Genomic DNA, 47,076 nt, shown 5'->3' with positions numbered 1-47,076 from the left:
GCAGGCAGTAGCTTAAATCAGCCGGAAAAATGTCCAAGGATCGGGGAGCAGTTCAGCGCGATCCGCTTCAGCCGTGCATTCTCATCCTCGAGTTGCCTCAACCGCCGCATCTCGTCAGGCAGCAACCCGCCATACTTCTTCTTCCAGGCAAAGTAGGTCGACTGCCCAATCCCGGCCTTCCGGCAGATCTCGGCAACCGACCTGCCTTCCTCGCCCTGCTTCAGGATGAACGCCTTTTGCGCCTCCGTGAACTTCGATGCCTTCATCGTCTTCAGCTCCTACCCAGCCAAGGAAATGCTAGCCGAAAACTCCAGCTTCAAACGATCCAGTGCTCAGGGAGCAGAGCAGCATCGCAACTCCGCCCTTCGGAGAGCCATTTTCCTGTCGATCATTCCTGATGCCTGCCGATTATATCCCGCAACTCATCCAGTTCGATGAAGTTATCGGCCTGGCGGCGCAACTCATCGGCGATCATCGGCGGCTGGCTGCGCAAGGTCGAGATCACAGAGACCCGAACCCCCTGGCGCTGCAACGCCTCGACCAGTGGCCGCAGGTCTCCGTCGCCTGAAAACAGAACTGCGTGGTCAAGCCGAGGCGCCAGCTCCAATGCCTTGATCGACAGTTCGACATCCATATTGCCCTTGATCCTGCGACGCCCGGCGAAATCGATGAATTCCCGAGCCGGCTTGGTCACCATGGAGTAACCATTATAGTGCAACCAATCGAGCAAAGAGCGTATCTGCGGATACTCGTCGTTATCCAGAGCAGCGGTGAAGTAATACGCAGCGACGAGCTTGCCCCGCCGCAAAAACTCCTGTCGAAGCAGCTTGTAATCGACATCGAAATTCAGCGACTTCGCCGCCGCATAAAAATTTGGCCCGTCGATGAACAGCGCCAGTCTGTCGTCCTTGTAAAACATGATGCTTTCGCTTTCGCTTGAAAATATGAGACAGCGGATCGGCGGAACAAAGACGAGCCGCTGATCGCCGTTAAGGCATGGCTTTCAGCCGGCGGCCCATTCCGTGACGACATTGGTGACATCGTCGGCATCCGCATCCAGCAGCAAAGCCACCACCACGCCATCCAGCAGGACCTGCACGTCGTCGCCGGACTGCTCCAGCGTCAATTCGCCTTCGCCGTCGTAATCGGTCTCAAGCGTAATGGTGATCGTGTCGTCGCTGTCGTAGGTGATCTGCGTCACGCCAGTGGAGGAACTGCTCAGGATGATCTCGTCCTCGCCTTCGCCGCCGTCGACGATATCGTTGCCGCCGGCATAGATCGTGTCGTCGCCCTTGCCGCCCAGCAGGGTGTCGGCCGCATCCTCGTCGGAATCGTCCGAGGACAGGATCAGATCGTCCCCGCGTCCGCCCTCGACATAAACCGTGCCGCCGTAATCCTCGATACGGTCGTCGCCGTAACCCCCGTAGATACTGTGGTTGCCAGAGTTGACGATGATCGTGTCGTCGCCATAGCCGCCATAGATCGTGTCGTTTCCTTCCTCGGCATCGGCGTCATAGGCACCGTAAAGGTCGTCGCCATAGCCAAGATAGATCTCGTCGTCGCCGGCGTCGGCCACCACCGTGTCGTCGCCATAGCCGGTCCATACCAGGTCGTCGCCGGCTCCGGCATCGACATAGTCGTCGCCCTCATAGCTCTGGATCGCCTCGTCCGCGTCGGTTCCGGTGATGGTGTCGTCATCCTCGGTTCCTTCGGTGACCTCTCGTCCGCCATAAGGGTCTTCGGTGGTCTCGGAGTTCTCGTCATCGTCGTTGGAGGCCACGAGCTCGCCCAGACCGACAATGCCGAGAAGTCCGAAAAGCATGAAAAAGGCTGAATTCATATGAAACCTCGGATAGTCAGGGATGGTGAAGGTGCCCCTGCCGGGCCACCTTCGCCAATCCATGTGAAAGGGGGCCGATATGGTTCAGAAACCGTAGACCAGAGAAAGACCAAGCGTGTTGTCGGTGCGGATCGCGCGGTCCGAGACATATTCGGTCTTGTAAGAGATCCGAGTCGCCAGCATGTCCGATACGCGGAAGTTCAGACCCAATTCGTTGGTTGCCGTGTCGTTGCTGTCCGAAGTCAGATAATCGGTATCATTGGTCAGGAAAACCGTATCGTTCAGTTTGCGATAGAAGCGCGAGGACAGGATATATCCTGCCTCGGTATTCGAATCATAGCTGACAGCCTGGGCGGTATTCACCTGGACTGCCTTGGTATAGCGGATGCCTGCACCTGCCTGCAACCGCCAGGTGGTGTCGTCGGTATTGACCAGCCGATAGCCCGGACCAAAGCCCAGGAAGGCATCGCGTTTCAGTCGACCGTCCTGATCGGCGATCTCGTCACTGGTCAGTCCCGTCGTATCGCCCGCAAGCCCGTCCGTGGTCAGCCGCCCAAGAGCGAAGGCATAGAGGTTGTCGTCGAAGTAATATTGCCCCTCGTAGATGACGTAGGTGTCCTTGGTATCGGCATTGCCCGCGTCGTCCTCGCCATATTCCAGCAGCAGCCCCAGGGATTGCGCGAACTGGCCCCGATTATAGTTCAGCCGTCCGGCCAGGCTGAAATCCTGGTTTTCGGTATTGCCGCTGCGTCCCGAATAGGTCAGGGCGACCGAACCGAACAACCCCTGCCGCAGGCTCGGATTGCCAAAGCGCGACGGATCCGCCGAACGGGAGAAATCGTCGCGCACGCTATCCTCGACATCGTTCATCCGGTCGTTGATGGCCGAAAGACCCGAGACATTCGCGCCGGTCGCGATCTCGGACTGGGCAAGCGCCGGGCCCGACGCCAACAGGGCGGCGACGGTGCAAAGGGGGGTAAGATATCTGGTCATGTTCTGACCTTTCCTTGTCGTTAGGAGGGGCTGCTCGGGGAACGAGTGCTCAGGTGAGCCGCTCGATCATCCGGTAATCGGCGGCATAGACCGACCGGATCAGGGACCGCGCGCGGGCCGTCACCTCGACTGGCGCGCTGGCGGAATCGTTGACGCGCCTTGCGAAGGGCTGTGCAGCGCGGGGGCCGACGATGCGCTGTATCCAGTCGTGAAGGCGGCGCAGCGGGATGGCATGCGTATAGATGATCGGATGAAGGTGATCGGCCTGCGGCAGGCAATGGGGATCGGCGGCGAGTTCGGCGAACTCGGCAAACCTCTCGAAGCTGGAAGGTTCCTCGCCCATGGCGGCGCGATAGCGTTGCAGAAGGTCTTCGTTGTTGCGACCGTCGATGATCTTGTTGCGGTATAGGCTGATCAGCCGCTCTTCGGGGTCGCGCCAGACGAAGATGGTCGCGTCGTGGCGATAAAACCAGCGCGAGCGATGCCGCCGCGCGATCTCGGTTATCTTGGTCGCTGGATGATAGCCCAGAGCGGCCTTGAAGCAGGAGCAGCCGTTCTTGCGGATATAGGCATAGCGGATGCGCTTGCCGCCAAGGGATAGCGTCAGGTGCAGTTGTCCGGCCCGCCGCGCTGTGCGGTTGTCATAGACCACGCCGTGCGAATGATCCCGCGCGGGGCCGCGGTCATGAGAGGGATGGGCGCTTCTCGACGTCAAGGGCATGGATGATCCTGTCTGACCGGAGACCTTCGCGGTCGATTTGGAATCACCTATAGGCCCCTCAACCTGACCGTTCCCTGAAGGCGATGTCAGCGAATTTTCATCTTCTTCCGGTTATGAGATGAAGCATGTCCATGTTTCGCAAGACTCTCCTCCTCCTGCTTTTGCTGGCGGCGCAGCTCCTCGCGCCCGGCCAGGCCCCTGCGCAGGGCCGCGGTGGCGGCGGTCCGGTCAGGGGCGGCATGGGGCCTGGCGGTGGCATGGAGCCGGGTGGTGGCATGGGGTCGGACCGGGATATGGGATTCGGTGGCGGAGCGGGGGCTGGCCGAGGTATGGGGCCGGGCAGAGGGGACGGCTGGCCTGGACCGGCGGGTCCTGGATCGCGCGCCCCTGGATCGCGCCGCCTTTCCGACCAGGAAACGGCTCGCCGCGCGGTCGAGCGGCGCGAGGCGCTGCCGCTTGAGCGCATCATCGCCTCGTTGCGCGCATATTCGGCCGGACAGGTCGTTGATGCCGCCCTCGTCCGTCACGGCGGAGTGCTTTACTATCGCCTGACCGTTCTGGAACCCTTGGGCGAGGTGCGAGAGATGTTTTTCGTCGCCAGCACGGGCGAAGCCGTGGAGTTGAGGTAAGCATGCGCATTCTTCTTGCCGAGGATGATCCACGGATCGCAAAGCGCCTTGATGCCGCCCTGTCCGCCGCCGGCTTCGTCGTCGAGATCGAGGGCGATGGCGAGGATGCCTGGCATCGCGGCGACACCGAGGATTTCGATGCCATCATCCTTGACCTGGGCTTGCCGACGCTTGACGGGCTGACGGTGCTGAAGGAGTGGCGCAAGGCGGGCAGGGCGACTCCGGTGCTGATCCTGTCGGCACGCAGCCAATGGGAGGAGCGCGTCGAGGGCATAGAGGTCGGCGCCGACGACTATGTCGTCAAGCCTTTCCGCATGGAAGAGGTCGTCGCCCGCATCCGTGCCCTGATCCGCCGCGCCGCGCGCGAAGTCACCTCCCGCATCGACATAGGACAGAGCCTTGTGCTGGATACGCGGCTGATGCAGGTCAAACGCAACGGCGTGCCGCTGCCGCTGACGCCGCAGGAATACCGCCTGCTGGCCTATCTGGCGCATCAGAAGGGCCGCGTCGTCTCGCAGCTTGAGATTGTCGAGCATCTTTATGCGCAGGACTACGAACGCGAATCGAACTCGGTCGAGGTTCTGGTCGGCCGCGTCCGCCGCCGCGTCGGGCCCGATATCATCCAGACTCGTCGCGGCTTCGGCTATGTCCTGGGCAGCGACGCGGAATGAAGGCAAGCTCGCTCAGGGTCCGTCTGCTGCTGGGAGGCGCGTTGTGGATCCTGCTTGCGCTGGTCCTGACCGGCATGGCGATCCTTTATCTGTTCGTGTCAACCGCCGAACGCACCGTTCGCGCCGATCTTGAGGCCGGGGCCGCCCTGCTGACCGCCCTGATCGATCCTTCGGCGGCGGGGGTGCAGTTGACCGGCCAGCCGCCGGACCCGCGCTATGATCTGCCGTTCAGCGGCTTTTACTGGCAGATCGACGGCATCGATGAAAGGGGGGGCGATGAGGTGATCCGCTCGCGCTCGCTTTGGGATTCCACTATCCCCTATGATCCGCCGCCCAGGCCGCGCGGCCCGGTGCATTTCACCGCCGCCGGCCCCGAGGGGCAATCGCTTTCCGCCATGGCGCTGGATGTGAAATTCCAGGTCGAGGAGGGCACGCGCGCCTATCGCATCATCGTGGCGCAGGATCGCGCGGTTCTGGACCAGTCCATCGCCCGTTTCGGCAGGGACATGGTGATCGCCCTGCTGGTGCTGGGCCTTGCGCTGGTCCTGGCGGCCATTGCCCAGGTCAGCCTGGGATTGCGGCCCCTGCGGGCCTTGCGCCGTGATGTCGAAACCGTCAGACGCGGCGAAAGCCATGCGCTGGATGCCGGCTATCCCGTCGAGGTCCAGCCGTTGGTGCGGGAAATGAACGCGCTGCTTGCCTCTCAGCAGCGTCTCATTGAGTTCGCTCGCACGCGCGCGGCGGACCTGGCGCATGGGCTCAAGACGCCGCTGGCGGTGCTGGGCACGGTCTCGGACCAGTTCCGCGCCCAAGGCGATGACGAGAATGCCGATCTGATCGACGATCTGGCGGCCGAGATGGGCGAGCGGATCGACTATCAGCTGCGCCTGTCGCGGCTGCGGCAGCGCGGGCGGGGCCAGACGCTGGATACCGGCCTAGATGAGGTCTTGGCCCGGATCGTCGCCGTGGTCAGCCGCACCGCGCGTGGCGAAAGGCTGGCCTGGCAGGTCGATTGCGACGAAGGCTTGCGCCTCGATATCGACCGCAACGACCTGGTGGAACTGCTTGGGATCCTTCTGGAGAACGCGGCCGAATGGGCGGCGCAGGAGGTCCGCATCCAGTGCCGGCGCGAAGGCGGGCTGGCGCGGCTGCTGATTGCCGACGACAGCGGCAAACTGACGGCCACCGATCTTGACGTGCTGTCCTCCGCGCCGCCGCGGCTGGACCAGCGCGGCCGGGGCAACGGGCTGGGGCTCGGCATCGCCAAGGAAATCGTGGCCCTGAACGGCGGGCGGATGGGCTTTGCGCTCTCCTCGCAGAACGGCCTTCAGGTCGAAACCCTTCTGCCCCTCGCGGTCTGAGCCGGAATCATGCTTCCCGTTCCCGCCGGCGCCGCGCGGCCATCGCACGGTTGACGGTTCGGGCGGTAAGGGCATGGCAATCAGGGCTGGCAGGATCGTTTCCACGGTCATTCGCATCCTCTCTGGCGCGGCCGAGCAGGTGAACAACGGCCAAAGATTCTGCCGAAAGCGGCCTTAGGGGCGCAATTCCCTGCCGCCGCGGGGCGCGCTTGGGCCTGTCCTGCCGCATCGCTCGTGCCAGTCTGTGGCAAAGCACGAGGCCCATGATGATCACCCCGCCCGATATCGCCCCCGTCGAATGGCGCCGGGATGACGGCTATCTGCTGACCACCGACCGCGCGGCGATAGATCTTGCAGCGGTCGGGCGGTTCCTGGCCGAGGATGCCTATTGGTCGCGGGGCATGGACCGCGCCCGGCTGGAACGCGCGCTGGCGGGCTCGCTGCCGATGGCGGTGATCGCGCCGGGGGGCGGGATGGCGGGCTTCGCGCGGCTGGTGACGGATTACACGGTCTTTGCCTATCTGCGCGATGTCTTCGTGCTGCCCGGCCATCGTGGGCGCGGGCTGTCCGTCTGGCTGGCCCTGGTCATCCGCAGCCATCCCGAACTGGCCGGGATCACGACATGGATGCTGGCGACGCGTGACGCCCATGCGGTCTATGAAAAGGCCGGCTATCGTCCGGTGCCGCATCCCGAATATTACATGTCGGTGCCGAAATCATAACCTGTGGATATGGATCCCATGCCGATATGAATTGGTCCCGGCCGCCAGCCCGTGGCAATCAACGGCGAAACAGAGCAGGAGGCGGGCAATGGCCTATCGCATCGGCGTGGATGTCGGCGGATCCTTCACGGATTTCGCGGTGCTTGAGGAAGGCAGCGGAGAACTGCGCACGCTGAAGGTCTTTTCGCGCCCCGATGCGCCGGGGGCCGAGATCGTCGCGGGTCTCGACCGCTTGCGGGCCCGCGACGGGATCGCGCCCAAGGATGTCGGCTATTTCACCCATGGCACCACGGTCGGCATCAATACGGTGATCCAGCGGAACGGCCCGGCGCTGGCGCTGTTCACCACTCTGAACTTCGAGGATGTGCTGGAGGTCGCCCGGCTGAAGATCCCGCAGATCCACAACCTCTGTTCGGTGCGCCCGAGGCCCCTGATCCCGCGCGAGAACGTCTTCGGCATCCTTGAGCGGACCGAGGCCACCGGCCACGTCCTGCGCGCGCCCGACCGCGAGGACGTGGCCCGTGCGCTGGCATCCGCGCGGGCGGCGGGGGTCGCGGGCATCGTCGTGGCCTTCCTGCATTCCTGCCGCAATCCCGACAACGAACGCGCCGTCGCAGCCATGCTTGCCGAGATGGCCCCGGAGATGCCCGTCGTCACCTCCTCGGGCACATGGCCGGTGATCCGCGAGTTCGAGCGGACGATCACCGCGGTGATTTCGGGCTATGTGCAGCCGCGCGTGGCGCATTACCTGACCCGGTTCGAGGCGGCGCTGGCCGGCAAGGGCGTCACGGTTCCCGCTCATATCACCAAGTCGAACGGCGGCGTCATGGGCATTGCGCAGGCACGGGCCGAGCCGGTGCAGATGATCCTCTCTGGCACGGCCTCGGGCGTGATCGGCGCGGGCTGGCTGGCGCGGGAATGCGGCTTTACGCGTGTTCTCAGCCTCGACATCGGCGGCACCTCGGCGGATGTGGCGGTGATCCTGGACGGCCGGCCGCAATACGGCACGGGCGAACTGATCGGCGATTTTCAGATCCATATCCCCTCGATCGCGGTCAGTTCCGTGGGGCAGGGCGGCGGCTCGGTCGCCTCGGTCGATGATCTGGGCGTGTTGCGGGTGGGGCCGGAAAGCGCGGGTTCGACCCCCGGCCCGGCCTGCTACGGGCGGGGCGGGACGCGGCCCACGATCACCGATGCGATGGCGGCGCAGAACCTGATCGGCCATGGCGACCTAGGCTATGGCGCGGTCACGGTGGATCACGCGGCGGCGCGGGCGGCGATCGCGCCGCTGGCCGAACGCCTTGGCGCGCCGGCGGAAGAGGTCGCGGGCCATATCGTCGATATCTCGGTCTCGTCGATGTATGCCGAGGTCTCGGGGCTGGTCTCGCGCTTCGGCATCGATCCGCGCGAGTTCCATCTGTTCGCTTTCGGCGGCGCGGGGGCGATGCTGGCCTGTTTCCTCGCGCGGGAACTGGACATGAAGGGCGTCGTGGTGCCGCCGCGCCCCGGCTGCGTCTCGGCGCTCGGCGGGCTGATCGCGGATCTGAAGAACGATTTCATCCGCACGCTCTATCTGGATCTGGACGCGGATGGCGTGGCCGCCCTGGCTGCGCCTCTGGCCGAGTTGCGTGCCACCGCAGGCGGTTGGCTGGCGCGGCAGGGACATGCGGGCGCGGGCGAGATCACCGTTTCCGCCGACATGCGTTATCGCGGCCAGTCCTATGAGATCGAGACGGTGCTGGATGCCGCCGCCATCAAGGCGGGGGATGTCGACGCCATCGCGCGGGCCTTCCATGCCGAACATGCGCGGCTGTTCGGCCATGCCAGCGCGGGCGCGGGGATCCAGGTGGTCAACCTGCGGCTGGTGATCGCGGGCAGGACGCCCAAGCCCGTCATGCCCCGCCCCGCGCCTGCGACCGGCCCCGCCGTTCCGGCCGGCCATGTGCAGGGCTGGTTCAAAGGCCAACCCGCGACGGTCGCTCTTTACGACCGCGAGGCGCTGGCCCCCGGCCATGGCTTCGCCGGTCCCGCCATCGTGCGGCAGGACGACACCACCACCGTCATCCCCCCGGATTTCCGTGCCGAAGTGGACGGCTTCGGCAACCTCCTGATCGCGAAAGGGGTCTGAGCCATGATCGACGCCCGCAACCTGTCCGTCCTGGCCAATTTCTGCGGCGCCGCAGCCGATGCGATGGCCTTCACGCTGATGCGCACCGCCCATTCCGCCTTCGTCAAGGAAACCGAGGATTTTTCCTGCCAGATCGTCACGCGCGAAGGGCTGGCCTTCGCCAATCCCCGCCAGTTCGGCGCGCCCTGGTATTCCGGCATCGACTACGGCCCGCTGCTGGCCTGTATCGAGGACTATGCCGAGGGTGACATCTGCATCACCAACGACCCCACGGCGGGCCATGTCGCCACCCATACTCCCGACATCCATATCTGGAAGCCGGTGTTTCATGACGGCCAGTTGGCCTGTTTCGTCGTCGGCCATATCCACAACACCGATGTCGGCGGCGCGGTGCCCGCCTCGCTTTCCCGCGCCCTGACCGAGATCGCGCAAGAGGGGCTGCGCATCCCGCCGGTCAAGCTTTACGACCGGGGCGTGGAAAACCCTTTCATCGCGCGGCTGATCCGGTCGAACGTGCGGATGCCGGAACAGAACCTGGGCGATCTGGCGGCGCAGGTCGCCAGCGTGAACGTGGGCGAGCGCAAGATGGCCGGGATCATCCGCCGCTTCGGCTTTGAAACCTTCCTGGATGGCGTCGGGCAGATCCTGGACCATGCCGAGGCGCAGGCCCGCCGCATCCTGACGACCATTCCCGACGGCGACTATTTCTTCGCCGACTATGCCGACGAGGATGCGCCGAATGGCCTGCCCGCCCGCATCGCCTTGACCCTGCGCATCCGCGGGGATGAGGTGGTGCTGGACTATACCGGCTCGGATCCGCAGCTCGGCTCGTCGCTGAACATGCCGACCGGCGGGCGCGAGCGGCATCCGCTGGTCATGGTCGGGCTGACCTATGTGCTTTACACGCTGGACAATTCGCTGTGGCTGAACGCGGGAACGCTGCGCCCCGCCCGTGCCGTGCTGCCCGAGGGCAGCGTGGTGAACGCGGCCCCAGGTGCTGCGGTGGGGATGCGCTCTCTGACCTGCGCGATGACGCAGATCGTGACGGTGGGGGCCTTCGCCCTTGCGCTGCCGGATCTGATGCCGGCGGCCTCGCCGGGCGGCAATGCGATCATGAACATCAAGACCGTGGACCGCGCCGGGCGTCCGGTCATGGCCTCGATCGGGCCGGTGGGCGGCGGCGGCGGCGCGACGCCCTTCGGCGACGGCAGCGACGGCGCGGGCGGCGCCACCGGCTTCCTGCGCAACACCCCCATCGAGATTTCCGAGGCCGAGGTGCCGATCCGCTTTCGCCGCTATGGACTGGAGCGCGACACCGGCGCGGCGGGGCGCTGGCGCGGCGGGCTGTCGGCGGTGATGGAATTCGAGGTATCAAGCCCCGGCACCGTGGTCACGGCGCGCAACCGCAACCGTTCGATCATGCCGTCATGGGGGTTGCGCGGGGCGGCCGAGGCCGGGGTCTCGACCTTCACCCGCAATCCGGGGCGCGAGGATGCGCAGGATCTGGGTAATACCGATGTGGTCGAATGCGCCCCCGGCGACGTGATCCGCGTGGTGGGGCCGGGTGCGGGCGGCTGGGGCGATCCGCTGACCCGGCCGGTCGATCTGGTCATGGCCGATGTCGCCGGCGGGGCCGTCAGCCCCGGGCGGGCCGCGACGGATTACGGCGTCGTCATCCGTGACGGCGTGCCGGACCATGCGGCGACCGAGGCCCGCCGCGCCGCCGCCGCGCGCCCCGCGCCGCCCGATTTCACCTTCGGCGCCCGCCGCATCGCCTTCGAGCGCATCTGGACCCGCGAACGCTATGACCTGCTGACGGAATTCCTCGCCTCGGTCCCGGTCGGCTGGCGCTTCTTCCTGAAGCACCGGGTCTTCGCGGCGGTGCGCGGCGCGGGTCCGGTCGCCGATGAAATGGCCGCGATCTTCGCCGACCTGCGCGCCCGCCATCCGATGTGACGGCTCATGAACACCCGGTAGCTTGAGATATTCTGCGCGATCATGCGCAACGGCTCGGTGACGGTGACGGTGACGGTGACGGCGAACGGCCGCCTGTCGCCATGTCCCTGACGCGGCCGCCGACAGCGCCCGGCCTGGCGATACGGAATTGCGCCGGCGGGGGTGCAAACGGGACAATCCGCTTTCGCCACCGCGATCACGGCATATCATCGCGGACCCGTGCGCTAAGCTTTTCGCAAGGCAACAGGGAAGCGCATCATGACCCGATCCTTCGACCCGGACCAGATCGACCCGCCGCGCGGCCATTTCATCGGTGGCGAATATGTGGCGGATCGCGGCGCGCTGGCGATGCATCGCCCCTCGGACGGGGCGGCTTACGGCGATATCCCGGTCGCCGATGCCGATATGGTGGACCGCGCTGTTCAGGCCGGGCGGACGGCGCTGGCCGCGTCCGGCTGGGGCCGGGGGGTGCCGCGCGACCGCACCCACGCCATGCACAGATGGGCCGACCTGATCGAGGCCGAGGCCGAGACCTTGGCCCGGCTGGAAGCGGTCAGCTCCACCCGCCCGGTCGCGCAACTGCCCAAAGGCGACATCGCGGTCACCGCCGAGCAGATCCGCTTCTTCGCCGAGATGGCCGACAAGGAAGGCGGCGATCTGGCCCCGACCCGCGACGCCTCGCTGGGGATGGTGGTGGATGAGCCCTATGGCGTCGTCGGCGCGATCACGCCGTGGAACTTTCCGATGTCGATGGCGGGCTGGAAAATGGCTCCGGCGCTGGCGGCGGGCAATGCGGTGGTGCTGAAGCCGTCCGAGATGACGCCGTTTTCCGCGCTTTACATGGCGGAACTCTCGGTGCGGGCGGGCATTCCCGCCGGGCTGGTCAATGTGGTGCTGGGCGACGGGCCGGTCACCGGCAATGCGATCACCGGCCATCCGGGGATCGGCAAGGTCAGCTTCACCGGCTCGACCGGGGCAGGGCAGGCGATCATGGGCAATATCGCCCGCACGGGCGTCAAGCCGATGACGCTGGAACTGGGCGGCAAGTCGCCGCAGATCGTCTTTGCCGATGCCGACCTGGACCTTGCCGCCGATTGCATCGCGGGCTCCATCGTCTTCAACGGAGGCCAGGCTTGCGTTGCCGGCAGCCGGGTGATCGTCGCATATCAGGTCGCCGAGGCGCTGGCCGAAAAGCTGGTCGCGCGCATGTCGGGCCACCGGCCCGGCGCGACATGGGATGCAAAGACGCAATATTCCCCGATCATCTCGGAACGCCAGATCGCCCGCATCGACGGCCTCGTGCAGGGTGCCGTCGCGCAGGGGGCCGAGGTGCTGATCGGCGCCGCGCGCATGGATCACCCCGGCTGGTTCTATCAGCCGACGCTGCTGGCGGGCCTGGCCCCGGATTCCCCCGCCGTGACCCAGGAAATCTTCGGCCCCGTGCTGACCTTCGAGCCTTTCGCCGACGAGGAGCAGGCCGTCGCCATGGCGGGCCACCCGACCTACGGCCTTTGCGCCGGCATCTATACCCGCGATCTGTCGCGCGCGCTGCGCGTCATGCGCCGGATCGAGGCCGGGACCGTCTGGATCAACCGCTATGGCCGCTCGCGCGATCATATCCTGCCGACGGGGGGTTACAAATCCTCGGGGATCGGCAAGGATCTGGGCCGCGCCGCCTATCACGCCAACCGCCGGCAAAAGACCGTGCTGATCGACCTGTGAGGAAACATGACCACCCATAAAATCGCATTGATCCCCGGCGACGGCATCGGCACCGCCGTGACCGAGGCCGCCATCGCGGTGGCGCGGGCCGCGGGCGCCTCGCTGGATTGCACCACCTTTCCCTGGTCCTGCGATTATTACCTGCAAACCGGCCGGATGATGCCCGAGGACGGGATCGAAACCCTGCGCGGGTTCGACGCCATCTTCCTGGGCGCGGTGGGCTGGCCGGCCAAGGTGCCTGACAGCGTGTCGCTGCACGGGCTTCTGCTGCCGATCCGCAAGGCTTTCGTGCAATATGCCAATATCCGCCCGCATCGCCTGCTGCCGGGCGTGGAAGGCCCGCTGAAGACCCGCGATTTCGACATCCTCTGCATCCGTGAGAACACCGAGGGCGAATATTCCGGCGCGGGCGGGCGCGTGCATGTCGGCACGCCCGACGAGGTGGCGGTGGAAACCTCGGTCTTTACCCGCGCGGGGGTGGAACGCATCCTGCGCTTCGGGTTTGAACAGGCAGCGAGGCGGCGCGGGAAGCTGGCCTCGGTCACCAAGTCCAATGCGCAGAAATATTCCATGGTGTTCTGGGACGAGATCACCGGCCAGGTGGCCGCCGATTATCCGCAGGTCGAGGTGATGCATTACCATATCGACGCGATGTGCGCCCGGATGGTGATGGCGCCGGAAAGCCTGGACGTGGTGGTGGCCTCGAACCTGTTCGGCGACATCCTGACCGACCTGGGCGCCGCCATTCAGGGCGGCCTCGGCTTCGCGGCTTCGGCCAATATCAGTCCTAATGGCGGGCCGTCGATGTTCGAGCCGGTGCATGGCTCGGCCCCCGACATCGCGCATCTGGGCATCGCCAATCCGATGGCGGCGATCTGGTCGGCGGCGATGATGCTGGACCATCTGGGCGAAACCGCCCCCGCCGCCCGCATCATGGCGGCGATGGAGGCCACCACCGCGCGGGGCATCGGCACCGTTCCGGGCCGCGACAAGACCGACGAGATCACCAAGGCCGTTCTGGCCGCGCTGGAGGGCTGAACATGCACTTGAAAAACGCCAAACTGAAGGATGAGGATCTGTTCCGCCAGCAGGCGCTGATCGGCGGCACCTGGGTTGATGCGGCCAGCGGCGCCGTGGTCGAGGTGACCGATCCCGCGACCGGGCAGGTGATGGGCACCATTCCCGACCTGTCGGGCGCGGAAACCCGCGCCGCCATCGAGGCCGCGAACCTGGCATTTGCGTCTTGGAAGAAGCGCACCCATGCAGAACGCGCGGCGCTGCTGGAACGTTGGTTCGATCTGATGAACGACCATGCCGAGGATCTGGCGCTGATCCTGACGCTGGAACAAGGCAAGCCCCTGGCCGAGGCGCGTGGCGAGATCGGCTATGGCGCGTCCTTCGTGAAATGGTTCGCCGAGGAAGCGCGGCGCATCGACGGCAGCGTGATCCCCGCGCCCACCGCCGACCGCCGCATCCTGACGCTGAAGGAGCCGGTGGGCGTGTCGGCCATCATCACGCCCTGGAACTTTCCCAATGCCATGATCACCCGCAAGGTCGGCCCGGCGCTGGCGGCTGGCTGCACCGTGGTCATCAAACCCTCGGAATTCACGCCCTTCTCGGCGCTGGCGCTTGGGGTGCTGGCCGAACGGGCGGGAATACCGGCGGGCGTCATCAATATCGTGACCGGGATGCCGGCCGAGATCGGCGCCGAATTGACGGCCAACCCCTTGGTGCGCAAGCTCAGCTTCACCGGCTCGACCCGCATCGGTTCTCTGCTGATGGCGCAGTCCGCGCCGACGGTGAAGCGGCTGTCGCTGGAACTGGGCGGCAACGCGCCCTTCATCGTCTTCGACGACGCCGATCTGGATGCGGCGGTCGAGGGCGCGATCGCGTCCAAGTTCCGCAATGGCGGGCAGACCTGCGTTTGCTCGAACCGGATTTTGGTGCAGGCGGGCGTCTATGACGCCTTTGCCGAAAAGCTTGGGGCGAAGGTCGCGGCGATGAAGGTCGGGCCGGGGACAGTGGAGGGCAACGACATCGGCCCGATGATCAACCGCGCCGCGCTGGACAAGATCGCCCGCCACATCGCCGATGCGGTGGCCAAGGGCGCGACCGTTTCGGCCCAGGCCGCGACCCCCGAGGGCCAGTATGCCCCCCCCGTGGTCCTGACCGGCGCCACCGTGGAAATGGAACTGGCCAGCGAGGAAACCTTCGGTCCCGTCGCGCCGCTGTTCCGCTTCGAGACCGAGGACGAGGCCATCGCCATCGCCAACGGCACCCCCTTCGGCCTTGCCGCCTATTTCTATACCGAAAGCATCAGCCGGGCCTGGCGTGTGGGCGAGGCGTTGGAATTCGGCATGGTCGGGCTGAACACGGGCGTGGTCTCGACCACGGTTTCGCCCTTTGGCGGCGTCAAGTCCTCGGGGCTTGGCCGCGAGGGCGCCCGCGCCGGGATCGAGGAATATCTGGAGGTGAAAGCCTTCCACATGGGCGGGCTGTAGGCGCCAAAGAAGCTGCCGCCCACCCGCGCCGATACGGCGTTTCATGCTTTCCGCGTTCGGCAAACGGCAGGCCGTGCCTGCGGGGCGCGGCATAGGATCGACAGGAATGGCGCGTCCGCGCGCCGCAGACAGGACCCCAGGACCATGACCTTCCGCCCGAAATTCATCACCTTCGACTGCTACGGCACGCTGACCAATTTCGACATGGCCGGCGCCGCGCGGCGCATCTATGGCGATCAGCTTTCCGAAGAGGCGATGGCGCAGTTCATCAAGAACTTCTCCGCCTATCGGCTGGACGAGATCCTGGGCGCCTGGAAACCCTATGCCGAGGTGGTCCACAATTCTCTGGAACGGACCTGCAAGCGCAACGGCGTCGCCTTCCGCGATCAGGACGCGCTGCGCATCTATAACGAGGTTCCGACCTGGGGTCCGCACCCGGACGTGCCCGAGGGGCTGGCCAAGGTCGCCAGGGAAATCCCGCTGGTGATCCTGTCCAACGCGATGAAAAGCCAGATCATGTCCAATGTGGAAAAGCTGGGCGCGCCCTTCCACACGGTGATCACCGCCGAAGAGACCGGCAGCTACAAGCCGCGGATGAACGGTTTCGAATACATGCTGGACAAGCTGGGCTGCGGCCCCGAGGACATCACGCATGTGTCGTCCTCGTTCCGCTATGACCTGATGACGGCCCATGACCTGGGCATCAAGTCCAAGGTCTGGGTCAATCGCGGCCATGAACCCGCGAACCCCTATTACGAATATACCGAGATCGCCGATATTCGCGGCTTGCCGGGGGTGTTTGGTCTGTGACGATGAAGTTCCGCTCATACTGGCACGACACCTCGCCGCCATTCGCCGACGCCGCGCCGGGGGCGGTCTCGGGGCATTACGACGTGGCGGTGATCGGTGCGGGCTTCACCGGCCTTGGCGCCGCGCGCAGGCTGGCGATGGAGGGCCGCTCGGTCGTCGTGCTTGAGGCCGAGACCGTGGGCTTCGGCGCCTCGGGGCGCAATGGCGGGCATCTGAACAACGGCATCGCGCATAGCTACCTGGCCGCGCGGGAACGCTTCGGCGCGGACAAGGCGCGGGCGCTTTACCATGCCTTCGACGCCGGGATCGACACGATCCAACGCATCATCGCCGAAGAGGGCATCGACTGCGCATTCCGCCGCTCGGGCAAGCTGAAGCTGGCTTCGAAGCCTGGCCATTACGAAGGGCTGGCGCGGAACTTCGAGGCGTTGCACCGCGATGCCGATCCCGATACCGCGATGCTGTCGCGCGCCGATCTGGCGGGCGAGGTGGGGTCTGACGCCTTTCACGGCGGGATGCTGCAAAGCAAAAGCGCGATGATGCATATGGGCCGCTTTGTCGTGGGTCTGGCCCAGGCCGCCCAGCGGCGCGGCGCCGTGATCCACGAACGCGCCCCGGTCACGGCCCGCGAAAGGGCGGGCACGGGCTGGCGGCTGACCACGCCCAAGGGCAGTGTCACGGCGGGCAAGGTGCTGCTGGCGACCGGGGCCTATACCACCGACGCCTTCCCCTGGTTCCGCCGCCGCATCGTGCCGGTCGGCAGCTTCATCATCGCCACCGCGCCGCTGAGCGATGCGCAGGTCGCCGCGACCATGCCGGGCAACCGCACCTGCGTGAACACGATGAATATCGGCAACTATTTCCGCCTGTCGCCGGACAACCGGCTGATCTGGGGCGGGCGGGCGCGGTTCTCGGCGCGCTCGGATCAACAGTCGGACGCGAAAAGCGGCGAGATCCTGCGCGACGGCCTGTTGCGCGTCTTTCCGCAGCTTGGCGACGTGCCGATAGAATACTGCTGGGGCGGGCTGGTGGACATGACCGCAGACCGCTTCCCCCGCGCGGGCCAGGCCGAGGGGCTGTATTTCTCGATGGGCTATTCGGGCCATGGCGCCCAGATCGCCACCCATATGGGCGAGATCATGGCCGACCAGATCCTGGGCCGCGACAGCCGCAACCCCTGGGCCGAGCTGCCCTGGCAGGCGGTGCCGCTGCATAGCGGCAAGCCGTGGTTCCTGCCTCTGGTGGGGGTCTATTACAAAATGCTGGACAGGATACGCTGATGAGCCTGCTGAAAAAGATCGAAACCCTGGGCGAGCCGGTGCCCTCGAAATGCGCGCCGGAAAAGCTGATCGCGGGTGACCCCGACTTCCTGACCTGGGCGCTGGACGAAAGCGCGGCCAAAGGCCCCGTGCGCACCGGCATCTGGCAGGCGACGCCGGGCGAGAACCATTCGATCAAGGGCGAGACGTTCGAGTTCTGCCACCTGCTGGACGGCGTGATCGAACTGACCGAGCAGGGCCAGCCGCCGCGCATCTTTCGCAAGGGCGACAGCTTCGTGATGAAGCCCGGTTATCGCGGGGTCTGGAAGACCATCGAGACCGTGCGCAAGATCTATGTCATCGTCGGATAAGCGCCATGCCGAACATCGTCCCCTTCCTGCCTGAACATATCCCGCAGGCGGTCGAACTGTCGCTTGCCGAGGCTTGGCCGCACCGCCCCGAGGATTGGGCGCTGATCCTGGGCCTCAGCCGGGGCGTGGTGGCGCTGGACGGTGACCGGGTGGTCGGCACGGCGATGGCGACGATCTTCGGCCCGGTCGGGATGATGAACATGATCATCGTCGGCGAGGCGATGCGGGGCAGGGGCCTGGGCCGCAGGCTGATGGATGCCGCGATGGCGCTGGCCGCGCCCCGGGAATGGCGGCTGGTCGCGACGGAATCCGGCCTGCCGCTGTATCGCAAGCTGGGTTTCGTCACGCAGGACCGTGTGATCCAGCATCAGGGCATCCTGACCGGAACCACCGCGTCCGAGGGCGTGGAATGGGCCGGGCCTGACGATCTGGACGCCATTTCGCAGGTCGATGCCGCCGCCACCGGCGCTGATCGCGCGGCGCTGATCGCGGCGCTGTCGCGGGCGGGCCGCATCGCCCTGCTGCGCCGGGACGGGGCGGTGGCGGGCTATGCCGCGCTGCGCCCCTTCGGCCGAGGCGAGGTCGCCGGGCCGGTCATCGCCGCCGATGCGGGCCAGGCGCGGACGCTGCTGTCCTTTTTGCTGACAGACCGCGCCGGGCGCTTCATCCGCGTCGATACGACCGAAGGCGCGGGGCTGTCACCCTGGCTGGCCGAGCTGGGGCTGGCCGAGGTGGGCGGCGGCATCGGCATGAGCCGGGGCACGCCGGCCCCGCAACCCAAGGATTTTCACCGCTTCGCCCTTGCCGCGCAGGCCCTGGGCTGACCTGACAGGAGAGAAAGCATGCTGTCGAATTCATTGGTCGAACTGGACCGCGCCCATCTGGTCCATCCCGTCGCAAGCTGGCGCGGGCATGAGGCGGCGGGGGTGCGGCTGCTGGCCTCGGGTCAGGGCGCGCGGGTCGTCGATGCGCAGGGGCATGAGTTGATCGACGGCTTCGCGGGCCTATGGTGCGTGAATGCGGGCTATGGCCAGGAAAGCGTGGTCGAGGCCGCGACGAAGCAGATGCGCGAACTGGCCTATGCCACCGGCTATTTCAGCCTCGGCTCGGAATCCGCCGTGCGTCTGGCCGCGCGTCTGGCCGAGGCGGCGCCGGGCGACCTGAACCACGTCTATTTCACGCTGGGCGGCTCGGACGCGGTGGACAGCACGGTGCGCTTCACCCGCTTTTACTGGAACGCGCGCGGCATGCCGGGCAAGGATCAGTTCATCTCGCTTGCGCAGGGCTATCACGGCTCATCGACCGCAGGGGCGGGGCTGACGGCGATTCCGGCCTTCCATGCCGGGTTCGGCGTGCCCTATGACTGGCAGCACAAGATTCCGTCTCATTACGCCTATCGCAATCCGGTCGGGCAGGAGGATGCGGCCATCATCCAGGCATCGCTGGACGCCCTGCGCGCCAAGGTCGCGCAACTGGGCGGGCCCGAGCGCGTCGCGGCCTTCTATGCCGAGCCGATCCAGGGTTCGGGCGGGGTGCTGGTGCCGCCACCGGGCTGGATGAAGGCGATGCGCGATCTCTGCGCGGAAATGGACATCCTGTTCATCGCCGACGAGGTGATCACAGGCTTTGGCCGCACCGGCCCCCTATTCGCCTGCGCCGACGAAGGGATCGTGCCCGACATGATCACCACCGCCAAGGGGCTGACCTCGGGCTATGTGCCGATGGGGGCGGTGTTCCTGTCGGATCGGGTCTATGACACCATCGCGGATGGCGCGGGGGCGGCGGCGGTCGGGCATGGCTATACCTATTCGGCGCATCCGGTCAGCGCCGCCGTGGGGCTGGCGGTGCTGGATCTTTACGAGGGCGGGCTGCTGGAAAACGGCCGCAGGATGGGCGCGCGGCTGATGGAGGGGCTGCGCGGCCTGTCCGATCACCCGCTGGTCGGCGACGTGCGCGGGCGCGGCATGCTGGCGGCGGTGGAACTGGTCACCGACAAGGCCGCGAAAACCCCGCTGCCCGCCGCCGCCGCGCCCGCGACGCGGATCTTCGACCGCGCCTGGGACAATGGGCTGGTGATCCGCGCCTTTGCCTGGGGCGTGATCGGCTATGCCCCGCCTTTGTGCTGCACCGAAGAGGAAATCGACCAGATCGTCGCCCGCACCCGCAAGGTGCTGGACCTGACGCTGGACGACCCGGACGTGCGCGCGGCCCTGCGCTGATGGCGGTGCTGTTCCTGTCCACCCCCGAGCGGGCCGAGGTATTCCGGCGGCTGTTCGCCGAGGAACTGCCCGAGATGCCCTTTCATGTCGGGCAGGCGCCCGATCCGGAGGCGGTGCGCTATGTCGTGGCCTGGGCCGCGCCCCAGGGGTTGGCGCGGGACTATCCCGGCTTGCGGCTGATCTTCTCGACCGGGGCGGGGGTGGACCAGTTCGATCTGTCCAGCCTGCCCGAAGGCGTCGGCGTGGTGCGGATGCTTGAGCCGGGCATCCGCCGGCAGATGCAGGAATATGCCAGCATGGCGACGCTGGCCATGCATCGCGACCTGCCCGCCTATCTGGAGCGGCAACGGCGCGGCGAGTGGCGGGCGGGGGTCAACGTCCCGGCCTCGGCCCGGCGTGTGGGCGTGATGGGCTTGGGCAATCTGGGCCAGGCGGTGCTGCGGGCGCTGCGCCCCTTCGGTTTCGATCTTGCCGGCTGGAGCCGCAGCCCGCGCGAGATCGAGGGCGTGGCCTGTTTCACCGATCTGGACGCCTTTCTGGCCCGCACCGACATCCTGCTGTGCCTGTTGCCGCTGACGGCGGAAACCACGGGGATGCTGGATGCCGCGCTGTTCGCCAAGCTGCCGATGGGCGCGCGGCTGGTGCATCTGGGGCGCGGGCGGCAGCTTGACCTTGATGCCCTGCGCGCGGCGCTGGACGGTGGCCGGATCGCGCAGGCGATGCTGGACGTGACCGAACCCGAGCCGCTGCCGCAGGATCATTGGCTGTGGCGCGACCCCCGCGTCATCCTTACCCCCCATGTCGCCAGCCAGACCGTCGCCGAGGAAGGCGCCGCCCATGTGCTGGCCGGCATCCGCGCCGATTTGCAGGGCCGCCCCCCCGATGGGCTGGTGGACCGCCTGCGCGGTTATTGAACCTTTCCGGTCATGCCGTTCGGTCGGTGGGATACGGAACAATATGCTGTGCCGGTCCCGGATTTGGATTCTTCCGGTCCCGGTTTGCCGGAAAGATACGCGCCAAGGCTTTCTGAACCACGGCGCGAATACAGGAATGCGCCTGACGGTCTTGAACCCGTCAGGCCCGAGAAACGGCGTCACCAGAGGACGCGGTAGCAACGGGAAAGACACCAGATGCCGGCAAAACCGCTGTCGCAATTCAAATACATGAGCTTCGATGTCGTCGGAACGTTGATCGACTTCGAATCCGGCCTGACCGGCGCCCTGGCCGGGATCGCGGCCGAGAAGGGCGCGGATTTCGATCCGGCTCGCGCGCTGGACCTGTATCGGGCCGCGCGCTACCTGCCCGATGTCGGGCATTTCCCCGACGATCTGGTGCGCGTCTACAAGGTGATCGCGCCCGATCTGGGCCTGCCGGCGGATGATGCGTTGGCCGCGCGGCTGCGCGATGCGGTGCCCGGCTGGAAGCCCTTTGCCGATTCCGTCGCGGCGATGGCGAAGCTGAAGCAAAGCTACAAGCTGATCGCCATGACCAATGCGCAGCGTTGGGCGTTTCAGCATTTCAGCGCGGCCCTGGGGCACCCGTTCCATGCCGCCTTCACGGTGGACGATACCGGGACCGAAAAACCCGATCCCGCCTTTTTTCACCAGGTATTCGCCTTCGTTGAGGCCGAGGGCGGGACCAGGGACGACATCCTGCATGTGGCGCAAAGCCAGTATCACGACATCGGCGTATCGCGCGCCCTTGGCATGACGAATTGCTGGATCCAGCGGCGTCACGCGCAAAAGGGCTATGGCGGCACCATCGAGCCGGCCGAATTCACCAAGCCGGACTATCATTTCACCTCGATGGCCGAACTGGCCGACGCGGCGAACATGTGACCTGCGCGGATCCGCCAGCCGGGTCAGACGCATCCATAATCAACAGGGGAAACAAGGCAATGACCGACAGGGAAATCACCAACTGGACCCGCGCCGATGACGCGATGGTCGAAAGCGCGATCCGCCGTGGCGCCAGCCGCCGCGAATTGCTGCGCATGTTCATGGCGGGCGGCATCTCGATGGCCGTGGGCGGCACCATCCTGGGCCGCGCGACCGCCGCGCTGGCGCAGACGCCGGTTTCGGGCGGGCATCTGAAGGCGGCGGGCTGGTCGTCCTCGACCGCCGACACGCTGGACCCGGCCAAGGCGTCGCTGTCCACCGACTATGTGCGCTGCTGCGCCTATTACAACCGCCTGACCTTCATGAAGGAGGATGGCTCGATCGAGATGGAACTGGCCGACAGCATCGAAAGCGGCGATGCGGCGGCCTGGACCATCAAGCTGAAATCCGGCGTCACCTTCCATGACGGCAAGACGCTGGACGCCGAGGACGTGGTGTTTTCGATGCAACGCCACCTGGACCCGGCGGTCGGCTCGAAGGTTGCCGCGATTGCCGAGCAGTTCAAGGAAATCAAGGCGCTGGACCCGACCACGGTGCAGATCACCCTGGCGGCGGCGAATGCCGACCTGCCCACGATCCTGGCCATGCACCATTTCATGATCGTCGCGAAAGGCACCACCGACTTTTCCAAGGCCAACGGCACCGGCGCCTTCGTCTCGGAGGTGTTCGAGCCGGGCATCCGCTCGATCGGCAAGCGCAACGAGAACTATTTCAAGGCGCAGAAGGCGCATCTGGACAGCTTCGAATATTTCGCGATCCCCGATGACAGCGCGCGGGTGAACGCGCTTCTGTCGGGTGACATCCATTTCGCGGCCTCGATCAAGCCGCAATCGGTGCGGCTGGTGGAAAGCCAGTCCCATGTCGCCCTGTCGATCACCACGGGCGGCAACTATACCGATCTGAACGTGCGGCTGGACATGTCGCCGGGCGACAAGGCCGGTTTCGCCGAGGGGATGAAATATCTGCTGAACCGCGAGGTGATCAAGAAATCCGCTCTGCGCGGCCTGGCCGAGATCGCCAACGACCAGCCGGTTCCGCCGATGAGCCCCTTCCACAATGCCGAGTTGAAGCCGCGCGAATTCGACCCCGAGCGCGCCAAGTCGCTGTTCGAGAAGGCCGGGCTGCTCGGCACGCCGATCCCGCTGGTGGCGTCGGAAGCGGCGTCGTCGTCGCTGGACATGGCGATGATCTTCCAGCAGGCCGGGGCCGAGATCGGCATGAAATTCGACATCCAGCGCGTGCCCTCGGACGGTTACTGGTCGAACTACTGGCTGAAGGCGCCGTTCCATTTCGGCAATATCAACCCGCGCCCGACGCCCGATATCCTGTTCTCGCTGCTTTACGGTTCGGACGCGCCCTGGAACGAAAGCCAATACAAATCCGAGAAATTCGACAAGATGATGATCGAGGCGCGGGGAGAGCTGGACTTTGCCAAGCGCAAGACGATCTACGACGAGATGCAGGTGATGATCTCGAACGAGGCGGGGACGGGCATTCCGGTCTTCATCTCGAACGTCGATGCCCATGCCAACAGCGTCAAGGGCCTGCTGCCGAACCCGCTGGGCGGCCAGATGGGCTATGCCATGGCCGAATATCTGTGGCTGGAGGGCTGATCCAGAACCGGCGGCCCGCGGCAAGAGTCGCGGGCCTTTTCACCTGCAACGGAGGCTGACATGAATTCCCAGGTCGTCTCACTGGTGCTTAGCCGGCTCGGCATCGCCGTCGTCACGCTTATCATCGTGAGCTTCATCGTTTTCGCCGCGACCGAGATGTTGCCCGGCGATATTGCACAGATCCTGCTGGGGCAGGCCGCGACCCCCGAGGCCGTGGCCGGCCTGCGCGAGGCCATGAATCTGAACGATCCCGCGATCCTGCGCTTCCTGCGCTGGATGGGCGGGCTGTTGCAGGGCGATCTGGGCACGTCCTATGCCAATAACATGCCTGTGGCCCAGTTGATCGGCGGGCGGCTGGCCAATACGCTGAAGCTCGCGGCGGTGACCACGATGTTCGCGGTCCCGCTTGCGCTGTTTCTGGGCATCACCACGGCGATGTATCGCGGCAGCGTCTATGACCGCGCGGTGAACACGCTGGTCGTGGGTGTGATCTCGGTGCCGGAATTCATGATCGCCACTCTGGCGGTGCTGATCTTCGCGGTCTGGCTGCGCTGGTTGCCGGCGCTGTCCTTCACCGGCGACACGACCACGCTGGCGGGGCTGCTGAAAGCCTATGCGATGCCGGTCATCACGCTGAGCTTCGTGATCTCGGCCCAGATGATCCGCATGACCCGCGCCGCCGTTGTCGATACCCTGAAGATGCCCTATGTGGAAATGGCGCTGCTGAAGGGCGCGTCGCGCCCGCGCATGGTGCTGCGCCACGCGCTGCCCAACGCCATCGGCCCCATCGTGAACGCCGTCGCGCTGTCGCTGTCCTATCTGCTGGGCGGCGTCATCATCGTCGAGACGGTGTTCAACTATCCCGGCATCGCCAAGCTGATGGTCGATGCGGTCGCCACCCGCGACCTGCCGCTGATTCAGACCTGCGCGATGATCTTCTGCCTGGGCTATCTGGTCCTGATCACCATCGCCGATGTCATCGCCATCATCTCGAACCCGAGGTTGCGCAAATGACGGCTCGCACATCCCATTCCAACGGCCTGTTCGGCTATCACGTCAACGCGGTCGGAGCCGTCGCCGCGCTGGTGATCCTGTTCTGGGTCTTCATCGCGCTGTTCGGCGGCTGGCTTACCCCCTATCCGCCGGGCGAGATCGTTGACATGGACTATTTCGGGCCGATATCCTCGCAGTTCTGGCTGGGCAGCGACTATCTGGGCCGGGACATGCTGTCGCGCATCCTGATGGGCGCGCGCTATACGGTCGGCATCTCGCTGGCCGCCGTGGTGATTTCCTGCTTCATGGGGGTGGTGCTGGGCATGACGGCCGCCGTGCTGGGCGGCTGGTTCGATACATGCCTGTCGCGCTTTCTTGACGCGCTGAACTCGATCCCCTCGAAGCTGTTCGGGCTGGTCGTCGTGGCCGGCATCGGCTCGTCGATCCCGGTTCTGGTGGGCGTGCTGGCGGTGATCTATACGCCGGGATCCTATCGCTTTGCCCGTTCGCTGGCGGTGAACATCAACACGATGGATTTCGTCACCGTGGCCCGCGCGCGGGGCGAGCGGACGCCCTATCTGATCGGCCAGGAGATCCTGCCCAATATCCTTGGGCCGGTGCTGACCGATATGGGCCTGCGCTTCGTCTTCATCGTGCTGCTGCTGTCGGGCCTGTCCTTCCTTGGCCTTGGCGTGCAGCCGCCCAACGCCGACTGGGGCTCGCTGGTGCGCGAGAATATCGGCGGGCTGCCCTTTGGCGCGCCGGCGGTCATCATGCCCTCGATCGCGATCGCCACGCTGACCATCTCGGTCAATCTGCTGATCGACAACCTTCCCGTGCGTATCCGCGACAGGAGCGAATGATGGCGAGTTTCGTTGAAATCCGTGACTTGAAGCTGGGCGCCATCACCGATTCCGGGCGTGATGTCGAGATCATCAAGGGTGTCAGCTTCGACATCGCCGAGGGCGAGATCGTCGCCCTGATCGGCGAATCCGGCTCGGGTAAGACCACCATCGCGCTGACGCTGATGGGCCATTGCCGGCCGGGCTGCTCGATCCGCTCGGGCTCGGTCGTGGTTGACGGCAAGGACATGGCGCGATTGTCGGAGCGCGAACGCGCCGCCATGCGCGGGACCGAGGTGGCCTATGTCCCGCAAAGCGCCGCCGCCGCCTTCAACCCCGCCAGGCGGCTGATGGAGCAGGTGGTCGAGGTGGCCCAGATCCACAAGGTGATGCCGATGGAACAGGCCCGCGCCAAGGCGGTCGAACTGTTCCGCGCGCTGGCCCTGCCCGACCCGGAAAATATCGGGCAACGCTATCCGCACCAGGTCTCGGGCGGGCAGTTGCAGCGGCTGTCGGCGGCGATGGCGCTGATCGCCGGGCCGAAGCTGGTGATCTTTGATGAGCCCACCACCGCGCTGGACGTGACCACCCAGATCGAGGTGCTGCGCGCCTTCAAATCGGTGATGGCGGCGGGCGGCATGGCCGGGGTCTATGTCAGCCACGACCTGGCCGTGGTGGCGCAGATCGCCGACCGCATCGTCGTGCTGCGCGGCGGCCAGGTGCAAGAGGAAGGCCCCACCGCGCAGATCCTGAGCGACGCGCGGCATCCCTATACGCGCGACCTGCTGGCGGCCTTTCATCCGGTTCCCCATGCCTCTGCCGCCATGGCCGAGACCGCGGCATCCGTCCCCGCGCTTGAGGTGCGGCAGGTTACGGCCGGCTATGGTCCGCGCGATGCCAAGGGGATGCCGCATAAGCTGGTTCTGCGCGATGTCAGTTGCGTTCTGGAAAAGGGCCGTAATCTTGGCGTGATCGGGGAATCGGGCAGCGGCAAATCGACCCTGGCGCGGGCGATGGCGGGGCTGCTGCCGCCGGCCATGGGGCAGGTGCTGCTGGGCGGGCAGGTGCTGGAGGGCGAGGCCCGCCAGCGCAGCAAGGACCAGTTGCGCCGCTTGCAGATCGTGTTCCAGCTTGCTGATACCGCGCTGAATCCGGCGCGGTCGGTCGGCGACATCATCGGCCGGCCGCTGGATTTCTACCACGGGCTCAAGGGTCGCGCGCGCGATGCCCGGATCGCCGAGCTGCTGGACATGGTGCGCCTGCCCGCGACCATGCGCCACCGCCTGCCGGGAGAACTGTCTGGCGGCCAGAAGCAGCGCATCAACCTGGCCCGCGCGCTGGCCGCCAATCCCGAGGTGATCCTGTGCGACGAGATCACCTCGGCGCTGGATACGGTGGTGGCGGCGGCGGTGATCGAGCTGCTGAAGGAACTGCAACGCGAGTTGGACCTGTCCTATGTCTTCATCAGCCATGACCTGTCCACCGTGCAGGCGATCTGCGACGAGGTGATGGTGATGCTGAACGGCGCCAAGGTCGAGCAATTGCCCGCCGACCGCATCCATGAAAGCGCGCAGCATCCCTATTCCAAGCTGCTGTTCGCCTCGGTTCCAAAGCTGGATCCGGGCTGGCTGGATGGCGTGACCCGCGATCCCGAATTCGCCGCGGCGCTCGCGCGGCGCTGATCCAGGGCCGGGATCCGGCGCCACCCGCCGCTAAAGGCCGAACAGCTTGTGCAGCGGCAGGTGGGGCTTGGAAAATGGCGTCTTGATGACGACGAAGCTGAAATACTTGTCGATGCCGACCTCGGTGTCGATCAGCCGCTCCATGATCGACTGATAGTCGGATATTCCGGCGGTCACGAACTTGACCAGGTAATCATAGCCGCCCGAGATCAGGTGGCATTCGATCGCTTCCTCGACCTTCTCGATGGTCTGCTGGAAGCGCGCGAAGTCGATCTGGCGGTGGTTCTTCAGCGTGATCTCGGTGAATACGGTCAGGGTCGGTCCCAGCCGGGCAACGTCGATCTGGGCGGCATAGCCGGTGATATAGCCGGCCTTCTGCAACTTCTTGACCCGCATCAGGCAGGGGCTGGGGGACAGATGCACCAGTTCGGCCAGTTCCACATTGGTGATGCGGCCGCTTTTCTGCAATTCGTGCAGAATGCGGATATCTATGCGGTCAAGCTTCACCGGGCACCCGTTTCGCGCATTTTCCTGTCTGCCACGCAGTCTAGCAGAAACTGCCGCCAACTCAATCGGTGGCGACGGGCTGGCGCGGTTTGCCGCGCAGATATTCAAGCTGGCATAAGGCGCTGCCCGGTGCCAAGCTTGCGAAAGGAAATGCTGCGGCTTTAAAGAATTGCGGCAGATTTCATCCGATCCTGCCGCTAATCTGGGCTGAAAGGAGACCGTCATGCCCGCGCCCCTGCACCATATCGAAACGACTCGGGATGTGTCGCGACAGGCCGATGTGGTCGTCATCGGCGGCGGCATCGTCGGCACCTGCACGGCCTATTACCTGGCCCGGCGCGGCATCCGGGTGGCGCTGGTCGAAAAGGGCCGCATCGGCGCCGAGCAGTCCAGCCGCAACTGGGGCTGGTGCCGCCAGCAGAACCGCGACGCGCGCGAATTGCCGATGGCCACGAAAAGTCTGGACCTGTGGGACGGGCTGGTCGCCGATCTGGGCGAAGGCGTGGGTTTCCGCCGCTGCGGCCTTTTGTATCTGTCCAATGACGAGGCCGAGATCGCCGGTTGGGCGCGCTGGCGCGACTTCGCGCGCGGGCAGGGCGTCGTCACGCATATGCTAAGCGCCGCTGATGCCGCCGAGCGTGGCCGCGCCACCGGCAAGCCCTGGAAGGGCGGCGTGTTTTCCCCCAGCGACGGCATCGCCGATCCGCAGCGCGCCGCGCCGATGATCGCGCTTGGCGTGATGAAGCATGGCGGCACGGTGCATCAGTCCTGCGCCGCGCGCGGGCTGGAACTGGAAGGCGGCCGCGTCGCCGGCGTCGTCACCGAAAAGGGCGTGATCCGAACCCGCATGGTGGTGCTGGCGGGGGGCGCCTGGGCCTCGTCCTTCTGCCGGCAATATGGGGTGGTTTTCCCGCAATCGGCGGTGCGTTCCTCGATCCTGGCCGTGGGGCCGGGGGCCGAGGGGCCGGACGCGCTGCATACCGCGCGGATTTCCGTCACCCGGCGCGGCGATGGCGGTTATACGCTGGCGGTCTCGGGCAATGCCCGCGTCGATCCGACGCCGCAGCAGATCCGTTTCGCGCGCCATTTCCTGCCGATGTTCGCCCGGCGCTGGCGGGTGCTGCGCCCCGGCGGGCTGGAAGGTTGGCGTTCGGGGCATGAGACATTGGCGCGCTGGCGGCTGGACCAGCCGACGCCAATGGAGCGGATGCGCATCCTGGACCCGCGCCCCGACGCGGCGATGATCCGCGAAACCCTGGCCCGCGCCCGCGTCCTGTTGCCCGGCCTCGCGGATATCCCGGTGACCGCCGAATGGGCGGGCTATATCGACAGCACCCCCGACGGCGTTCCCGCCATCGGCGAAACCGAGGTGCCGGGCCTGGTTCTGGCCGCCGGTTTCAGCGGCCATGGTTTCGGGATCGGTCCCGGCGCCGGCCACATGATCGCCGATATGGTCAGCGGCGTCGCGCCCATCCTTGATCCCGCGCCCTACCACCCCTCGCGCTTCGGGCAGGGAAGCTGGGGCAAGGTGTCGGATTTCTAAGCGGAAACGCGGCATGACCCCCTTTGTCCAGGCCGTGCAATCGGATGCGCGACTGCCCGCCCGCGTCGATGTGGCGGTCGTCGGCGGCGGCATCTCGGGCGCCGCCGCCGCATGGGAGCTGGCGCGGGCCGGGCTGCGGGTGGCGCTGCTGGAAAAGGGCGGCATCGGTGCCGAGCAATCCTGCCGCAACTGGGGCTGGTGCCGCCAGCAGAACCGCGACGAACGGGAACTGCCGCTGGCGATCCTCGCGCTGCGGATCTGGGGCGATCTGGATCACGATCTGGGCGGCGAGACCGGCTTTCGCCGCAGCGGGCTGATTTATGCCAGCGACAGCGATGCCGATCTGGCGCAGTGGGAGCAATGGGGCCGGATGGCGCGCGGCTATGGCGTCGACAGCCGGATGATCTCGGGTCGGCAGATCGCCGCCATGGTTCCCGCCGCCGGGCCGCGCTGGAAGGGGGGCGTGCATGCGCCCACCGACGGCCGGGCCGAGCCGGCGCTGGTCGCGCCCCTGATGGCCGAGGCCGCGCGCCGGCTCGGCGCGACCGTTCACCAGTCCTGCGCCGTCCGCGAGATCGAGTTCACCGCCGGCCGGGTCAGCGGCGTGCTGACCGAGGCCGGGCGGATCGGCTGCGACGCGGTTCTGGTCGCGGGCGGGGCCTGGGCCGGGATGCTGCTGCGCCACCACGGCGTGCCGTTCCTGCAAGCCTCGATCCAGTCCACCTCATTCGCGACCGCGCCCATGCCCGAGGTGACGGCGGGCGGCTTCTCGGCGCCGGACATCACCATCCGGCGGCGGCTGGACGGCGGCTATACGGTCGGCACCTCGGGTTTCGGGCGGCTGCACCTGACGCCGCGCGGCATCATGCAGATGCGACCGTTCTGGAAGACTTTCCTGAAACGCCGCGCCAAGCTGAGCTACGCCCTGGGCGCCAGTTTCCTCACCGGCCCGGATTCGCTGCAACGCTGGAATGCCGATGGCCCGTCGCCCTTCGAGCGCATCCGCATCCTGGACCCTGCCCCCGAGGCCCGGCTGCTGAAACGCGGCATGGCCGATCTGGCGACGACCTTTCCATCGCTCGCCGGGGCAAGGATCGCCCAAGCCTGGGGCGGCATGGTCGATTGCACCCCCGACGCCATCGCGGTGATCGGGCCGGTCGCCTCGCATCCGGGGCTGTTCGTCAGTGCCGGGCATAGCGGGCACGGCTTCGGCATCGGCCCGGCTGCGGGGCGGCTGGTGGCGGAACTGATCCGGGGGGTGCGCCCCTCGGTCGATCCGCGCCCCTTCCGGTATGAGCGGATGGTCGATGGCACCGATCTTGGCGAAATGGGGATGATGTAAGCCTAGCCCAGTGCCTGGCTGACCAGCCCGTAGATGCGCGGGTTCCGCTGGTCAAGGCGATTTGCGCCCAGGTTCATCGAGGTCCCGGCCTCATGCAGCTTCAGCCCGCAGGCGGTCAGGTATGCGCGCAGCGGCCCCTCGGGCTGGCGCGTGTCCATGCGCAGGAAGGTGCCGGCATGGGCGCGAATATGCGGCGCGATCAGGGCCATCGCCTCGGCTTCGGTATCGGCCACGACCGGGCCGATGACACGGCCACGCCCGAAGCGGCGGCAAAGGGCAAAGCCCGTGATCCGGTCGCCGCGCAGCAGGACGGTGCCATCCGCCACGGCCAGCAGATGATCCAGCACCGCCCGACGCGGCGCGGTGAAGGCAAGGGCATCCAACGCCCGGATCGCCGTATCGTCGCCGGGGGACGACAGCGGGCGGATGCGAAAGCCTGGCTCCGCCGCCGGCTGGGACGGCTGCGCCGCGACATAGCCGTTGTGCTGATAGATCTGCGGCCCCGTCTGAAACCCAAGCGAGCAATACAGCCGATAGGCCGCCGGCGTCGAGGAAAGGATCAGCTCGCGTCCGCCGGTCCGGGCCAGCACCTGCCGCATAAGCCAGCGCCCGGTGCCGTTTTCCTGTAGGCGCGGCACGGTGATGACCATGCCGACCGAGGCCAGATCCTCGCCCATCGGAAACCACATGGCCGAGGCGACCGCGCGGCCGATCTCGTCCACCACGAACAGGCCATGTCCAAGCTCCAGCATCGCCGCCCAGTCTTGCGCGCGATGCATCCAGCCCACGCTGACAGAAAGCTCATGCAGGCGCGGAATGTCGGCTCGGGTCATGGGCTGCGCGACCAGTGCAAAGGTCTCTACCATCTTGGTGGGATTGGCCTGCATGTGCTCACCTGCTATTGCGTGATGTCGATCTTAGTGCGCGGCTTGAGAAATTTTCTACTTCATTGCCTTGTCCTGCTGGCAGGAACTGCCTTGCGGATAAGCAAGAGGGCAGGCCGTCCCCGCTGAAAACAAGGCTTTCCCTTGACGCCGAGCCGCTGGCTTTTCGCCTTTTCTGCCGGTTTGCCTTTGGGGTGGGGCTGGAAATCAAAGTATTGCCGGATGAGATATGGGCGATGAGGATCGGCCAACCGGATGTGACCGGAACCCGTGCCGCCCTTTGTTGGGGGGACATCTGGCCATCCCAACATGCAATAAAATTACATATCATCCATTGATCGTAAAATATCTCTCCTGGGTTTGCTTGTGGATGCCAGCATGATCGTGGCCGCGCAACGAAGCGGGCGAGATCTGGTTTCGGACATGTCCGATGGCGCCGATGACGTGGTGCCAGAGGCGACATTGCGCGGACAGGCCGAGGCTATTGCATCAAGAACTTACGCCCGATGCCAGGGGCGGGGGCATGCGGATTCCAGCGGACCCGATCCGCTGAAATCACGACGTGATGAAAGACGGCATTCCCGATTCAGGGACCTTCCGCGTGGGAACTTAGTCCCCCGCGCCTTGCATCACTTCCACAGAGTCGCGTGGCGGTTCACGTCCTTGTAAAGCAGATAGCGGAAATTCCCCGGTCCCCCCGCATAGCAGCATTGCGGGCAGAAGGCGCGCAGCCACATGAAATCCCCTGGCCCGACCTCGATCCAGTCGCGGTTCAGGCGATAGATCGCCTTACCCTCGATCACGAACAGGCCATGCTCCATCACATGGGTCTCGGCAAAGGGAATGGTGCCGCCGGGTTTCAGGGTCACGATGGTGACATGCATGTCGTGGCGCAGGTCCGTCGGATCCACGAAGCGCGTCGTCGCCCAGGCGCCATCGGTGTCGGGCATCGAGGCTGGGGGAATGTCGCGTTCATTGGCGATCAGCACGTCGGGTTTTCCGATTCCCGCAGCGGGTTGCCAACGCTTGCGCCACCAGTGAAAGCGCGAGACCCCGGCTCCGTTCGTCACCGACCAGGCGGCGCCCGGTGGGATATAGGCGAATCCGCCCGGTTCAAGCCGATGCACCTGACCCTCGATGGTGACTTCGATCGCACCGTTGGTCACGAAGAGCACCGCCTGCACCCCCTCGTCCTCCTCGGGCTTGGCCGAACCGCCGCCGGGTTGCAATTCGACCACGTATTGGCTGAATGTCTCGGCGAACCCGCTTAGCGGGCGGGCGATCATCCACATCCGCATGCCGGTCCAGCCGGGCAGAAAGCTGGTCACGATGTCGCGCATCGCCGAGGCGGGGATGACCACATAGGCATCGGTAAAGACAGCGGTATCGGTGCTGAGATTCGTCTGGGGCGGTAGCCCCGCGACGGGTCCGGCATACGTGGGTCCTGCCATGGATGGCGCCTTCGGAAAGTGTTTCATCGGGCTAGACCTCATTTCAATGCATCGCGCAACCGCAATTCGGCGATGCGCATGACCTGACGCTCGGCTGTGTCGCGCTCGGTCCGGGTGTCGTTGGCCACGCGCGCCTGCATGGCGGCAAGAATGCCCGCCTTGTCATGGTCGCGCACGGCGATGATGAAGGGAAAGCCGTGCTTTTCGACATAGGCGCCGTTCAGCCGCTCGAATGCGGCGCGCTCGTCGTCGGTCAGTGCGTCCAGCCCAGCCGATGCCTGCTCGGTAGTGCTTTCCGCCGTCAGACGCTTGGCCAGGGCGAGCTTGCCCGCAAGGTCGGGGTGGGCGCGAAGAATGCCCAGCCGCTCTTCGTCCGAGGCGGCGCGGAAGATCTGCGCCATGCGCGCGGCAAGACCCCCGGCGGTGTCGTGAATCGCCCCCATCTCGGCGTCCCAGACGCGCTCGGCGATAAAGGGCGAATGCTCGTAGATGCTGCCGAAGCTTTTCACGAACAGTTCGCGCGACATCTGCGACGGGCGTAGCCGGGGCTGGAAAGGATGCGTCCTGGCCCAGTGCCGGGCGATGTCGAGCCGGGTCGCGAACCACACGCCCTCATGCGCGCGGGCATGTTCCAGGAAACGCTGGACCGCCACGGCCCGGCCCGGACGGCCCACCAGGCGGCAATGCAGGCCGATCGACAGCATCTTGGGCGCGCCCTCGACCCCCTCGGCATAAAGCACGTCGAAGCTGTCGCGCAGATAGTCGAAGAACTCGACCCCGGTGCCGAAGCCCTGGCCGCTGGAAAAGCGCATGTCATTGGCGTCCATCGTATAGGGCACCATCAGTTGCGGCTTGCCCTTGTGGACATGCCAATAGGGCAGGTCGTCGGCGATGCTGTCGGCGAGATATTCAAACCCGCCCTCTTCGCAACCCAGCGCCACCGAGTTCATCGAGGCGCGCCCCTGGTAGAAGCCGCGCGGCCGTTCGCCGGTGATCTGTCTGTGCAACTCGATGGCGCGGGCAAGATGCTCGGCCTCGACCTCGTAGGGGGTGTCGCGATAGTCGATCCATTTCAGGCCATGGGTCGCGATCTCCCATTTCGCGGCCTGCATCGCGGCCACCTGTTCGGGCGCGCGCTCAAGCGCGGTCGCGATGCCATATACGGTGATCGGAACGTCCTTCAGCATGCGCCAGAGCCGCCAGAATCCGGCCCGCGCGCCATAGTCATAGATGGATTCCATGTTCCAGTTGCGCTTGCCGGGCCAAGGCTGGGCGCCGATGATCTCTGAAAGGAAGGCTTCGGACGCGGCATCGCCATGTTCGATGCTGTTCTCGCCGCCCTCTTCATAGTTCAGCACGATCTGGACCGCGATCTTCGCTCCGCCGGGCCATTGGGGATCGGGCGTATTCTCGCCATATCCGATCATGTCGCGGCTGTATCGCATCGCTTGCATCCTTTGTTCTTTTCGCGCTCTGTTCACTCATGCGCCTGCCGCCGCCAGAGGCAAGGCAAGAATTTGTAAAAACAGACCACGAAAATAATTGATAATCAGGTTTTCTTAACAAAGCATTGAAACTCTGTCGCTGGAGCCTGCATAGGTGCCGAAGCTCCGGCCACATAGTCTGCCCGTCATGGCGGGCCATCCGCCAATGGGAGGATCAATGCTAGAGAAACAGTTTGGCCTGGCGGCCAATGGAACCAGCGTCAGGACCGAGGTGATCGCCGGGATCACCACATTCCTAACCATGGCCTATATCATTTTCGTGAACCCGGACATTCTGTCAACCACCGGCATGGATCGCAGCGCGGTCTTCGTCGCCACATGCCTGGCTGCGGCGCTGGGATCGGCGATCATGGCGCTTTGGGCGAATTGGCCCATCGGCATGGCGCCGGGCATGGGGCTGAACGCATTCTTCGCTTTTACGGTCGTCGGCACGCTGGGGTTCACCTGGCAGCAGGCACTGGGGGCGGTGTTCATCTCGGGTATCGTGTTCCTGTTCCTGTCGGCGACGGGCATCCGGCGCTGGCTGATCGCGGGGATCCCCCATTCCATGCGCTCGGCCATCGCGGCGGGGATCGGCATGTTCCTGGGGCTGATCGCGCTGAAGAACGCGGGCATCGTGGTCGACAACCCCGCGACGCTGGTGGGCCTGGGCGATCTGACCCAGGCGGGGACTCTGCTGGCCATGCTTGGCTTTTTCATCATCGCGGCGCTTGATGCGCGGAAGGTGCGCGGCTCTATTCTGATCGGCATCCTGGTCGTCACCGTGATTTCGATCGCGATCGGCGCCAGCACCTTCGGGGGGCTGGTGTCGATGCCGCCCTCGATGGCGCCCACCTTCCTGCAACTGGATGTCGCGGGGGCGCTGACGGCGGGGATTTTCCACGTCATCCTGGTCATGGTCCTAGTCGAGGTCTTCGACGCCACCGGCACGTTGATCGGCGTCGCCAAGCGCGCGGGCCTGCTGACCGATGGGCCGGCGCATGCGAACAAGGGCCTGTCGCGCGCGCTGATGGCGGATTCCACCGCAATCCTGGCGGGCTCCATGCTGGGGACCAGTTCGACGACCGCCTATGCCGAAAGCGCCTCGGGCGTGCAGGCGGGGGGCCGCACGGGCCTGACCGCGCTGGTCGTGGCGGGGCTGTTCCTGCTGGCGACGTTCTTCGCCCCGCTGGCCGGTTCGGTCCCTGCCTATGCGACGGCCCCGGCGCTGCTTTACGTCGCCTGCCTGATGGTGCGCGAGCTTTCCGAGATCGTCTGGGAAGACGTGACCGAGGCCGCCCCCGCCGTGCTGACCGCGCTGATGATGCCCTTTACCTATTCCATCGCCAATGGGCTGGCCTTCGGCTTCGTCAGCTATGCGCTGATCAAGCTGCTGACGGGCCGCGCGCGCGATGTGCATGCTGCGACCTGGGTGGTGGCCGCGCTGTTCATCATCCGCTTCGCTTTCTTCATGGAGTAAGGCGCGGGGGGCTTTGCTCCCCGGTCTGTCCGCTTGGGGTCAGGGCTGAAAAATATCCTCGATCCGGCAGTCGAAGATCGCGGCCAGCCGGAAAGCCAGCGGCAGGCTGGGGTCATAGCGGCCCCGCTCCAGCGCGTTCACCGTCTGGCGCGAGACTTCCAGCCGCTGGGCCAGCTCGGCCTGCGACCAGCCGCGCGCGGCGCGCAGGTCGGGAATGCGGTTCCTCATGCGTCGCGCCGTCGCGCGACGATCAGGCCCAGCACCCACAACGCCGCCATCAGCGGCCAGACCGCGAACATGGACAGTTTCGGCGCGCCGACGTTTTCCAGGAAGCCATAGCCGAAGGTGGCCAGCGCCGTGCCGGTGAAGGCCAGCGCAAAGGCGTCGAACTGGATCTTGCGCTGCAATTCGTCCATCCGACGCAACTGCCGGATGACCGCCCGGCAGACCAGCAGCCCGCCCAGCATCGGTAAAAGCGAAACCGCGACGCACAACGCCGGGTTCTCGACGCCCCGGCCCAGCAGGCGCAGCGAGATCACCAGCAGCAGGGCATAGACCGCCATGCCGATGAGAAAGTCGATCAGATAACGCTTCATCGGGACCTTCATGTAAAGCCTGCTTTACATTTGCGGCGCCCGCGTGCTTGTCAAGCCCGCTTTACATTCGGATCAAGGGCGGGGGCACGAAGACCCCCGCCTTGCCGTCAGCCCAGAACCGCGTCGCAGCGCGCGCAGGTGCCGGGATGGGCATGTGTCCCGACATCGGGCAGGATCTTCCAGCAGCGCTGGCATTTCTCGCCCTCGGCCGCCTCGAAGACCACACCAACGCCCGGCACATCGGGCAGGCGGAACGCCTCGGCCGGGGCCGGGTCGGCGGTCAGGCTCAGCCCCGAGGTGATGCAGATATCGGCGAAATCCACCGATTTCAGCGCCGCCAGAACCTCGCTTTCCTCGACATGGATCACCGGCGCGGCCTCCAGGCTGGCACCGATGGTCTTGTCGCTGCGCTTGATCTCCAGCGCGGCGGTCACCACGCGGCGGGCGCGGCGGATACCGTCCCATTTCCGCGCCAGCGACTCGTTCAGCCAGTCCGCCGGCGTGACCGGGAAGTCGTGCAGATGCACGCTGTCATCCTCGGACGGGAAGCGGCTCAGCCAGACATCCTCCATGGTGAAGGGCAGGATCGGGGCCAGCCAGGTCACCAGCCGGTGGAACAGAATGTCCAGCACCGTGCGCGCGGCCCGGCGGTTCGGGCCGTCCGGCGCATCGCAGTAAAGCGCGTCCTTGCGGATGTCGAAATAAAAGGCCGACAGATCCACCGTCGCGAACTGGAACACGGCCTGGAACACGCCCTGGAAATCATAGGCGTCATAGCCCCGGCGCAACTGGTGGTCGATCTGTGCCAGCCGGTGCAGCACCCATTGCTCCAGCTCCGGCATCGCCTCGGGGGCGACCGCCTCGGCCTCGGTGAAGCCGTCCAGGTTGCCCAGCACGAAGCGCAGCGTGTTGCGCAGCCGGCGATAGCTGTCGGCGGTGCCCTTGAGGATTTCTTTCCCGATGCGCAGGTCGGCGGTGTAATCCGATTGCGCCACCCAAAGCCGCAGGATGTCGGCACCGTAATCCTTGATCACATCGGCGGGCGCCACGGTGTTCCCCAGCGATTTGGACATCTTCATGCCCTTTTCGTCCAGGGTGAACCCATGCGTCAGCACGCCCTTGTAGGGCGCGCGGCCCTTGGTTGCGCAGGCTTGCAGCAGCGAGGAATGGAACCAGCCCCGATGCTGGTCGGTGCCCTCCAGATACAGGTCCGCGATCCCGTCGGGCGAGCCGTCGGCACGGTCGCGGATCACGAAGGCATGGGTCGAGCCGCTGTCGAACCACACGTCCAGCACGTCCATGACCTGAACGTAAGCTTCGGGATCGGCGATGCCCTCAAGCATGCGCGCCTTGAAATCTTCGTGATACCAAACGTCTGCACCGTCCTTCTCGAAAGCTTCGATGATGCGGTCGTTGACGCGCTGGTCGCGCAGCAGGAAACCGGCATCGTCGGGCCGCGCGCCCTTCTTCACGAAGCAGGTCAACGGCACGCCCCAGGCGCGCTGGCGCGACAGCACCCAGTCGGGCCGGTTCTCGACCATGGAATGCAGTCGGTTGCGCCCGGTCTGCGGCGTCCAGCGCACCAATTTGTCGATGCTGGTCAGGGCGCGGCTGCGGATGGTGTCGCCATATTCGCCCATGCCGTCCGCCAGCGCCTTGTCGATGGCGGCGAACCATTGCGGCGTGTTGCGATAGATCAGCGGCGCCTTGGATCGCCAGCTATGCGGATAGGAGTGCTTGATCTTGCCCTTGGCCAGCAGCGCCCCGGCCCAGGCCAGCTGCTTGATCACGCCGACATTGGCCGGGCCTTCCTTGCCTTCGGAGGTCAGGATCGCCTGGCCGCCAAAGATCGGCAGGTCGGCGCGATAGCTGCCGTCCGGCTCGACATTATAGGTCATCGGCAGGCCGAATTTCAGGCCCAGCTGATAGTCGTCGTCGCCATGGCTGGGCGCGGTATGGACAAAGCCCGTGCCGGCATCCTCGGTGACGTGTTCGCCGGGCAGCAGGGGGACGTCATAATCCCATTCGCCCGCCGCGCCCTCGACGCCGCGGAAGGGATGGGCCAGCAGGACGCCCTCCATCTCGGCGGCGGGAACGTCGCCGGCACGCTCGAAGGCCAAGACCTTGGCGGCCCCCATCACGCCCTCGGCCAAGGCATCCGCCAAGACCAGCAATTCGCCAGGCTTCGCCGAGGCGTTCTCGGCCACCTCGCCCACGCGATAAAGTCCATAGGCGATGGACGGATTATAGGCCACGGCGCGGTTCTGCGGGATCGTCCAGGGCGTCGTGGTCCAGATCACCACGCTGGCGTCCTTCTTCGTTTCCCAAATACCCCGCGACGCCAGCACGGGGAACCGCACCCAGATCGTGTGGCTGGTATGGTCGTGATACTCCACCTCGGCCTCGGCCAGGGCGGTCCTCTCGACCGGGGACCACATGACAGGCTTCGAGCCCTGATACAGCGCGCCGTTCATCAACAGCTTCATGAACTCGGCCGCGATCACCGCCTCGGCATGGTAGGCCATGGTCAGATACGGGTCTTCCCACTTGCCGATCACGCCCAGGCGCTTGAACTCCTCGCGCTGGATCTCGACCCAGCCCTCGGCGAAGGCGCGGCATTCGCGGCGGAACTCGACCACATCGACCGCGTCCTTGTCCTGGCCCTTCTGGCGATACTGCTCTTCGATCTTCCATTCGATCGGCAGGCCGTGGCAGTCCCAGCCGGGGACATAGCGCGCGTCGCGGCCCATCATCTGCTGGCTGCGGGTGATGAAATCCTTCAGCACCTTGTTCAGCGCGTGGCCGATATGCAGATGCCCGTTCGCATAGGGCGGGCCGTCATGCAGGATGAAGGGCGCGCGACCAGGCTTCGCGCGCAGCCGGTCATAGACGCCCAGCCGTTCCCAGCGGGCCAGCCAGTCCGGCTCGCGCTGGGGCAGGCCGGCGCGCATCGGGAAATCGGTCTGGGGCAGAAAGACGCTGTCGCGGTAATCCGGCGTCGCGGTCGGGGTGTCGATCATATCGCTCATCTGGCGGAATCCTTCGGTGATAGTGCAGGCATGCGTGACCCGACGGCGAGGGCTTGCCTACGCCGCCGGGCGACTAATTCGAAAGATCCGGCCTGCGCTGGCCCGGCAATAGCTGGACATGCGCGGGCTTATAAGTGCCGCCGTCCCCCGCCGCAAGCGCCGCGCTTGTCGTTCGCCCGCATTCGCGCCATATCAAAGCCTATGATCCCGCCCCGCTTCGACATCACCCCCCAGCAGATCGACCGCGTCGTCGCCGTCTTCTACGCCGCAATCCGCCGGCACGAGGTGCTGGGTCCGATCTTCGCCGCACATGTCGCCGACTGGCCCGCGCATGAGGCGCGGATCGCCGCCTTCTGGCGCAATGCCATCCTTCACGAGCGCGGCTATGAAGGCAGTCCGATGCGCGCGCATCTGCGCGCCGGCAATGTCCGTGCCGCGCATTTCCCCGACTGGCTGATGCTTTTCGACGAGACCCTGCGCCGCACCCTGTCGCCCGAGGCCGCGCGGGGCTGGTCCGCGCTGGCCCATCGCATCGGCGCTGGCCTGCGCATGGGGGTCGAGAACATGACGCCCATCCCCGGCATGCCTCCGGTCTTGCGCTAGACCTCGTTCTGATTTAGAACAAATATGGAACGAAAAGGGCGCGCCATGCGGATCGACTATCTTGAATTCTCTTCCCCGGACCTTTCCGCCACCAAGGATTTCTTCTCCCGCGCCTTCGGCTGGAACTTCAACGATTACGGTCCCGATTATCAGGAACTGGCCGATGCGGGAATCGGCGGCGGCATCGCCGCCGGGCCGCTTGTGCCGCCGCTGGTCGTGCTGAAGGCCCCGGATCTGGAAGCGGCGCTGGACCGTGTGATCCAGGCCGGGGGGCAGATCACTCGCCCGATCTTCGACTTTCCCGGCGGCAGACGCTTCCATTTCCGCGAGCCGGGTGGAACCGAAATGGCCGTCTGGTCCGAGAGCCTGTCCTAGCGGCGCGCGCACCCTGCGGCTGGGCAGCCATCAGCCGAAATGCATGCTGCCCGCGAACAAGGCCCGGACAAGCGGAATGGTCAAGGAATTGTATATAATATACTGATATATAATATTAAAAATTATATACAGCACCCAGCAATCCCGGCGGGTCTTGCAAGCCAAGGGATGAAAGTAAGCGATCCGGGATTTTGGACCGCGCATCCAATCGGCATCCGCCCCACAACCTGAACGCCACCAGAACGCATCGGGCAGGATAAGGATGAGGTTGCCCGGAAACTGCGGGGCTGGGGTTAAAGATCCTTGATACAGCCGGGCATCACCGAGGCGGCGATACGCTACAGGCGAGACACGCCGCCGCTTTGTCCAGAAAAGCCGTCTTGCGTCCGCAGATACGAGTTTCCCGAGAAGGCGCATGTTTCGACCTTCGCGCCGTCCCGGAACCCGGCCTGAACCCCCGAACGCTGCGAGATGCCGAGAGCGATCAGTTCAAAATCGGCGGCCTGGCCCGTCCTTCGGCCGGATCGCAGGCCGCTAAGGTCCTGGGCGGATCGTTCGGCGACAGGATGCAGCGGCCTTGATCCCCGCCAGCGGCTTGGCCGGGCGGGGAAGGTCGGCGCGCCCAAGCATGGCCTTGCCGTAATCGCTCTCGTGCTCCCAATAGGGCGGGTCGAGACAGAGCAGCGGCGCGGCGGCGCCATGGCGCGGGATGCAGGCCCTGACCCAGCCCAACCACCCTGGGCCGGCGGGCGTGCCGAACCGATGAACCGCACGATCAAGCGGGCAACCGTCAAACGCGTTCGTGACGAAAGCCACGGGGAGTTACGCGCCAGCACCACCCACCGCGCCCGCAGGCTCAAGACCCTCGGCGGCCTTACGCCCCGTGAATATATCCGCAAGGGCCGGACAGATTCATCCTTGATCCAATCCAGCGGATACGATGAGCAAACAGCTAGATGCCGCTTTGGGCACTGGCGCGCTGGGGTTTGTAGGGTGCCATGCCGGCGCGGGCCAGGGCGTCGGCACGCTCGTTCTCGGGATGGCCGGCATGGCCCTTGATCCATTCCCAGCGCACCTGATGGCGCGCCTGCGCCGCGTCCAGCCGCTGCCACAATTCGGCATTCTTGACCGGCTTTCTGTCGGCGGTGCGCCAGCCGTTGCGTTTCCAGCCATGGATCCACTGCGTCACGCCGTTTTTCACATAGGCGCTGTCGGTGGTGACGGTGATCGCGCTTGGCCTGGTCAGGGTCTCCAGCGCCGAGATCGCGGCCATCAATTCCATGCGGTTGTTGGTGGTGTCGGCCTCGCCGCCGGAAAGCTCGCGCTCTCGCAGGATTTCGGCCCCGTCCATGGCGCGCATGAGAACGCCCCAGCCTCCGGGGCCGGGATTGCCGCTGCATGCGCCATCGGTCCAGGCAAAAAGCGTGCTCATGCCGCGTTTCCCGAGGGGCCGAAGCGGCCCTGATGCAAAGTCATTCGTCCAATCCCTTATAGCCGGGCAGGGCGGCAATCCGCGCCAGCCACGCATTGATGCGGGGAAAGCGGTCCATCTGGAAGCCGCCGATGCTGCCCGCCGTGTGGGTATAAGCGTAAAGGCAGAGATCGGCCAGGCTGGCCCGGTTGCCCGCTAGCCAGTCCGAGCGCGACAGCCGGTCCTCGATCACCTGCAAGAGCGCATGGCCCCGCTCCAGAAGCTCGGCCATGCGTTCGGGCGTGGCCTGCGCGCGGCGATGCGGGTAGGTGCGCAGCGCGGCGCGGACGGCAACCACGCCCTCATGCTGGTTCTGCTCCCAGAACATCCAGGCCAGCATTTCGGCCCGCTCCAGCGCGTCTTCGGGCATATAGGAGGAGCCTTCGCCCAGCCAGCACAGGATCGCGTTGGATTCGGGCAGAAGCCGCCCGTCTTCAAGCTCAAGCACCGGCGCCTTGCCGAAGGGCAACCGCCCTTCGGCCTTGGCCCGGTCCAGAGCCTCGGTCTGATATTCCACATCCACCAGTTCGCAATCCCGGCCCAGCAGAGCCAGCAGCAGCCGGACCTTGTAGCTGTTGCCTGACGAGGGCATCGAATAAAGTCGCATCTGATCATCCCCATGAACTCGTCCGGGACTATAGGCCCCAATCCGAAGAGGAGCCAGCACCCCGCCGCGTCGCCCCGGTCCGGCCTGGATCGCCGGCGCCGCGCGGGAATGCGCGCGCCGGATTGGGGTATTTGAGAAACGAAGAAGGCCGATGGTTTCCGTGGGGCCGGTCTGAGGCGCTTTGCGGCTTTCCTTGCGATGCCGCTTGAAAGGGTGGGCCGGGAAGGGGTCAGCCGGGTTCGCGCAGCACGCGGGGCACCTTGAATTCGACATTCTCGCGCGCGGTCTCGATCAGTTCCACGCTGAGGTCGTAGCGGGTGCGGAAGGCGTCGATCACCTCATTGACCAGCACCTCGGGGGCCGAGGCGCCCGCAGTGACACCGACCGCCCGGATGCCCTGCATGGCGCGCCAGTCGATCTGATCGGCCCGCATCACCAATTGGGAATAGGCGCAGCCCGCCGCGCGGCCCACCTCGACCAGGCGGCGGGAGTTCGAGCTGTTCGGCGCGCCGATCACCAGCAGCGCGTCGATCAGCGGCGCCACCGCCTTGACCGATGCCTGGCGATTGGTCGTCGCATAGCAGATATCTTCCTTGGCCGGGCCGACGATGCCCGGAAAGCGCGCTTGCAGCGCCGCCACGATCGCCGCCGTATCATCGACCGAGAGCGTGGTCTGGGTGATGAAGGCCAGGCGTGCGGGGTCGCGGGGCGCGACATGGGCGACATCGGCCACGGTCTCGACCAGGATCACCTCGCCCTCGGGAAGCTGGCCCATGGTGCCCAGCACCTCGGGATGGCCCTCATGGCCGATCATGACCATTTGCAGGCCGGCGGCATGGTGGCGCTCGGCTTCCACATGGACCTTGCTGACCAGGGGGCAGGTGGCATCGACATAGACCATCTCGCGCCGCCGCGCCTCGGCCGGGACGGATTTGGGCACGCCATGGGCCGAGAAGATCACCGGGCGGTCGGAGGGCACATCGTCCAGTTCCTCGACGAAGACCGCGCCCTTGTCGCGCAGGTTGTCCACGACGAATTTGTTATGGACGATCTCGTGGCGGACATAGACCGGGGCGCCCCATTTCTGAAGCGCCATCTCGACGATCTTGATGGCGCGGTCCACGCCCGCGCAAAAGCCGCGCGGCGCCGCGAGGTAGAGGGTCAGGGGCGGTTTCTGGTCCATGCGCATCACCTAAAGAGCCGGCGCGCCGCCTGCAAGGCGCCTGCCGCTCAGGCGCCTTCGAATTCGGTCAGGGCGTGGACTTCCTGGCCCATTCCTTCGAGGAGCGCGCGCCCGCCGAGCCCAGGCAGATCGATGACGAAGGCACAGCCGATCACCCTGGCGCCCAGCCGCTCGCAGAGCTTGATCGCCGCCGCGGCCGTGCCGCCCGTGGCCAGAAGGTCGTCGACGATCAGCACCCGCTCGTCCGGGCGCAGCGCGTCGTCATGGATCTCCATCACCGCCTCGCCATATTCCAGGGCATAGGCCTGGGACAGGACCGCGCCGGGCAGCTTGCCCTTTTTGCGGATCGGCACGAAGCCCACCGAAAGCTGATGCGCCACCGCGCCGCCCAGGATGAAGCCCCGCGCCTCAAGGCCCACGACCTTGTCGATTGCCTCGCCGGCATAGGGGTTCAGAAGCTGGTCCACCGCCATGCGAAAGCCGCGCGCATCGGCGAAAAGCGTGGTCACGTCGCGAAACAGGATGCCTTCCTTGGGGAAGTCCACGATGGTGCGGATATAGTCGCGCACCGTGCGGCTGTCGCGCCCGCGTTTCGTGGCGGTCATTGCGGGCGCTCCATCTCGAAGGTTTCGGTGGTGGCGGCGTAGTCACTGTATCCCAGCCGGGAAAGCCAGCCTTGCGGTGGCCGGAAGCGGCCCTCGGCCAGGCAGTCGGGGCGCAGGTGGATGCCGGTGACGACGCCCAGGACCATGATATTGGCCTGGCCCGCCAGCCGGATCACGCGGGTCATGCGGCATTCCAGGGCGGCGGCCGCGCCGGCCACGCGCGGGCAGTCGATGGTCTGGCATTCCGCCGCCACGATCCCGGCGGCGGCGAATTCGCTGATCCCGGCGGGCAGGGCGGCCGAACTGTCATTCACCTGCGTCCGCAGCGCCGCATCGGCGATATTGACGCAGAAGACCCGGCTTTCCGCGATCTGCGCCACGCTGTCCTTGCTGCCCGGCCGGTCTGGCTTGGCACTGGTCGAGGCGAACATCACCTGCGGCGGCATATAGGCGGTGAGGTTGAAGAAGGAATAGGGCGCCAGATTGTCGCCCAGCGTCCCCCGTGTCGAGATCCAGCCGATGGGGCGTGGTGCGACGATGGCATTCAGCGGGTTGTGGGGCAGGCCATGGCCGGCCTCGGGTCGATAGAACATCTGCTTCCTCGCAACCGATTGCCGGGCGCCGCGATCCGCCGCCCGCTTGGCCCTAGGATCTGCCCGGCCATGGCGCCAAGGTCAAGCGGCCCGGTCCGGCCCTCCGGCGCGCCCGGCCAAGAAATTCGCCCGCCTGCCGGATTGGGCGGTTTTCGTGCCCGCGCATGCGTGCTAGGGGGCGCGCTGTTGCTCTCCCCGTTTCGCTGGATGGCCGGATGTATGCCCTTCGCCCCGAACGCTCTGTCGATACGCCCGAGGTCGAGGCGCTTCTGGACCTGTGCTTCGCGCCGGGCCGCACCGCGCTAAGTTCCTATCGGCTGCGCGAGGGGGTGCCGCCGGTTCCCGGCCTGTGCCTGGTGCTGCGCGACAAGGGCGATGTGATGGTCGGCGCGATCCGCTTCTGGCCTGTGCTGGTCGCGGATCAGCCGGTTCTGCTGCTGGGCCCCGTCGCGGTCCATCCGACAGCCCAGGGCGAGGGCCTGGGGGGCCTCTTGATTCGGGAGGGGCTGTGGCGGGCCGAGATGCAGGGCTGGAGCCGCGTGATGCTGGTCGGAGACGAACCGTATTACCGCCGTTTCGGCTTTCGCAAGCTGGATCATGTGCGGATGCCGCCCCCCACCAATCCCGACCGCGTGCTGGGCCTGGAGATCGAGGAGGGCGCCTGGCAGGCCGTCGCGGGCGCCGTCACCCGCGACATCTCCGAACACGAGGCCGCGGGCGAGGCCTGGCGTTCGCTGGGGCGCGGCTAGGGGACGCCTAGATTCGCGGATGCCCTTGTTCCCGAGGTTCCGCTTCCAGATCGCCAGCGGAGTTGACCTTCAGCGGGCGAGTGCTGACTTGCGGGCAGTAGGACCGGATCGGGCCTCATCTTCCGGGCAAGTCTGGGATCGGGGCCGCAATGGTGCGGACATGCGGCTGTTCATGGATGCGGTTCTGTGGCTGGTGTGGAGGGCATCGGCGGGACCTTCTGCGGGAACCGGGGCATGGGAGCTCAAGTCTGAAGCACCGGCCTGCCGCTCCGGTTCGGGATCACGCCAGGCAATCGAGCCGACAGCCCGCAGGCTGAAGGGCTGATCACGGGCCTTGTCGGCGTCGGGCATGTCGTTGCCGATGCAGGATGCGACATCAAGGCGCTGCGCCGCTTCATCGCCTTGCTCCATAAGGAGCGCCGCGTGGTCGATTGGTTTCAGGGCAAGCGGTGCGTGACCTCTGTCGGGCTTTCGGCTTGACGGTTCTGGAATTCCCCAGGCATGAGATCTTCGATGCGCGACGCGGGATGGCCGTTGGCGATGGCGGTCGGTATTTCGCGCAGGCAGGCAGAGGGATCGACGGCGTTCAGTTTGCAGGTTTCGATCAGCGAGGCGATGCGCGCCCCGGTTCGGCCGCCCTCGTCATCACCGGCAAACAGTGCGTTTTTGCGGTTGAGGGTTATGCGTCTGATGGTGTTTTCGACCGGATTGGTGTCTATCCCGACGCGGCCGTCGGTCAGAAGGATTTGCAGGCCATCCCGGTGCCGATGGATGTAGCCGGGCCTCTCGCCAAGGCGGGACTTGACCGAGATGCGACTGCGCGGTGGCTCGGCCAAAGGCGGAAGCCGGCAATCAGCGGCGCGCCTGGCGGGCGGCGAGGCGCGCTTGGGGTGAGCGGCCCCGGACGGTGGCTTCGATCCTGTAGATCCGGGCAATGCGGCGCAGGTCTTCGGCGGCGATCTCGGAGCCGTCCTTTTGATGGATGTCATGCAGCCTGCCCCGGGAATGGGCCCAGCAATGGGCCAGCGTCAGCGGCGTGCCGCCCACGCGCTTTGGTTCGGCCAGGGCATCGCCGCCGGTGTAACCGTCGATCTGCAGGATACCCTCGAAGCCTGTCAGGATGTCCATCGCATGGCGCCCAGGCGCATAGGTGAAGACAACCGCGGGCGGATCGCCGCCGCCCCATCCGCGTCGCGGGTCAGCGCCCGGAGGTGGTCTTGCCCGCCTTGGGATCGACGACCGGCGCACGGGTCTCGTCCATGAAGCGGCGGCCTGACCGTTTGAGGTGGACCAGCATCCGATCAACGGTAATCTGCCCGGCGACACCCCGATCAAGGCTCTCGCCGGTGCGATCAAGGCGTGCTGGATCTGCGAACAGGCGCATCAGCAACTCAAGGAAAAATTGGGGCTGGATCACTTCGAAGGATGGTCCTGGACCGGACTTCACCGCCATGCCTTGATGTCGATGATGGCCTACGCCTTCTTGCAACACCGAAGGCTCGCTCAGGCGGGGCGGAAAAAAGAGCCTTCCGTCCGCCTCCCCACCCCAACTTTCTAGCCATCCCTGACCGCCTGGCTCGCTTACCGCTAGGCTCGGGACCCATTAAATTTCTTGCGGCCGCGGCCACGTATTGGTTCACTGG

44 protein-coding genes and 4 pseudogenes are annotated in these 47,076 nt (G+C 66.0%); 29 read left to right on the top strand and 19 right to left on the bottom strand.

Annotated elements, in window-relative coordinates; all coding sequences use genetic code 11:
- Positions 1–59: 59 nt before the first annotated feature.
- The 5 genes and pseudogenes from QM682_RS15575 to QM682_RS15555 form a co-directional block, all read right to left on the bottom strand.
- A pseudogene (locus QM682_RS15575) lies at positions 60–266 on the bottom strand (transposase); the annotation flags it as partial.
- Positions 267–388: 122 nt separating this feature from the next.
- Positions 389–919: an NYN domain-containing protein gene (locus QM682_RS15570; protein ID WP_415131339.1), complete on the bottom strand. Its 531-nt coding sequence runs from the start codon at positions 917–919 to the stop codon at positions 389–391.
- Between the two features lie 84 nt (positions 920–1,003).
- Positions 1,004–1,822, bottom strand: a complete 819-nt coding sequence (locus tag QM682_RS15565; protein WP_415131337.1) for a calcium-binding protein — start codon at positions 1,820–1,822, stop codon at positions 1,004–1,006.
- A 102-nt stretch (positions 1,823–1,924) separates the two neighbouring features.
- Positions 1,925–2,833: a YdiY family protein gene (locus QM682_RS15560; protein WP_415131335.1), complete on the bottom strand. Its 909-nt coding sequence runs from the start codon at positions 2,831–2,833 to the stop codon at positions 1,925–1,927.
- Between the two features lie 49 nt (positions 2,834–2,882).
- The gene (locus tag QM682_RS15555; RefSeq protein WP_415131333.1) at positions 2,883–3,554 is read right to left on the bottom strand and encodes a sulfotransferase family 2 domain-containing protein; all 672 of its coding nucleotides are present in this window, start codon (positions 3,552–3,554) and stop codon (positions 2,883–2,885) included.
- A 329-nt stretch (positions 3,555–3,883) separates the two neighbouring features.
- Between QM682_RS15555 and QM682_RS15550 the strand changes: the two genes are divergently transcribed.
- The 20 genes from QM682_RS15550 (at position 3,884) to QM682_RS15455 (ending at position 26,931) form a co-directional block, all read left to right on the top strand.
- The gene (locus tag QM682_RS15550; RefSeq protein ID WP_415131331.1) at positions 3,884–4,183 is read left to right on the top strand and encodes a PepSY domain-containing protein; all 300 of its coding nucleotides are present in this window, start codon (positions 3,884–3,886) and stop codon (positions 4,181–4,183) included.
- 2 nt (positions 4,184–4,185) lie between these two features.
- Positions 4,186–4,854: a response regulator transcription factor gene (locus QM682_RS15545; protein ID WP_415131329.1), complete on the top strand. Its 669-nt coding sequence runs from the start codon at positions 4,186–4,188 to the stop codon at positions 4,852–4,854.
- Positions 4,851–6,215, top strand: coding sequence for a sensor histidine kinase (locus QM682_RS15540; RefSeq protein ID WP_415131327.1), 1,365 nt, complete (start codon positions 4,851–4,853; stop codon positions 6,213–6,215). The genes QM682_RS15545 and QM682_RS15540 overlap by 4 nt, the downstream gene beginning before the upstream one ends.
- Before the next feature lie 263 nt (positions 6,216–6,478).
- Positions 6,479–6,937 (top strand): GNAT family N-acetyltransferase, encoded by a 459-nt coding sequence (locus QM682_RS15535; protein ID WP_415131325.1) that lies wholly within the window; start codon positions 6,479–6,481, stop codon positions 6,935–6,937.
- An 88-nt stretch (positions 6,938–7,025) separates the two neighbouring features.
- Complete coding sequence (locus QM682_RS15530; protein ID WP_415131323.1) at positions 7,026–9,065, top strand: hydantoinase/oxoprolinase family protein; 2,040 nt, start codon at positions 7,026–7,028, stop codon at positions 9,063–9,065.
- 3 nt (positions 9,066–9,068) lie between these two features.
- Positions 9,069–11,021 carry a hydantoinase B/oxoprolinase family protein gene (locus tag QM682_RS15525; protein ID WP_415131321.1) on the top strand — a complete coding sequence of 651 codons (1,953 nt, stop codon included), beginning with the start codon at positions 9,069–9,071 and terminating at the stop codon, positions 11,019–11,021.
- A 258-nt stretch (positions 11,022–11,279) separates the two neighbouring features.
- Positions 11,280–12,743, top strand: a complete 1,464-nt coding sequence (locus QM682_RS15520; RefSeq protein WP_415131319.1) for an aldehyde dehydrogenase family protein — start codon at positions 11,280–11,282, stop codon at positions 12,741–12,743.
- 6 nt (positions 12,744–12,749) lie between these two features.
- The gene (locus tag QM682_RS15515) at positions 12,750–13,781 is read left to right on the top strand and encodes a tartrate dehydrogenase (protein WP_415131317.1); all 1,032 of its coding nucleotides are present in this window, start codon (positions 12,750–12,752) and stop codon (positions 13,779–13,781) included.
- A 2-nt stretch (positions 13,782–13,783) separates the two neighbouring features.
- Positions 13,784–15,244: an NAD-dependent succinate-semialdehyde dehydrogenase gene (locus tag QM682_RS15510; RefSeq protein ID WP_415131315.1), complete on the top strand. Its 1,461-nt coding sequence runs from the start codon at positions 13,784–13,786 to the stop codon at positions 15,242–15,244.
- Between the two features lie 144 nt (positions 15,245–15,388).
- Positions 15,389–16,054, top strand: a complete 666-nt coding sequence (locus QM682_RS15505; RefSeq protein WP_415131313.1) for a haloacid dehalogenase type II — start codon at positions 15,389–15,391, stop codon at positions 16,052–16,054.
- A 2-nt stretch (positions 16,055–16,056) separates the two neighbouring features.
- Positions 16,057–17,334: an NAD(P)/FAD-dependent oxidoreductase gene (locus tag QM682_RS15500; protein WP_415131343.1), complete on the top strand. Its 1,278-nt coding sequence runs from the start codon at positions 16,057–16,059 to the stop codon at positions 17,332–17,334.
- On the top strand, positions 17,334–17,684 hold the full coding sequence (locus QM682_RS15495; protein WP_415131311.1) for a cupin domain-containing protein: 351 nt from the start codon (positions 17,334–17,336) through the stop codon (positions 17,682–17,684). The genes QM682_RS15500 and QM682_RS15495 overlap by 1 nt, the downstream gene beginning before the upstream one ends.
- 5 nt (positions 17,685–17,689) lie before the next feature.
- Positions 17,690–18,508, top strand: coding sequence for a GNAT family N-acetyltransferase (locus QM682_RS15490; protein WP_415131310.1), 819 nt, complete (start codon positions 17,690–17,692; stop codon positions 18,506–18,508).
- 18 nt (positions 18,509–18,526) lie between these two features.
- Entirely contained in the window at positions 18,527–19,903 is a 1,377-nt protein-coding gene (locus tag QM682_RS15485; RefSeq protein WP_415131309.1) for an aminotransferase class III-fold pyridoxal phosphate-dependent enzyme, read from the top strand.
- On the top strand, positions 19,903–20,817 hold the full coding sequence (locus tag QM682_RS15480) for a 2-hydroxyacid dehydrogenase (RefSeq protein WP_415131308.1): 915 nt from the start codon (positions 19,903–19,905) through the stop codon (positions 20,815–20,817). The genes QM682_RS15485 and QM682_RS15480 overlap by 1 nt, the downstream gene beginning before the upstream one ends.
- Positions 20,818–21,033: 216 nt before the next feature.
- Positions 21,034–21,741, top strand: a complete 708-nt coding sequence (locus QM682_RS15475; protein ID WP_415131307.1) for an HAD-IA family hydrolase — start codon at positions 21,034–21,036, stop codon at positions 21,739–21,741.
- 59 nt (positions 21,742–21,800) lie between these two features.
- Positions 21,801–23,414 carry an ABC transporter substrate-binding protein gene (locus QM682_RS15470; protein WP_415131306.1) on the top strand — a complete coding sequence of 538 codons (1,614 nt, stop codon included), beginning with the start codon at positions 21,801–21,803 and terminating at the stop codon, positions 23,412–23,414.
- Between the two features lie 60 nt (positions 23,415–23,474).
- Entirely contained in the window at positions 23,475–24,428 is a 954-nt protein-coding gene (locus QM682_RS15465; RefSeq protein WP_415131305.1) for an ABC transporter permease, read from the top strand.
- Positions 24,425–25,270: an ABC transporter permease gene (locus tag QM682_RS15460; protein ID WP_415131304.1), complete on the top strand. Its 846-nt coding sequence runs from the start codon at positions 24,425–24,427 to the stop codon at positions 25,268–25,270. The genes QM682_RS15465 and QM682_RS15460 overlap by 4 nt, the downstream gene beginning before the upstream one ends.
- Positions 25,270–26,931: an ABC transporter ATP-binding protein gene (locus QM682_RS15455; RefSeq protein WP_415131303.1), complete on the top strand. Its 1,662-nt coding sequence runs from the start codon at positions 25,270–25,272 to the stop codon at positions 26,929–26,931. Before QM682_RS15460 ends, QM682_RS15455 begins: the two co-directional genes overlap by 1 nt.
- Positions 26,932–26,961: 30 nt before the next feature.
- Here QM682_RS15455 and QM682_RS15450 read toward each other — a convergent pair whose 3' ends face one another.
- Positions 26,962–27,438, bottom strand: coding sequence for an Lrp/AsnC family transcriptional regulator (locus tag QM682_RS15450; protein WP_415131302.1), 477 nt, complete (start codon positions 27,436–27,438; stop codon positions 26,962–26,964).
- Positions 27,439–27,661: 223 nt separating this feature from the next.
- Here QM682_RS15450 and QM682_RS15445 point away from each other — a divergent pair, with 223 nt between their 5' ends.
- Together QM682_RS15445 and QM682_RS15440 are read left to right on the top strand one after the other, a co-directional pair.
- Entirely contained in the window at positions 27,662–28,981 is a 1,320-nt protein-coding gene (locus tag QM682_RS15445; RefSeq protein ID WP_415131301.1) for an NAD(P)/FAD-dependent oxidoreductase, read from the top strand.
- A gap of 13 nt (positions 28,982–28,994) precedes the next feature.
- A complete protein-coding gene (locus QM682_RS15440; RefSeq protein ID WP_415131299.1) occupies positions 28,995–30,323 on the top strand; it encodes an NAD(P)/FAD-dependent oxidoreductase in 1,329 nt (442 codons plus the stop codon).
- Between the two features lie 2 nt (positions 30,324–30,325).
- Here QM682_RS15440 and QM682_RS15435 read toward each other — a convergent pair whose 3' ends face one another.
- The 3 genes from QM682_RS15435 to puuE form a co-directional block, all read right to left on the bottom strand.
- Positions 30,326–31,210, bottom strand: coding sequence for an N-acetyltransferase (locus QM682_RS15435; RefSeq protein WP_415131298.1), 885 nt, complete (start codon positions 31,208–31,210; stop codon positions 30,326–30,328).
- 626 nt (positions 31,211–31,836) lie between these two features.
- Positions 31,837–32,658, bottom strand: coding sequence for a bifunctional allantoicase/(S)-ureidoglycine aminohydrolase (locus QM682_RS15430; RefSeq protein ID WP_415131297.1), 822 nt, complete (start codon positions 32,656–32,658; stop codon positions 31,837–31,839).
- A gap of 38 nt (positions 32,659–32,696) precedes the next feature.
- Entirely contained in the window at positions 32,697–34,103 is a 1,407-nt protein-coding gene (puuE, locus tag QM682_RS15425) for an allantoinase PuuE (RefSeq protein ID WP_415131296.1), read from the bottom strand.
- A gap of 217 nt (positions 34,104–34,320) precedes the next feature.
- Between puuE and QM682_RS15420 the strand changes: the two genes are divergently transcribed.
- Positions 34,321–35,622 (top strand): NCS2 family permease, encoded by a 1,302-nt coding sequence (locus QM682_RS15420; protein WP_415131295.1) that lies wholly within the window; start codon positions 34,321–34,323, stop codon positions 35,620–35,622.
- A 39-nt stretch (positions 35,623–35,661) separates the two neighbouring features.
- Here the strand turns inward: QM682_RS15420 and QM682_RS15415 are convergent, their stop codons facing one another.
- The 3 genes from QM682_RS15415 to ileS form a co-directional block, all read right to left on the bottom strand.
- Complete coding sequence (locus tag QM682_RS15415) at positions 35,662–35,850, bottom strand: helix-turn-helix transcriptional regulator (protein WP_415131294.1); 189 nt, start codon at positions 35,848–35,850, stop codon at positions 35,662–35,664.
- The gene (locus QM682_RS15410) at positions 35,847–36,218 is read right to left on the bottom strand and encodes a hypothetical protein (protein WP_415131293.1); all 372 of its coding nucleotides are present in this window, start codon (positions 36,216–36,218) and stop codon (positions 35,847–35,849) included. Before QM682_RS15410 ends, QM682_RS15415 begins: the two co-directional genes overlap by 4 nt.
- A 107-nt stretch (positions 36,219–36,325) precedes the next feature.
- Entirely contained in the window at positions 36,326–39,238 is a 2,913-nt protein-coding gene (ileS, locus tag QM682_RS15405) for an isoleucine--tRNA ligase (protein WP_415131341.1), read from the bottom strand.
- A 210-nt stretch (positions 39,239–39,448) separates the two neighbouring features.
- Between ileS and QM682_RS15400 the strand changes: the two genes are divergently transcribed.
- The 3 genes and pseudogenes from QM682_RS15400 to QM682_RS15390 all read left to right on the top strand — a co-directional run.
- Positions 39,449–39,850 carry a group III truncated hemoglobin gene (locus QM682_RS15400; RefSeq protein ID WP_415131291.1) on the top strand — a complete coding sequence of 134 codons (402 nt, stop codon included), beginning with the start codon at positions 39,449–39,451 and terminating at the stop codon, positions 39,848–39,850.
- A gap of 45 nt (positions 39,851–39,895) precedes the next feature.
- A complete protein-coding gene (locus QM682_RS15395; protein ID WP_415131290.1) occupies positions 39,896–40,225 on the top strand; it encodes a VOC family protein in 330 nt (109 codons plus the stop codon).
- A gap of 735 nt (positions 40,226–40,960) precedes the next feature.
- Positions 40,961–41,119: pseudogene (locus QM682_RS15390) on the top strand (IS481 family transposase); the annotation flags it as partial.
- A gap of 58 nt (positions 41,120–41,177) precedes the next feature.
- Here the strand turns inward: QM682_RS15390 and rnhA are convergent.
- The 5 genes from rnhA to QM682_RS15365 form a co-directional block, all read right to left on the bottom strand.
- Positions 41,178–41,657, bottom strand: a complete 480-nt coding sequence (gene rnhA / locus QM682_RS15385; protein WP_415131289.1) for a ribonuclease HI — start codon at positions 41,655–41,657, stop codon at positions 41,178–41,180.
- Positions 41,658–41,697: 40 nt separating this feature from the next.
- Complete coding sequence (locus tag QM682_RS15380) at positions 41,698–42,303, bottom strand: glutathione S-transferase family protein (protein WP_415131287.1); 606 nt, start codon at positions 42,301–42,303, stop codon at positions 41,698–41,700.
- Positions 42,304–42,532: 229 nt separating this feature from the next.
- Complete coding sequence (gene ispH, locus QM682_RS15375; protein WP_415131285.1) at positions 42,533–43,486, bottom strand: 4-hydroxy-3-methylbut-2-enyl diphosphate reductase; 954 nt, start codon at positions 43,484–43,486, stop codon at positions 42,533–42,535.
- Positions 43,487–43,533: 47 nt separating this feature from the next.
- Positions 43,534–44,091, bottom strand: a complete 558-nt coding sequence (locus tag QM682_RS15370; protein ID WP_415131283.1) for an adenine phosphoribosyltransferase — start codon at positions 44,089–44,091, stop codon at positions 43,534–43,536.
- Positions 44,088–44,684: a flavin reductase family protein gene (locus QM682_RS15365; RefSeq protein WP_415131281.1), complete on the bottom strand. Its 597-nt coding sequence runs from the start codon at positions 44,682–44,684 to the stop codon at positions 44,088–44,090. The genes QM682_RS15370 and QM682_RS15365 overlap by 4 nt, the downstream gene beginning before the upstream one ends.
- Before the next feature lie 215 nt (positions 44,685–44,899).
- On the opposite strand from QM682_RS15365, the gene QM682_RS15360 reads away from it, so the two are divergent.
- Both QM682_RS15360 and QM682_RS15355 read left to right on the top strand, forming a co-directional pair.
- Positions 44,900–45,433, top strand: coding sequence for a GNAT family N-acetyltransferase (locus tag QM682_RS15360; protein ID WP_415131279.1), 534 nt, complete (start codon positions 44,900–44,902; stop codon positions 45,431–45,433).
- Between the two features lie 258 nt (positions 45,434–45,691).
- A pseudogene (locus QM682_RS15355) lies at positions 45,692–45,835 on the top strand (IS5/IS1182 family transposase); the annotation flags it as partial.
- 35 nt (positions 45,836–45,870) lie between these two features.
- Here QM682_RS15355 and QM682_RS15350 read toward each other — a convergent pair.
- On the bottom strand, positions 45,871–46,269 hold the full coding sequence (locus QM682_RS15350) for an IS66 family transposase (RefSeq protein WP_415131277.1): 399 nt from the start codon (positions 46,267–46,269) through the stop codon (positions 45,871–45,873).
- Between the two features lie 16 nt (positions 46,270–46,285).
- Positions 46,286–46,561, bottom strand: coding sequence for an IS66 family transposase (locus QM682_RS15345; protein WP_415131275.1), 276 nt, complete (start codon positions 46,559–46,561; stop codon positions 46,286–46,288).
- 211 nt (positions 46,562–46,772) lie between these two features.
- Between QM682_RS15345 and QM682_RS15340 the strand changes: the two are divergent.
- Positions 46,773–46,958 (top strand): annotated as a pseudogene (locus QM682_RS15340) (IS701 family transposase); the annotation flags it as partial.
- Positions 46,959–47,076 lie beyond the last annotated feature (118 nt).

Source organism: Paracoccus sp. (in: a-proteobacteria), assembly GCF_047605025.1.
Taxonomy (GTDB): domain Bacteria; phylum Pseudomonadota; class Alphaproteobacteria; order Rhodobacterales; family Rhodobacteraceae; genus Paracoccus.
Note: the sequence above shows the minus strand (reverse complement) of the source record. Positions and strands in the feature narration are given on the sequence as shown.

Bases quoted from the DNA above. Each gene is read 5' to 3' on its own strand.
- QM682_RS15570 (WP_415131339.1), bottom strand. From the start codon at position 919: ATGTTTTACAAGGACGACAGACTGGCGCTGTTCATCGACGGGCCAAAT.
- QM682_RS15565 (WP_415131337.1), bottom strand. From the start codon at position 1,822: ATGCTTTTCGGACTTCTCGGCATTGTCGGTCTGGGCGAGCTCGTGGCC.
- QM682_RS15560 (WP_415131335.1), bottom strand. From the start codon at position 2,833: ATGACCAGATATCTTACCCCCCTTTGCACCGTCGCCGCCCTGTTGGCG.
- QM682_RS15555 (WP_415131333.1), bottom strand. From the start codon at position 3,554: ATGCCCTTGACGTCGAGAAGCGCCCATCCCTCTCATGACCGCGGCCCC.
- QM682_RS15550 (WP_415131331.1), top strand. From the start codon at position 3,884: ATGGGGCCGGGCAGAGGGGACGGCTGGCCTGGACCGGCGGGTCCTGGA.
- QM682_RS15545 (WP_415131329.1), top strand. From the start codon at position 4,186: ATGCGCATTCTTCTTGCCGAGGATGATCCACGGATCGCAAAGCGCCTT.
- QM682_RS15540 (WP_415131327.1), top strand. From the start codon at position 4,851: ATGAAGGCAAGCTCGCTCAGGGTCCGTCTGCTGCTGGGAGGCGCGTTG.
- QM682_RS15535 (WP_415131325.1), top strand. From the start codon at position 6,479: ATGATGATCACCCCGCCCGATATCGCCCCCGTCGAATGGCGCCGGGAT.
- QM682_RS15530 (WP_415131323.1), top strand. From the start codon at position 7,026: ATGGCCTATCGCATCGGCGTGGATGTCGGCGGATCCTTCACGGATTTC.
- QM682_RS15525 (WP_415131321.1), top strand. From the start codon at position 9,069: ATGATCGACGCCCGCAACCTGTCCGTCCTGGCCAATTTCTGCGGCGCC.
- QM682_RS15520 (WP_415131319.1), top strand. From the start codon at position 11,280: ATGACCCGATCCTTCGACCCGGACCAGATCGACCCGCCGCGCGGCCAT.
- QM682_RS15515 (WP_415131317.1), top strand. From the start codon at position 12,750: ATGACCACCCATAAAATCGCATTGATCCCCGGCGACGGCATCGGCACC.
- QM682_RS15510 (WP_415131315.1), top strand. From the start codon at position 13,784: ATGCACTTGAAAAACGCCAAACTGAAGGATGAGGATCTGTTCCGCCAG.
- QM682_RS15505 (WP_415131313.1), top strand. From the start codon at position 15,389: ATGACCTTCCGCCCGAAATTCATCACCTTCGACTGCTACGGCACGCTG.
- QM682_RS15500 (WP_415131343.1), top strand. From the start codon at position 16,057: ATGAAGTTCCGCTCATACTGGCACGACACCTCGCCGCCATTCGCCGAC.
- QM682_RS15495 (WP_415131311.1), top strand. From the start codon at position 17,334: ATGAGCCTGCTGAAAAAGATCGAAACCCTGGGCGAGCCGGTGCCCTCG.
- QM682_RS15490 (WP_415131310.1), top strand. From the start codon at position 17,690: ATGCCGAACATCGTCCCCTTCCTGCCTGAACATATCCCGCAGGCGGTC.
- QM682_RS15485 (WP_415131309.1), top strand. From the start codon at position 18,527: ATGCTGTCGAATTCATTGGTCGAACTGGACCGCGCCCATCTGGTCCAT.
- QM682_RS15480 (WP_415131308.1), top strand. From the start codon at position 19,903: ATGGCGGTGCTGTTCCTGTCCACCCCCGAGCGGGCCGAGGTATTCCGG.
- QM682_RS15475 (WP_415131307.1), top strand. From the start codon at position 21,034: ATGCCGGCAAAACCGCTGTCGCAATTCAAATACATGAGCTTCGATGTC.
- QM682_RS15470 (WP_415131306.1), top strand. From the start codon at position 21,801: ATGACCGACAGGGAAATCACCAACTGGACCCGCGCCGATGACGCGATG.
- QM682_RS15465 (WP_415131305.1), top strand. From the start codon at position 23,475: ATGAATTCCCAGGTCGTCTCACTGGTGCTTAGCCGGCTCGGCATCGCC.
- QM682_RS15460 (WP_415131304.1), top strand. From the start codon at position 24,425: ATGACGGCTCGCACATCCCATTCCAACGGCCTGTTCGGCTATCACGTC.
- QM682_RS15455 (WP_415131303.1), top strand. From the start codon at position 25,270: ATGGCGAGTTTCGTTGAAATCCGTGACTTGAAGCTGGGCGCCATCACC.
- QM682_RS15445 (WP_415131301.1), top strand. From the start codon at position 27,662: ATGCCCGCGCCCCTGCACCATATCGAAACGACTCGGGATGTGTCGCGA.
- QM682_RS15440 (WP_415131299.1), top strand. From the start codon at position 28,995: ATGACCCCCTTTGTCCAGGCCGTGCAATCGGATGCGCGACTGCCCGCC.
- QM682_RS15435 (WP_415131298.1), bottom strand. From the start codon at position 31,210: ATGCAGGCCAATCCCACCAAGATGGTAGAGACCTTTGCACTGGTCGCG.
- QM682_RS15430 (WP_415131297.1), bottom strand. From the start codon at position 32,658: ATGGCAGGACCCACGTATGCCGGACCCGTCGCGGGGCTACCGCCCCAG.
- puuE (WP_415131296.1), bottom strand. From the start codon at position 34,103: ATGCGATACAGCCGCGACATGATCGGATATGGCGAGAATACGCCCGAT.
- QM682_RS15420 (WP_415131295.1), top strand. From the start codon at position 34,321: ATGCTAGAGAAACAGTTTGGCCTGGCGGCCAATGGAACCAGCGTCAGG.
- QM682_RS15415 (WP_415131294.1), bottom strand. From the start codon at position 35,850: ATGAGGAACCGCATTCCCGACCTGCGCGCCGCGCGCGGCTGGTCGCAG.
- QM682_RS15410 (WP_415131293.1), bottom strand. From the start codon at position 36,218: ATGAAGCGTTATCTGATCGACTTTCTCATCGGCATGGCGGTCTATGCC.
- ileS (WP_415131341.1), bottom strand. From the start codon at position 39,238: ATGATCGACACCCCGACCGCGACGCCGGATTACCGCGACAGCGTCTTT.
- QM682_RS15400 (WP_415131291.1), top strand. From the start codon at position 39,449: ATGATCCCGCCCCGCTTCGACATCACCCCCCAGCAGATCGACCGCGTC.
- QM682_RS15395 (WP_415131290.1), top strand. From the start codon at position 39,896: ATGCGGATCGACTATCTTGAATTCTCTTCCCCGGACCTTTCCGCCACC.
- rnhA (WP_415131289.1), bottom strand. From the start codon at position 41,657: ATGAGCACGCTTTTTGCCTGGACCGATGGCGCATGCAGCGGCAATCCC.
- QM682_RS15380 (WP_415131287.1), bottom strand. From the start codon at position 42,303: ATGCGACTTTATTCGATGCCCTCGTCAGGCAACAGCTACAAGGTCCGG.
- ispH (WP_415131285.1), bottom strand. From the start codon at position 43,486: ATGGACCAGAAACCGCCCCTGACCCTCTACCTCGCGGCGCCGCGCGGC.
- QM682_RS15370 (WP_415131283.1), bottom strand. From the start codon at position 44,091: ATGACCGCCACGAAACGCGGGCGCGACAGCCGCACGGTGCGCGACTAT.
- QM682_RS15365 (WP_415131281.1), bottom strand. From the start codon at position 44,684: ATGTTCTATCGACCCGAGGCCGGCCATGGCCTGCCCCACAACCCGCTG.
- QM682_RS15360 (WP_415131279.1), top strand. From the start codon at position 44,900: ATGTATGCCCTTCGCCCCGAACGCTCTGTCGATACGCCCGAGGTCGAG.
- QM682_RS15345 (WP_415131275.1), bottom strand. From the start codon at position 46,561: ATGGACATCCTGACAGGCTTCGAGGGTATCCTGCAGATCGACGGTTAC.